Genomic DNA, 57,380 nt, shown 5'->3' on the forward strand with positions numbered 1-57,380 from the left:
AACCGCTCTTTGCCGGAACCCAGAGAACCCGCACATAGTCACGTTCGTCGAATACGACAACTGCTCCGCACCGTGTTCCTTCGATCAGCGGATGCAGAATCGAAACTTGCTACCGCACCAAATCAACCTGTCACAGTCAGATCACGTCGGTCCCCTGAATTCCTGGCAGCGCATTCGCAACATGCGTGGACTTGACAGGGAACGGTACTGTTTCGCCCGCCCCACGCACGAGTATCTGGACTTCGACTCCGGAAATGATTTCGACCGTGAACTCGTGGTGAAGACGAACGTCGCGGAAGTGTTGCGGCGGGAGCTCTTTCGGCGCTCGTGGACGCGCGACGCGGTCGCGCTTGGCACCAATACCGATCCCTATCAGCGGGCCGAGGGCCGGTATGCGCTGATGCCGGGAATCATCGCGGCACTGACGGATTCGGGGACGCCGTTCTCGATCCTGACCAAGGGCACGCTGCTGCGCCGCGACCTGCCGCTGATCGTCGAGGCGGGTACCCGGGTCGGGGTCAGTGTCGCGGTGTCGCTGGCGATGCTGGACCCGGACCTGCATCGGTCGGTCGAACCCGGAACCCCTACGCCCGCCGCGCGTTTGGAGCTCATCTCGGCCATCACGCAGGCCGGGCTCGACTGCCACGTGATGGTCGCGCCCGTATTGCCGTACCTGACCGATTCGGAAGCACACCTGGAGGCGCTGCTGGCGCGGATCGCGGCGGCCGGTGCCACGGGCGTGACGGTCTTCGGGCTGCATCTGCGCGGCGCGACCCGGGGCTGGTTCCTGGCGTGGCTGGGCTCGATCTATCCGGAACTGCTGCCCCGATATCGCGAATTATACGGGCGCGGTGCGTATCTCGGCCCGGAGTACCGCGAACAGCTGCGCAAGCGGGTCGCGCCGCTGGTGGCGCGATACGGACTCGGCGGCCGGGCCAACAGACTTGACACCATGCGTACCGCCCCGGCGGCAGTGCCCGCCGGGGCGGTGCAGCCTGCGTTGTTCTGAGTCAGCCGACGTGCAGGACCGCGGCGCCAGAGATGCGTCCGGCCGCCAGATCGCCCAGGGCGCGGTCCGCCTGATCCAGGGGATAGACCGGGGCGGTGACGTCGATGCGGTGGGTGCCGGCGAAGGCGAGGAATTCCCGGGCGTCGGCGCGGGTGTTCGACGCCACCGACCGCACCTGGCGTTCCTGGAACAGGTGCCGCTGGTAGTTCAGCGCGGGGATGTCACTGAGGTGGATGCCGGCGATCGCCAGGGTGCCGCCACGATCGAGGGCCTCGAGCGCCGGCAACACCAGATCGCCCACGGGTGCGAACAGGATCGCGGCGTCCAGGTCGACGGGCGGCCGGGCCGTGGCGCCCTGGGCCGAGGCGGCACCGAGATCGAGCGCGAGTTGCTGGGCGGCCTCGCCGCGGGTCATGACGTGCACCTCGGCGCCGCGGGCGAGCGCCACCTGCGCGGTGATGTGTGCGCTGCCGCCGAAGCCGTAGATGCCGAGCCGGCCACCGGCCGGCAGGTCGGCCCGAAGCAGCGACCGGTAGCCGATGATGCCGGCGCACAGCAGCGGCGCCAGTTCGGCATCGGTGTAGCCCGCGGGCGGCCGGTGGACATAATCGGCTGGTGCCGTGACGAATTCGGCGTAGCCACCGTCGGCGTCCCAGCCGGTGTAGCGAGAATTCGGGCAGAGGTTCTCCGCGCCCCGCAGGCAGAATCGGCAGCTGCCGCAGGTGTGCCGGAGCCAGGCCACCCCGACCCGATCACCGACGGCGAGCTGCGCATCGGTGTGTTCGCCGAGCGCGACCACCTCGCCTACGACCTCATGGCCGGGGATGACGAGCGGTCGGTGGACCGGCAGGTCGCCCTCGGCGATGTGGAGGTCCGTGCGACACACGCCGCACGCCCGGACGGCGATGAGCACTTCACCGGCACCGGGCGCCGGGACCTCGACAGAGCCGAATTCGAGCGGGCCGCGCCCGATCGGCGCGGGCTCACGCACCCGCCATGCGCGCATGGGCTCAGCCTACGTCGAGGTCAGCCGGCCCGGACGTGGAAGACGTCCGACAGCGGACGGCGCGGCGTCGGCGGTGGCACGTCGTCGTGTACGGGCGCGACGCCGATTCGGACGAGAACCTGCGGTAGCGGATGGCCCGTGAGCGTACCGATGATCTCGCGGGTGGCGGGATGCTCGGTCACATGGGTCAGGGTGCAACTTGCCAGCCCGGCGCCGGTGGCTTCGATGAGCACCGCCGACAACGTCTCGCCACACGCCAGGATGCTCTGCGGGGTGTCGTCGAGCGCCGAGATCACCACGATGGTGGCCTGATCGTCTCCGGTGTGCCGGCGCCGTTCCCTGGTATGCGTCACCGGAAAGTTTCGCCCGACCTCGACCCGATCGGATTCCGCGGCCGACACCAGGGCGCTGTGCGGAATTCCGGTGGTGGCCCCGAAAGGAGCTGTCCACCAGGCCAATTCAGCGTGATATTCCGTGTCGTACATGCGTAGCGCCTCGGCGAGATGCGAGGCTTCGGCTACTTTGTCCCGCTGCTGCGGCGCGAGCAGGTCGACATACGCCGGGCGGTCCTCGACGGCCAGGCGTAGCAGCGTCTCGAACGCCGCGAGGTTCTCGACCGGGCCGTAGGGCAGCCGGTCGGAGCGCCGGCGCGCGACAGCGTCGGCGTCCCTGCGCTGGGCAGTGGTGATGGCGGCCGATTGGCGGAAGTCGATGTCGGCCAGGTGGTGCCGGTTGTTCGGATTGGGAAAGCGGTCGACCAGAATCTCCCAACCGTGCGCCGCCATGACCACGCGCAGATGGTCGAGTGCCGCGCCGCAGCTCAACAATGCCTGACGGCCGGCGCTGTCGGTGTCCACCAGTTGGTCGGGATCGAGAAAAAGCCGCAACGTGGTCGATTCGAGCACCCACATCCATGGCTGGCTGTTGTGGAACGACGGTGCGTGACAGGCCGAATGAACTGCGTCCTCGATTTCTCCAAGTGTGACGGCGGTTTTCATCATGAGGCCACCCTGCCTGCCGTGGAGCGGCTCAGACAGGGCCGGAAGTCATCAGTTCTCCAGCGCGCGCAGGCAGAAGGCGTAGATGCGCTCGCTGCCGATCGGGGTGAGTTCGAGGCCCGGTCCGAGGGCCCGCAGCCGCAGGGCGCCGAAGATGGTCTGCATGACCAGAGCCGCGGTGGCTTCGACGTCGAGGCCGGGGGCAAAGGTGCCATCGGCCATTCCGCGTTCGACGATGTCGACGATGAGCGCGTGCAACGGTGTCAGCACGCGGCCGTAGTCGTCGGGCATCGTCTCGGCCAGGCGATCGTGGTAGAAGGTCAGCCCGCGATTGATGCTGTCCTGCGTGCTGGACGCGGGCGGCACGCAGATGCGGTCGACCAGCTCACGTAGCGCCTCCGCGGGGCTCAGCCCGGCCGCCTCGGCCTGCCACGTGGTGGTGAACTCGGTCAGCATCGCGTCGATCAACGCCAGCACCAGCTCGTCCTTGGTGGCGAAGTGCTGATAGAAGGCCCGCAACGACGTCTTCGACCGCTCCACGACCTCGAGCACCGTGAATTCCGTGCGGCCGGTCTCGCCGAGGATGTCGAGGGCCGAGCGCATGAACTGTGTGGCGCGCGCCTGCGCGTCGAGACTGTTGTTTGCCACCCCGGCGTTCGACTTCGCCATGGCGACTGAGGTTACCCGGTCAGATCTTGAGATAACCCTTGTCTGCCGGGATTTGCGCAGCCGTCACCAACGACGACGCGTCGCTCGCCAACCACACCACGATGTCGGAGATCTGATCCGGCTTGATCAGTGAATCCGTCGGCAGCGCGCCGGGGGAGAAGCTGTGGATGTACTGCGGATGATCCTGCAGGACCTGGTACATCGACACGTCGTTGCCCATGGGGGTGTCGGTGCCGTACGGGTGTACCGAATTCACGCGGATGCCGAACTCGCCCAGTTCGACGGCCAGCGCGTTGACCATGCCCACCACGCCGAACTTGCTGGCGCAGTAGTGCCCGCAACCCGGCACGGCCTTGATGCCGGCGGCCGAACTCGTGGCGATGATGGACCCACCGTTGCCGGCCGCGATCATCGCCGGCACCACGGCACGGATGGTGTTCCACATGCCGGTCAGGTTGATGTCCAGGGTGTCCTGCCACTGCTGCGGAGAAATCTCCCAGAGTCGCCCCCAGTTCAGCACGCCCGCGTTGGCCACCACGATGTCCAGCCGGCCGAACTGTTCGATGGTCTCGGCGACCACGCGCTGCTGGCCTTCGGCGTCCCGGACGTCGACCTGCTTCGCGTAGATCTTGCGGCCCTCGCCTTCGACGAGGTTCACCGTCTCGGCCAGATCCGCGGGAGTCGCCGGCGCGTACCCGTTGGCCTCCGCCACGGGCGCGCAGGCGTCGATGGCGACGATGTCGGCACCGGCTCGTGCCAGCCGGGCACAGTGCGAACGGCCCTGTCCGCGCGCGGCTCCGGTGACGAACGCGACCTTGCCGGCCAGCGGTTGATCGGTCATGCGCTGAGCTCCTCGCTCATCGTGGCCGCCTGGACGGCGCTGAACTCGTAGTCGGTGAGCGGCGATCGCCGCGCGAAAATCCTTGCCCCGGTGATGGTCTGCGGCCGGTAGTACGGCGTTTCGTGCTGGGAGTTGACGAAATAGGTGCGCAGCGCCGATTTGCGGGTGTAGTAGGTGTGCGCGGTCCGGCCGCGGCGGTCCATCAGGGCGTTCCACTTGTGGAACGCGTCGCCCGTCACCGCGACGACCGGGGCGTGGGCGCGGTCCCGGGCTTCTGCAATGATCCGAACCGCATGGGCGGCAACGGTTTCCACGTAGTCCATCCAGGCGAACCCGACGAACCCGAGCGGGCCGACGATCTCCCAGCGGTTCGGCAACCGGGGGTGGGCCGTGCCGGCGTAGGCGTGCAGGCCGTGGGCGCGGTAGTACTCGGCGAGGTCGAACCCGCCTGCGCCCGTGATGGTTCCGGGCCGGTAGGTTTCCGGGTCGGTCCACAGCTCGTAGCCCGTGGCGGCGACCAGCAGGTCGGCCGGGTGGTCCACGCCGTCGGCCGTGCGGATCCCGTCGCGGGTGATGCGTTCGATGGGTGTGGTGATGAGGTGTGTGTCGGGGTGGTTCAGGGCCGGCAGGAAATCGCTGGAGATCACCGGCCGTTTGGCCATGATGCCGTAGCGGGGGAGCAGCGCCTTGCGGGTCGCCGGGTCCTGCACTGTCGACCGCAGCAGCAACCGGTAGAGGTTGCGGCTGTTGCCGTCGTACAGCGGCATGAGCCTGGTCAGCACTGAGCGGGGCAGCCGGGAGAAGACGTGGACGATCGGCACGACCATGGCGACGTCCATCAGCAGCCGTCCGAAGACGTTGGCCGCGCTGACGACACCGGGCACTCTGAGCACCCGCCGCAGCCACGGCGGGATGTCGAAGTCGACCTTGGGCAGTACCCAGGCCGGAGTGCGTTGGTACACATCGAGATTGGCGGCGACCCCGGACAATGCCCCGGTGATCTGCACTCCGCTGGAGCCGGTGCCGATCACCGCGACGCGCTTGCCGCGCACGTCGTAGTCGTCGTCCCAGTCGTTGGGGCGCAGGATGGTGCCCTCGAAATCCTCGATGCCGTCGATGTCGATGACGTTCTTGGCGTTGACGTATCCGCCGACCGAGCTGATCAGGAACCGGGCCGTCACGTCGGGCTGGTTGCGAATCGACAGCCGCCACAGACCGGCGTCGTCGTCCCACTGCTGGCGCAGCACCTCGGCACCCGCACGCAGGTGCGGTCGCAGGCCCAGCTTGTCGGCGGTGTCGCGCAGGTAGGCGTAGATCTCGGGCCCCGGCGCGAAGAACCGGGACCAGTTGGGGTTGGGTGCGAACGACAACTGGTACCACAGCGACGGGATGTCGACGGCGAGCCCGGGGTAGTGGTTGTCACGCCAGGTGCCGCCGAAGTCGTCGCCCCGGTCGAGGATGACGAAGTCGTGAATCCCCTTCTGCTGCAGCAGGTGGGCCGAGGCGATGCCGCCCGGCCCGGCGCCGATGATGACCACTTCGTGGTCGGGTGTGGTCATGGTGCCTCTCCGTTGAGTCCATTGATGATGTGGTCGGTGACGAAGCGCCGGATGGCGCGGGGATTGTCGAGGTTGACGCCGATGGGCGGGAGCAGTTCGAAGCTCAGCAGCACCCGGACGATCCATTCGCCGGCGCGCGCCGGGTCGACGCCGGCGCCGATCTCACCGTCGCGCTGCGCGGCCTTGACGCGCGGCTTCCAGAGTTCGACGGCGCGCTTCATGAGGTCTTCGCCGATGTTGCGCAACAGCAGGACGACAATGCCCTCGTTGATGCCCTTCTGCGGCGCCGAGGGTGAACTCTGCCGGTGCGCGCAGATCAGGACGGCAGCTGCGGCCACCTGGTCGGCCAGCGTGGACTGCTTGTCGATCTCCGCGGCCATGCCGTCGACGAACCTGGAGGCCAGATGGTCCAGCGCGACGCTGATGGCGTGGTCACGACCGCCCAGCGCGTTGTAGACGGTGCCACGCGAGACGCCGGCGGCTTCGGCCACCGCGGTGAGGCTGAATTGCCTTGGGCCCAAACGATGGAGCGTCTCCGCAGTGGCTTCGAGTAGTGCCGGCGAGATGGTGCGCGGCGTCGGCGGCTTGGCGGGCATTTGCACACATTAACGAAATTTGTTCAATGTGGTCAGCGATTCGGGATATCGATTTCGTGGTGGCACTTGTCGGGGGCAAGGTGTATATTCGAACATATGAGCGAAGCTTTGGTGCTGAACCCGGACGCTGACGAGGCGGTGTTGTCGGGTCGCATGGCGGAGCTCGAGCGAGCGAAGGCGCGTGCGGCGGCAGAGCAAGCGCGGATTGCGGTGGCGTTGGAGGCCCGGCGGGTGGCGGCCGCCACGGCGGGTGGGCCGCGGGTGTCGCGGGCCGCGCTGGGTTCGGAGATCGGTTTGGCGCGGCGCGAGTCCCCGCATCGGGGTGAGCGGTTGATGGCGATGGCCCGCATCCTGGTCGCGGACATGCCGTGCACGCTGGCCGCGTTGGAGTCGGGTGTGCTCTCCGAGCACCGGGCCGAGCTGATCACCAGAGAGGCGGCGTGCCTGTCGGTGTTGGATCGCCGGCTGCTGGATGCCGAGTTGTGTGGGGATCCGGGCCCGCTGGCGGGGTTGGGGAACGCCGAGGTGTCGGCGGAGGCCGCGCGGATCGCCTGTGAGCTGGATCAGCAGACCGTGGTGGAGAAGATGAGGCGGGCGCGGTCCGCGCGGCATGTGCGGTTCCGGGTGGCCGCTGACGGCATGATGTCGATGACGGTGCTGATGCCGGCGGCCCAAGGGCAGTTGGTGCGCCAGGCGCTGGCTCGTGAGGCGGCGTCGGCGGTGGCGGCGGGTTCGGAGCGCAGCCGTGCGCAGGTGATGGCCGATGTGGTGGTGGAGCGGGTCACGGGTCGTGATCCGGTCGCGACACCGGTGCCGGTGACACTGAACCTGGTGATGTCGGATGAGACGCTGCTGACCGGGGGCGAGCAGCCCGCGCAGTTGGACGGCTATGGGCCCATTCCGGCGGCGCTGGCTCGCGACATGGTGCTGGCCGCGGCGGCCGATGCGACGGTGGGGGCGGCGTTGCGGCGCCTGTACGCCCAGCCGGGTACCAACAAGCTCGTCGCGATGGAGTCGAAGGCGCGGGCGTTTCCGAAAGCGCTCGCGACGTTCATCGGGTTGCGGGACCAGATCTGCCGGACCCCGTACTGCAATGCGCGGATTCGGCACACCGACCACGTCACGCCCCATGCCAAGCGTGGGCCGACGAGCGCGCACAACGGCGATGGCTTGTGCGAGCACTGCAATTACGTCAAGGAAGAACCGGGTTGGCAGGCGGCGGCGAGTTATGACCGGTACGGCCGGCACACCATCGCGCTGACCACGCCATCGGGCGCGGTGTACACCTCAACGGCGCCGCCGACACCGGACGGGTTGCGCATCTTCACCCGCGATGTCCACATCGCGCGGATCAGCCCTGCGGCTTAGCCCAGGTCCTGCGCGTTGTACGTGTCGCACTGCTTGGGGTCACCGGTCTGGTAACCGGTGGTGAACCACTTCTGCCGCTCGGCCGACGAGCCGTGCGTCCACGACTCCGGGTTGACGCGTCCGGTGGCCTGCTTCTGGATGTGGTCGTCACCGACCGACGATGCCGCCGACAGCGCATCGGCAATGTCCTTGTCGCTCAACGGCTGCAGGAACGGCACGCCGGTGCTCTTCTGCTTCACCGTCGACGCGTAGTGCGCCCACACGCCGGCGTAGCAGTCGGCCTGCAGCTCGGTGCGCACGCTGTTGCCCTCGGCGCCCTTCGGTCCGCGCTGCGCCTTGCCGATGTCCCCGAGCAGGTTCTGCACGTGGTGACCGAACTCGTGGGCCACCACGTACTCCTGGGCCAAAGGGCCGCCGCTGGAACCGAATTCGTCGACCAGGGTCTGGAAGAAGCTGGTGTCGAAGTAGGCGACCTTGTCGCCGGGGCAGTAGAACGGGCCGACCGAGGTGTCGGCCGGGCCGCATGCGGTGTTGACCTGCCCGCGGAACAGCCGAATCTTCGGCGGCGTGTAGCCCTTCAACAGCTGTGACCACACGCCGTCCACCGAGTTGCCAGTGGCCACGATGCGGCACTCGAGGTATTTGTTGGCATCCGCGCCGGTCTTGCACTTGCTCAGGTCGTAGGCGCTGGACCCCTCGCTGGATTGGGGTGCCTGGTTCTGGTTGCCGAGAATCGAACTGGGATCCACACCGAGGAACATGGCGACCACCACGATCACCAAGCCACCCATGCCGCCGCCGATCGCCATCCCGCGACCGCCGAAACCACCGCCCCCGCTGGTCGACGTGTTGCTCGTGTCGATCTGCATACCTTCGTTGAAGGACATCACCGCTCCGTCCGGGCCTCGAATACGACTGGATGTCAGCTTTCCACACTAGGATTTCCGGTGTGGCCGTCCAGCCCGAAACCATCGACCGTTCGACCATCGTTCACACCGTCGCCGGCGCCCTCAGAGGCACCACCGAGGGCAGTGTGCACGTCTGGCGTGGCGTCGGTTACGCCGAGCAGCCCGTCGGGCCGTTGCGGTTCCGCGCACCGCAGCCGCTGGTCCCATGGTCCGGCATTCGCGACGCCATCGATCACGGACCCATCCCGCCGCAGGGCAAGTCGTTCGTCGGCGGCGGCCGCGACGACCCCAAGATGCGCGACGAGGCCTGCCTGACCGTCACGGTGTGGTCACCCGATGTGACGGGCTCCCTGCCGGTGATGGTGTGGATTCCCGGCGGCGCATTCGTGTTCGGCGCCGGTCAGTTGCAGCTGTACAACGGGTCCCGGCTCGCGGCGAACGGCAACGTGGTGGTCGTCAACGTCACGTATCGGCTCGGCGTCTTCGGCGGTTTCGAACTCGGCGACCTCGGCCCGGGATTCGACGACAACCTGTGTCTGCGGGACCAGATTGCGGCACTGCGGTGGGTGCGCGACAACATCGCCGCGTTCGGCGGCGATCCAGAGCAGGTCACCGTCTTCGGCGAATCCGCGGGTGCAACATCGGTGCTGGCGCTGCTGGCAAGTCCTGCGGCCGACGGACTGTTCGGCCGGGCCATCGCGCAGAGCCCGGCGCTGCCGCTCATCGCCGACCGTGAGACCCGGGCCCGCCAGGCTCACGAGTTCGTGCGCCGCCTCGACGTCCCCATCGACGAGATCGTCGCGCTGCCGCAGCGCCAACTGCGACGCGCCGCCGGTCAGTTGCAGGGGGAGAGCGCGGCCAACAGTCCCAAACTGGCGTACGGGCTGACGTACGGTGTCGACCTGCTGCCCGCGCATCCGGTGCTTGCCGCCCGCGCCGGGGCCGTGGCCAAGGTGCCGTTGATCGTCGGCACCAACAGCCGCGAGGCATCGATGTTCGCGTGGGGCAGGCCGCCGATGCTGCCCACCACTGTGCCCATGGTCGACGACTACTTCGCGCGTATCGCACCCGACGCCAAAGATGCTGTGCTGCAGGCCTATCCGAGCTACCCGCGGCGCCGGGCGCTGATCGCGATCGGCTCCGACGTCATGTTCGGCGCCCCGACGTGGGCCTTCGCGGACGCCTACAGCGGCCACGCGCCGACGCACGCCTACCGGTTCGACCACACGACCTGGACGCTGAAGGTGCTGGGCCTCGGTGCCACGCACGGCAGCGAGATCGTGCACATCCAGCACAGCTACGGCTCATACCTCGGCCGCATGCTGCATCCGCTCGGGCGTCAGGTGCAGCCGTCGGTCGGCCGGCGGATGCAGCGCACCTGGCTGGATTTCGCGACGGCGGCGCCGGCCAACTGGCCGACCTACGACACCGGCCGTCGGGCCACGCGGGTCATCGGCTCGATGCGCGACGAGACCATCGACGACCCGGACCAGGCCCGCCGTGTGGTCTGGGAAGGGCTCTACGCGCCGTAACGCTCGTCCCCGTAGCGCTCGTCACAGTAGCGGCGCAGATTGTGCAGGAACCGCTGGAACAGCCAGCCCATCATGGGGCCGCCGGCCCGCATGCCCAGCTCGCCGGCGAGCCCCTTGGGCTTCATCGCCATGACCCACGTCAGGTGACAACCGTCGGCGGTTTCCTCGACGGTGTAACCCTCGGCGAAGGCCGACAGCATGTTCGAGGTGCTGGTGTTGAACCGGAACGCCATGTAGGAGAACGGTTCCCAGCCGATGAACTCCTCGTCGCCGACAATGTGGCCGCGCATGGTCACCGTGCGGGTGGTGCCCACGCCGTACGGTTTCGGGCTGGTCCACTCCACGTTGGTGATCAGCGTCGCCCAGCGCGGCCAGGACGTCTCATCCGAGAAGACTTCGAACAACTGCTCCGGCTTGATCGCCAGATCGACTTTGCTGACGAAGCGGAACGGTGCGCTGTCGATGAAGTCGACGCCGACGGGCTCGCACTGGTAGGTCCTCATGAGTAGACACCCTAGAACAGAGTGTCTACTGGATCACGGAGTCCAGACCATCAGGTCTTCCATACCGTTGTTCATTGTCACCGTCGTGGGGGCGGGTCCGGTGACGTCGAAGTGGATCTTTCCTGTCGATTGCCCGCCTTGCGGGATGGTGCCACCGCTGATGTTGACGGGGCTCGCGACCATCCACAGCACGCGGTACGCAGCCTGGTTCGGTGCGACGGCGTTGAACTGTGAAATGCCCGGGGTGACCGGGCCGCTCAGGGCCCGGACGGTGGCGGTGGCCTCCCAGAGCTTTCCGGCGACCCGGTAGCCGGGCATGACGTCGGAGCTCGGCTTGAGGTCGGAAACCTGCCAGCTCAGCTGGACCTGGCCGACGCTGTCCGTCATGGTCATGGCGCTACCCAGCTTGCCGACGAGTGGATAGCCGGCCGACGCGATCGGCGCACTGGCGATGCCGATGACCGAGAGAACCGCAACAGCTGCTCCGGTGACCTTCACTTCTGCCTCCTCGAAACGGTTTTCATCTGACCTGTCAATTACGGATTACCACTCAAAAGCGCTGATGGGAATAGGATCGGGACTACGCGACACCATGCATCGAGGCGCGTCTTTCGTGATCGTTCAGAAGCGGGGCGCGTATTGGCCGGTCTGCTGACGGCGTACCGCGGCAGGCGCGATGTCGTCGTGCTCGGTCTGGCCCGTGGCGGTGTGCCCGTCGCCCAGGAGATCGCCGGCGCGCTCGACGCGCCGCTGGACGCGTTGATCATCCGCAAGTTGGGCGTCCCCGGCCACGAGGAGTACGCGATGGGCGCGATCGGCGGCGGCGGTCACGTCGTCGTCAATGCGGATGTGGTTGGGCCACTGCAGATTTCCGAGGAGACGCTGTCTGAGGTCGCAGCGGCCGAGGGTCGCGAGCTGCAGCGCCGCGAAACCGATTACCGGCAGGGGCGGCCGCCGCCGAACGTCAAGGGGCGCACCGTGATCCTCGTCGACGACGGCATGGCCACCGGCGCCAGCATGCGCGTCGCCGCCGAAGTGGTGCGCGACCGCGGGCCGCGGACGCTGGTGGTGGCGGTGCCCGTCGGCGGCGAGGCGGCGTGCCGCCAGCTCATGGGAATCGCGGACGACGTGGTGTGTGCCGATATGCCGACGCCCTTTGCGGCGGTGGGGGAGTCGTACCGTGATTTCGATCAGGTCAGCGACGCCGAGGTACGCCGGCTGCTGAGTTAGGGATTGACGACGGTTTCGCCAGGCCCGGACTCGACGGTTTTGCCAGAGCCGATGGCGACGGCGTGGCTGTCCGGACCTTCGGCACTGACCGTGTTGGACGTGCCGAACGCCGCGGCGGTGCTGTCGTTCCCGTGCACGTCGACATCGTTGTACGAACCGTTTCCGGCCTCTGCGGCGCTGTTGTTCCCGTTCACCTGCACGCTGTTTCCGGAATCTGTCGATGTCAAGCCGGCCTTGGCGGAGCTGCCGTCGCCGCAGACCTGCGCGCTGCTGAAGTCGCCGAGGGCGTCGGCCGTGCTGTGATCTCCCTCGATCCAAGCGGTGGTGTGGTCGCCGATGGCGCTTGCCGTGTTGCTGTCGCCGACCACGTAGGCAGAGCTGTGGGGGCCAACCGTCGCCACGTCGTTACTGTCGCCGCTGACCGAGGCGCCACTGTCGACGCCGTCGGTGGATACGTCGTTGTGGTCGCCGGTGACTCGCACGGTGACGGTGCCGGTGTTCGTGCTGCCGCTGCTGGTGACGTCGTTGTCCGAACCCCGCACGACGACGACATTGCGGGCCCCGGTCGCGGCCACCGTGTTGTCGGATCCGATCAATGAAACGGTGCTGTCCAGACCCGTGGCATCGACGGTGTTGCGGGAGCCGGTGACGGTGGCCTCGCTGTCGATACCGGAGGTGCGCACGGTGTTGTCGGACCCGCTGACGGTGGCCGCGCTGCCGGAACCGGAGGCGGTGACGCGGTTCCCCGTTCCGCTCGCGGTGGCCGTGGCTCCGGTGCCGCTGGCGGTGACCTTGTTTCCTCCGCCGGCCAGGCAGGTTTCGCATGCGCGCGTGTTGATGATGGCGGTGGCGCCGTCGCCGCGGGCGATGGCCAGTGAGCCCTGGCCACCCGAGGAGATCGCCGTCGCGTCGGATCCGCGGGCGATGGCCACCGAGCCCTTGCCGTCGGAGGTCGCGGTGGCGTCGCCCCGCTGGACTCGGGTGGTGCCGTTGGTGGCGACGGCCATGTTCTGGCCGGGAGAGGTGGGTGCGGTGGTTCCCGGCCCATCCGACGTCGGCGAAGACGGAGCCGGCTTGGCCGAGGCCACGCCGGGTGCGACGGCCAGTCCTACGCCCAATGCCACCGCAAGCGCCCCGATCCGCCCGATGTGATTGGCATGGCCCATGATTCGCCCCTTCCGCCTCCGCCCACCGCCGGCGATCGCGCCGGTGATTGGACGGTAAGGCGGCCGACCGCCCGGGACTGAGGTAAGGCCCTACCCCAATCATCTAGCCCAGCTATTGTTTGCTGTCGGCCAACCTGGCAGCATCTGATGCAAATGGTGTGAGTTTGCTGTGGTCCGGGGGTGATCGGTCAGTGCTCCACGAATGGCCCCTGCACGGTCGAGCCGACGAACTGCGCGCGATCGAGACTGCGATCAGACGCCCGGATCGGGCCCGCGGCATCGTCCTGTCGGGTGCCGCCGGTGTCGGCAAGACCCGCCTCGCGCGTGAAGTCATCACGGCCTGCCGGCCGCCGGGGCGGTCGCGGTGGATCGCCGGCACCGCGTCGGCCCGCAGTATCCCGTTGGGTGCGTTCGCGGACATTGCCAGTGACTTCGGTCCCGATCCACTGCGGCGGGTGCGGGAGGTGATCGATGGAGTCATCGGCGCCGCGCCGACGGGTGCGGTGGTCGTCGGTGTCGATGATGCGCATCTCCTGGATGACCTGTCGGCCTTTGCCGTACACCAGCTTGTGTCGCGCAAGCTGGCCACCGTCGTGCTGACGTTGCGATCGGGTGAACCGGCGCCCGACGCCATCACCGCGATCTGGAAAGACGACGTACTGGAACGCATTGAACTGCAACCGCTTTCCTCATCTGCCATCGCGAAGCTCGTCGAACGCATCCTGGGCGGGCCGGTGCATTCACGGTGTGTGCAACAGCTATGGCAGTACACGCAGGGCAACGTCCTGTATCTGCGCCACCTGTTGGACACCGAGGTGAGCGCCGGCCGGTTGACGCAGCAATCGGGGGTGTGGATGTGGCAGGGCCAGCCACGGCTGACACCCACGCTCGCTGAACTGCTCACCACCCGGATCGGCCAGATCCCGGCGGCCGCGCGCAATGTGCTCGATGCCCTCGCGGTTACCGAACCACTCGACATCGAAACCCTGGCAGCGGTGACGGATTCCGATGCCATCGCCGAGACGGAAGCGCTCGGGTTGATCCGCATCGACAGCAGCGCGACGCCGGCGTCGGTGCGGCTGGCCCATCCGATGCTCGGTGAGGTGCGGCGTACCGACTCGCTGCGGATGCGTCGGCTGCACGGGCAGATCGCCGCCGCGCTGATTGCCCGTCCCGCCGGCGATCCGCGTGATCTGGTGCGCCGCGCGGTGCTGACGCTCAACTCCGATCTCGACCCCGACCCGGCGATCCTGAACGCGGCGACGTCGGCGGCGATCCAACTGACGGACATGCGGCTCGCCGAGTCGCTGGCCGAGCGGGCGGTGGCGGCAGGTGGCGGCCTGGAAGCCGATATCGCGCTGTCGCTGGCGCTGATCTGGCAGGAGCGCGGCGAGGAGGCCGAGGTCATCTTCGCCCGGCTCGCCGCCGACACCTCGGGCCCGCTGCGGGTTCAGGTCGCGTTGCTGCGCGCCCTGAACTTCGCGGTGATCCTCGGCCACACGGCCCGTGCCGAAGCCGAACTCGACAACGAGATACCGGCGGGCGACGCCACCGTCGCGGCGACGGCACTGGCGTTGCGCGCGTCGATCGACGTGGCGCGTGGCCGGTCGGCGGCCGCCATCGAGCAGGCGCGCAGAGTTGTCGACGATCCGGCCGCCGATCCCGTCGCACGGATGCTCTCGACGTGGGCGCTGGTGAGCAGTCTGGGGGAACTGGGCCGCATCGACGAGGTCGAAGCCGTCGCGGAGGCCGGCTACCGGCTGGCCGACAGCAGTCCGGAGGTATCGCACCTGCGCCTACCTCTGGCATTTCTGCACCTGCACATGCATCGGCTGGCCGGCACTCTCGACCAGGCCGACGTGACCATCGCGCGCATCCGCCGCGACACCGTCGACGTCCCGATCGAGGGGTCGTGGCAGGTGGCCGAATCGTGGCACGCATTCGTGGCGGGGCTGTCGGCCATCAGCCGGGGCGCGCTGGCCGATGCGCACCGGCTGTGCCTGGAATCGCTCGCCGACTTCAGCGCCCGAGACAGCGGCAGCATGCGCAAGATGCTGGCTCGACTGTGGCTCGTCAGTGCCGACGCGATGTCGGACCGCGCCGACGACGCGCGCCGCGAGTTCGCCGCCACGCCGTGGTGGCAGGCCGATCCGGACGCCTGCGCCCGCGACCCTGACCGCACTCTGGCCCACGCCTGGGTGTGCGCCGCCGAAGGCGCTGTGTCCGAGGCGATTTCGATAGCCCGGACGGCCGCCGCGCGGGAGCGTCAGCTCGGCCGGCTGGGCTGGGAGGTCATGCTGCTGCAGACGGCCACGCAGTTCGGCGATCGCACCACGGCGCCCAGGCTCGCCGAGCTCGCGCTGACGGTGCGGGGGCCGCGCGCGGCGGCCGCCGCGGCGCACGCCGTCGCGCTCGCCGCAGCCGACGGCGACGGCCTGGTGGCGGCGGCCAAACACTACGAGTACTTCGGCGACCGGGTGGCGGCCGCCGATGCCGCCGCGCAGGCCGCGGCCGTGTACCAACAGGCCGGACTGCGTGGGTCGGGACTCGGCGCGGCAAGCACCGCCGCCCGGCTGGCGGCCGAATGCGGTGGAGCCGATACCCCGGCGCTGCGCGCCGCGGCCACCCCGCTGGCGATTACGGTCCGGCAACGCGAGATCGTCGCGTTGGCGGCCAAGGGGCTGAGCAACACCGCCATCGCGGAGCGACTCGGGATGTCCCGTCGCTCTGTGGAGGGGCACATCTTCCGGGCGTGTCAGCGCGTCGGCGTCAACAGCCGCGACCAATTGGTCGAGCTCGTCTTCGGCCGGCGCTAGCCCGGTCCGTCGCCGGCCGCGGCGAGCAGCGGCACCAGGACGTCACTGATCGGGGTGGGGATGCCGTGCGCGGCACCCTTGCGCTGGATGACGCCATTGCGGATGTCCCACTCGAGCGGACGGTGTGCTTCCCGGTCGACGAGCATCGAGGTCGCCATGTCCGTGGGCGCCTGCTTGAGCATGTCGGCGATCTCGTCGACGACGCCGTCGGGCAGCGTCGCGCCCTCGGCCCGCGCGACCGCGAGGCACTCGGCCAGGTACCTGCGGGCCAGGGCGGCGACATCGTCGCGCCGGAACATCCCGGAGCGCCGGCCGGACAGCACCATGAATCCCACCACGGCGTTGACCAACAGCTTCCGCCATGCCTCGCTCAGGAAGTCCGGGTCCAGCTCGACGGCGATCCCGCTGCCGTCGAGGTCCGCGGCCAGACGGGCCGCGGCCGCGTTGTCGGGCAGCACCAGCCGCGGGGCGCTCAGCACCTGCACCCAGCCCTCGGGGCGGGTCTCCGCGGCGATCCAGATCGCCGCGGGTACGACGGCCGATTCGGGGCAGTAGGGCCGCAGCCGGTCCGCCTGCTCGACACCGTTCTGCAGCGCACAGACCACGGTGTTCGGACCACACAAACGGGCCAGCCACGACGCGGACGCGGCGTACTGGGTGTCCTTCACCGCCAGCAGCACCACGTCGACCGGTCCGGCGACGGTGTCGGGATCGGTGTGCACCGGGCCGGGCACGACGATGGGCGCGCGGCCGTCCACCCGAACCTCGATCGCCTCGCGCGGCGTCCGCCCGCACAGCAGCACCTCATGGCCCGCGGCGTACAGCAGCGCGGCGATAGTTGATCCGATGGCACCCGGTCCCACGAGGGCAAAGCTCACTGTCGCCAAAATACCGGTCGAGGCTCCCCTTAGACTTAGCGGTCGATTCAGACGTCAGAGGAGATTTTCGTGTTGCGCAGCCACGCCGCCGGTTCGTTGCGGTCCACCGATGCCGGTCAGACGGTGACCCTCGCCGGATGGGTGGCGCGCCGGCGCGACCACGGCGGCGTCATCTTCATCGATCTGCGTGACGCCTCCGGGGTCTCCCAGGTGGTGTTCCGCGACGCCGCCGTGCTGGAGCAGGCGCACCGACTGCGCGCCGAGTTCTGTGTCCTGGTCACGGGCGTCGTCGAGGTGCGGCCGGACGGCAACGCCAACAAGGACATCGCCACGGGCGACATCGAGGTCAACGCGAAGACGCTGGAGGTGCTGTCCGAGAGCGCGCCGCTGCCGTTCCAGCTCGACGAGGCCCCGGGCGAGGAAGCCCGTCTGAAGTACCGCTATCTGGACCTGCGCCGGGAAGGCCCGGGCAACGCGATCCGGTTGCGCTCCAAGGTCAACGCCGCGGCCCGCGCCGTGCTGGACAAGCACGACTTCGTCGAGATCGAGACGCCGACCATGACCCGGTCGACCCCCGAGGGCGCGCGCGACTTCCTGGTGCCCGCGCGCCTGCAGCCCGGCTCGTTCTACGCGCTGCCGCAGAGCCCGCAGCTGTTCAAGCAGCTGCTCATGGTGGCGGGCATGGAGCGTTACTACCAGATCGCGCGCTGCTACCGCGACGAGGATTTCCGCGCCGACCGGCAGCCCGAGTTCACGCAGCTGGACCTCGAGATGAGCTTCGTCAACGCCGACGACGTCATGGGCGTCGCGGAAGAGGTGCTGGCGGCGCTGTGGCAGCTGATCGGCGTCGAGCTGCCGTTGCCGCTGCCGCGCATCAGCTACGACGAGGCCATGCGCCGCTTCGGTTCGGACAAGCCGGACCTGCGCTTCGCCGTCGAGCTCGTCGAGTGCACCGACTACTTCAAGAACACCCCGTTCCGGGTGTTCCAGGCGCCGTACGTCGGCGCGGTCGTCATGCCGGGTGGGGCGTCGCAGCCGCGCCGCACCCTCGACGGCTGGCAGGAGTTCGCCAAGCAGCGCGGCCACAAGGGCCTGGCCTACGTGCTCGTCGGCGAGGACGGCGAGCTGGGCGGCCCGGTGGCCAAGAACCTCACCGACGACGAGCGGGCCGGTCTCGCCGCGCACGTCGGCGCGCAGGTGGGGGACTGCATCTTCTTCTCGGCCGGTCCGGCCAAGGGCGCCCGTGCCCTGCTGGGCGCGACGCGCATCGAGATCGCCAAGCGCCTCGACCTGATCGATCCGAACGCCTGGGCCTTCACCTGGGTGGTCGACTGGCCGCTGTTCGAATCCGCCGACGCGGCCACCGCATCGGGCGACGTCGCCGTCGGTTCGGGTGCCTGGACCGCGGTGCACCACGCGTTCACGGCGCCGCAGCCCGACTCGATCGCGACGTTCGACACCGACCCGGGTTCGGCGATGGCAGACGCCTACGACATCGTCTGCAACGGCAACGAGATCGGCGGCGGCTCGATCCGTATCCACCGTCGCGACGTCCAGGAGCGGGTGTTCGCGATGATGGGTATCGACGAAGCCGAGGCGCAGGACAAGTTCGGATTCCTGTTGGACGCCTTCACCTTTGGCGCGCCGCCCCATGGCGGTCTGGCCTTCGGCTGGGACCGCATCACCGCGCTGCTGGCCGGGGTGGACTCGATTCGCGACGTCATCGCGTTCCCGAAGTCCGGCGGCGGCGTCGACCCGCTGACCGACGCCCCGGCGCCGATCACGGCGCAGCAGCGCAAGGAGTCAGGTATCGACTTCAAGCCCGAGAAAGGCGCGTAAGGCTTCGGCCATCTGGGCGCGGACGGGCTCGCCGGATACGACGAGGTCGACCATCGTCATCGACAGGTGCGTGTGGCCGCGGGCCTGTACGTGCTCGGTGGGCACGCCGGCCGCGGCCAGCGCGGCGGCGTAGGCGTTGCCTTCGTCGCGCAGCGGGTCGAACTCACACGTCACCACCATCGCCGGGGGCAGGCCGGCGAGGTCGCCGCGCAACGGTGACCGCCGCTGATCGTCGGCGGGACCGGCGTAGAGGTCGGCGAACCACTGCATGAGCGGAGCGGTCAGTCCGTAGCCGTCGGCGTTCTCCTGATACGACGGATACGGCCGCGCGTCGGTCACCGGCGTGAGCAGGAGCTGCCCGCCGATGCGCGGGCCGCCGTGGTCGCGCGCCCACTGGCACACGGTCGCGGCGATGTTGCCGCCCGCGCTCCAGCCGGCGACGGCCAGCCGGTCGGGGAGGCCGCCGAGCGCGGCGGCGTTGTCGGCCACCCACTGCAGCGCGGCGACGCCGTCGTCGAAGGCCGCGGGGAACGGATGCTCGGGCGCGTGCCGGTAATTCATCGAGAAGACCACCGCGTCGGCCCGCACGCACAGGTCGCGGCACAGCGGATCGTCGGACGTCGCGTCGCCCAGCACCCAGCCGCCGCCGTGAAAGTAGACGATCACCGGGTGCGGCCGCGGCGTCGCCGGGCGGTACAGCCGGTACTCGAGTTCGCCTGCGGCGCCGGGGAATCGGCCGTCGATGACCTCGCCGACATCCGGCCCCGGCGGTCGGGTGGCATTGGCCTCGACCATGGCGGCGCGCGCCACGTCGACCGGAAGTGATTCCAGCGGCGGCGGATTCAGCGCCGCCACCATGTCGAGCACCGACTGCACGTCCGGTTGCAGCCGCCGGACGACGCCGTCGTGGCACTGCGCACCGGCCGGTCCGGACAGTTTGAAGCCCAGGTAGTCCCGGCCGACGACGTCCGCGCAGGCCGCACTGTAGAAGTCGACGCCGGCCGCGTAGGGCATGAAGACGCGGGGCTTGCCGGGGATGTTGGCGCCGACGTACCACGAATTGGCTTGCGGGAACATGGTGATGGCGCCGGCATCGGCGACGTGCTGCATCCAGCCGGCCTCGGCCGTCGGCGTCGGCTCGATGGTGTCGAAGCCGTGCTCGCGCAGATATGCCATCGTGTCGGTGACGAGTTCGACGTGCTGCTCGATGGACACCGCCATGTTGGAGAGCACCGACGGACTGCCCGGTCCGGTGATGAGGAACAGGTTCGGGAATCCGGTGGTGGTGAGGCCGAGGTAGGTCGACGGCCCTTGTGCCCATTTGTCTTTCAGTGCGAGCCCGTCGCGTCCGACGATGTCGATGGCCGTCACCGCACCGGTGATGGCGTCGAACCCGGTCGCGAACACCAGCGCGTCGAAGTCGAACGATTCACCCACGGTCTCGACGCCGCTCGCGGTGACGCCGACCAGCGGCTGGGTCCGCAGGTCGACCAGCCGCACGTGGGGTTGGTTGAACGTGGCGTAGTAGTCGGTGTCGAGGCACAGCCGTTTGGCGCCGACCGGATAATCCTTGGGACACAACAGGTCCGCGGTCTGTGGATCATGCACCGCGGCGCGGATCTTGTCGCGGACGAAGTCGGCGAACGACTCGTTGGCGGCCGGGTTGCTCATCAGGTCCGAGAACATGTTGAGCGTTTCGAGGAGTTCGCCGATCTCCCAGGCGCGTTCGTACCGCTGCTGACGGTAGGCCTCGGGCACCGCGAATGTCGGGATCAGTGTGCGTTCCTGGGGCACGCCGCCGAACGACGCGCGCGCCGCCGCCCGGTACGCGGGCTCGTCGGCCAGCGCGGCCTGCTTCTCCTCCGACACCGGCCCGTTGTGTGCGGGGATGGAGAAACACGGCGTGCGCTGGAAGACGGTCAGCTGCGCCGCCTGCGCGGCGATCAGCGGAATCGACTGGATACCCGACGACCCGGTGCCGACCACCCCGACGCGCTTACCGGTGAAGTCGACCGGTTCGTGGGGCCAGCGATTGGTGTAATACCTTTCGCCCGTGAAGGTTTCGATGCCCGCGATGTCGGGCTCCTTGGGGATCGAGAGGCAGCCGGTGGCCAGCACCAGATGACGGCACGTGACGTCGTCGCCGTGGTCGGTGCGGACGCGCCAGCCGCCGTCGGTCCAGTGCGCGCTGGTGACGCGCGTGCCGAACGTGATGTCGCGGCGCAGGTCGAACTTGTCGGCGACATGGTTCAGGTACCCCAGGATCTCCGGCTGGGTGGCGTACTTCTCCGACCATTGCCAGTCGCGGTGCCAGTCCGGGTCGAAGCTGAACATGTAGTCGAGGCTGGGGATGTCGACGCGCGCGCCGGGGTAGCGGTTCCAGTACCAGGTGCCCCCGACGTCGTCGGCGGCTTCGAAGACGCGGACCGACAAGCCGTGTTCCCTGAGCCGGTGCACCAGGTACAGGCCGGCGAAACCGGCTCCGACCACAACTGCGTCCGCATCTGGCGTCATCGGCACCTCTGTCAATATCAGGCAAGTATCGCGCCGTCACGGGAACATTTGGGCCGGTTTACGAGGTTGGCTGAGGCATGACCGAATTCACGGACGCCGCGTCCTTCCATGCCTTCAATGCCGCCATCGTCGACGAGTTCCGCGCCAACGGCGGCAAGGTGGGTGGCCAGTTCGAGGGTGGCAACCTCCTGCTGTTGCACACCACGGGCGCCAAGTCGGGCCAACCGCGCATGTCGCCGCTGGCGTACCTGCCGGTCGACGGCAAGATTCTCATCGTCGGCTCGAAGGCCGGCGCGCCCACCCACCCTGACTGGGTGCACAACCTGCGCGCCAACCCGGCTGCCCGCATCGAGATCGGCGACGACGAGTACGACGTCGTCGCGCGCGAACTGCCCGATGACGAGCGCGAGGCCACGTATCCGCTCATCACGGCCGTGGCCCCCGTCTTCGCCGAGTATCAGGCGAAGACGTCGCGCGTCATCCCGCTGTTCGAGCTCGTGCGCGCCTGAGCGCTACAGCCGCTCGATGATGGTGGCGTTCGCCATGCCGCCGCCTTCGCACATCACCTGCAGGCCGTAGCGTCCGCCGCGCTGGTCGAGGGCGTTGACCAGCGTGCTCATGATGCGGGCGCCGCTGGCCCCGAGCGGGTGGCCGATGGCGATGGCGCCGCCGTTGACGTTGGTCTTGGCCAAGTCCGCCCCGGTGTCGGCGGCCCATGCCAGCACGACGGGCGCGAACGCCTCGTTCACCTCGAACAGGTCGATGTCCGACAGTGACAGGCCGGACCGGGCCAGCACCTTCTCGGTCGCCGGGATGACGCCGGTCAGCATGTATAGCGGGTCCGATCCCACCGCGGTCATGGTGTGGATGCGGGCCAGTGGCGTGAGCCCGTGGCTGCGGGCGAAGGCGCCACTGGTGATCATGACCGCCGCGCTGCCGTCGGACAGCGGCGACGAGTTGCCGGGCGTGATCTCCCAACGGATTTGGGGGAAGCGCGCGGCGTAGGCGTCGCTGTAGAACGCGGGCCTCAGGCCCGACAGCGTCTCCACCGAGGTGCCCGGCCGGATGATCTCATCGGCGGTCAGGCCCGCCACCGGCACGAGTTCGTTGTCGAACAGCCCGTCCTTGGCGGCGCGGGCGGCCTTCTCGTGGCTGGCGGCGGAGAATTCGTCCAGCTCGGTCCGGGAGAAATTCCAGCGTGCCGCGATCAGTTCGGCGCTGATGCCCTGGGGGACAAGACCCTCGGGATAGCGCTCGGCCATGCCGACGCCGAACGGGTTGCTGCCCGGCAGGACGGCCGCGCCCATCGGGACGCGGGACATCGACTCGACGCCCGCGGCGATCACCGCGTCGTACGACCCGGCCAGCACGCCTTGCGCTGCGAACGAGATGGCCTGCTGCGAACTGCCACACTGGCGGTCGACCGTGGTTCCGGGCACGCTCTCGGGAAAGCCGGCGCCCAGCAAGGCGTTTCGGGCGATGTTGGCGGCCTGGTCGCCGGCCTGGGTGACCGCGCCGGCAATGACGTCGTCCACCAGTACCGGGTCGACGCCCGTGCGTTCCACCACGGACCGCAGGCTGTGGGCGAGCAGATCGGCGGGGAGGACGTCGTGCAGGGCGCCGCCCGCCTTGCCCTTGCCGACCGGCGTGCGGACCGCCGCGACGATCACGGCATCGCGGTCTGTGTATCCCGACATGAGAATCCTCCTGTAACTCCACGCTGAGTACTGCTTCCTATACCCAGATCTAACACCTGGGTATGGCAAGAGCAACCCAGCGGTAGAGTGATCCGCATGACAGCGCTGCAGGGTGTGCTCGCCGAACGCGACAAGTGGTCGGCGGTCGGCCAGTGCGCCATCGAGAAGACGATGTCGCTGGTCGGCACCAAATCCGCCATGCTGCTCATGCGTGAGGCCTACTACGGCACAACGCGTTTCGACGACTTCGCCAAGCGGGTCGGCATCACCAAGGCGGCCACCTCGGCGCGGCTCGCCGAACTGGTGGCGGCCGGCCTGCTGACCAAACGGCCGTACCAGGAGCCGGGTCAGCGCAGCCGCGACGAATACGTGCTGACACAGGCCGGCACCGACTTCATGCCGGTGGTGTGGGCCATGTTCGAGTGGGGCCGCAAACACCTGGGCGACACCGGCCTGCGGCTGACGCACCTGGGCTGCGGCGCCGATGCCACCGTCGAGATCCGGTGTGCGGACGGACACGAGGTCCCGCCCGAGGAACTCGGGATGAAGCTGGCACGCCGCCGCGGTCGGTAATCTTCGGCCGTGCTGCATCTACGCGTGATCACCCCGCCGGAACTCGCCGATTCGGTGCTCGAGCTCTACCGGCACCACGGCGGCATCGCCAACGTGGTGGCCCACCCGGGCGCGGCGATCGATCCGCGCGGTGACGTCATCACCGCCGACATCGCCCGTGACGCCGCCGACGGGCTGATCAGCGGGCTGCGAGCGCTCGGCATCGATCAGGACGGCGCCATCACGATGGAGGTGCTCGACACCGTGCTGTCGACGGCCGCCTACCGCGCCGAGGACGAGATCGACGGCGACGGCGAAGACGCGGTGGTCTGGGACGAGCTGGTGCTGCGCACCCGCGAGCAGAGCAGCCTCGGCATCTCCTACATGGCGTTCCTGTGCATCGCGTGTCTGCTGGCCGCGGTCGGCGTGCTGACCGATTCGGCGATCACCGTCGTCGGCGCGATGGTCGTGGGCCCCGAATTCGGGCCGCTGGCCGCCCTGGCGGTGGCGGTGGTGCGACGCAAGGGCTATCTCGCGAAGCGCGCGGCGCTGGCCCTGCTCATCGGATTCCCGGCGGCGATGCTCGTCACAGCGGTGGCCACGCTCGGCTTCGAGGCGCTGGGCTGGGTGACGTTGCGCAGTATCCACGAGCTGCAGAACGTCGACTTCATCTTCCAGGTCGGGCCGTTCTCGTTCGTGGTGGCGCTGCTGGCCGGTGCGGCCGGGATGCTGTCGCTGGTGACGTCGAAATCGGCTGCGCTGGTTGGGGTCTTCATCTCGGTGACGACGGTCCCCGCGGCCGGGATGTCGGTGGTTGCGGCCACCACGCGCGACTGGGATGTGGCCCTGGCGTCGGCGGGGCAGCTGGCCGTCAACATGGTCGGCATCGTGGCGGCGGGGGTGCTGGTCCTGGCCGGGTACAACCGGGCCCGCCGCCGCTAGTTTTCTCCGCCCTGCGACCTGCCCGTTCTTGTGGTGGGATCGATCGCTATGGCAATCAAGGTGGCGCTGGAGCACCGCACCAGCTACACGTTCGACCGGCTGGTCAAGGTGTACCCGCACGTGGTTCGGTTGCGCCCCGCACCGCACTCGCGGACGCCGATCGAGGCCTATTCGCTGCAGGTCGAGCCCGCCGACCACTTCATCAACTGGCAACAGGACGCCTTCGGTAACTTCGTGGGGCGCTTGGTCTTTCCGAACCGCGCCACCAAGTTGAGCATCACCGTCGGACTGATCGCCGACCTCAAGGTCATCAACCCGTTCGACTTCTTCATCGAGGAATGGGCCGAAACCGTCCCGTTCGCCTACCCGGACAACCTGCTCGACGACCTCAAGCCCTACCTTCGCCCCGTCGACGACGCCGACGATCTGACGGCGGCCTGGGTCCGGAACTTCGACGTGGTGCCCGGCACCGGCACCATCGACTTCCTGGTGTCGCTGAACCGGGCGGTCAATGCCGACGTCGGCTACAGCGTTCGCCTCGAACCCGGTGTCCAGACACCGGATCACACCCTGCGCACCGGCATCGGCTCGTGCCGGGACTCCGCCTGGCTGCTGGTCGCCATCCTGCGAAAGATGGGCTTCGCCGCCCGCTTCGTGTCCGGCTACCTGGTGCAACTGGCCGCCGACATCGAGGCGCTCGACGGACCGTCGGGCCCCGCCGCCGACTTCACCGACCTGCACGCCTGGGCCGAGGTGTACATCCCGGGCGCCGGCTGGGTCGGCCTCGACGCGACCTCGGGTCTGCTGGCCGGGGAGGGCCACATCCCGCTGTCGGCGACGCCGCACCCGGAATCGGCCGCCCCGATCACCGGCGCCGTCGAGCCCTGCGAATCCACGCTCGACTTCGTCAACGTGGTGACGCGGGTGCACGAAGACCCGCGCGTCACCCTGCCGTACACCGAACAGGCATGGGAGTCGATCCGGGCCCTCGGCGCCGTCATCGATGAACGGATGGCCGAGCGCGACGTGCGGCTGACCGTCGGCGGCGAACCCACCTTCGTCTCGATCGACAACCAGACCGACGAGGAATGGACCACGGCCGCCGACGGCCCGCACAAGCGCGTGCTCGCCTCGGCGCTCACCGCCCAGCTGAAAGCCGCCTGGGCCCCGGACGGGCTGGTACAGCGCAGCCAGGGCAAGTGGTATCCGGGGGAGCCGTTGCCGCGCTGGCAGATCGGGCTGATGTGGCGCACCGACGGGACGCCACTGTGGACCGATGCGGCGCTGCTGGCCGATCCGTGGTCCGGTGAATCCCATGAGGTTTCACCGGATGCCGCGCGCCGGTTGCTCACCGAGATCGCCGACGGGCTCGGGCTGCCGGACAGTCAGGTGCGTCCGGCCTACGAGGACGCCCTCGCCCGGCTGGCCGCTGCTGTCCGGCGTCCGGACGGGGACCCGGTCACCGGCGATCTGACGGACGACGGTGCCGCCCAGCGGAAAGCCCTGGCGGACAAGCTCGATGCCGCGGTCACCGAACCCGCGGCCCACGTCCTGCCGCTGCATCGCCGTGAGGACGACACCGGGTGGGTCTCCGCCGACTGGAAACTGCGCCGCGGGCGATTGGTGCTCATCGGCGGCGATTCGCCTGCGGGCCTGCGATTGCCGCTCGACTCGATCAGCTGGCAGCCGCCGCGATCGGTGCCCGACGCCGACCCGCTGGCGCCCGCGCGCGTCGACACCCCCGCCAGGCCCGCGACCGTCGTCAGCGCCGACGGCGCACCTCCCACCGCCCTGGTCGCCGAGGTCCGCGACGGTCTGCTGTACGTATTCTTGCCGCCCACAACGGCATTCGACGATTTCGCCGATCTGGTCGGCCGGATCGAGAAAGCCACTGCCAATCTCGGCGTCGCCGTCGTGATCGAGGGCTACGGACCGCCGCCGGACGCCCGGCTCCAGCAGATGACCGTCACTCCCGACCCGGGTGTCATCGAGGTCAACGTGGCGCCCACCGCCGGCTTCGCCGAGCAGGCCGCACAACTGGAGACCCTGTACGAGGCGGCCCGGCAGGCCCGGCTCGGCACGGAGTCCTTCGACGTCGACGGCACCCACGGCGGCACGGGCGGTGGCAACCACATCACCCTCGGTGGCGTCACCCCCGCCGACTCACCGTTGCTGCGCCGGCCCGACCTGCTGGTGTCGATGCTGACGTACTGGCAACGGCATCCGGCGCTGTCGTACCTGTTCTCCGGCCGGTTCGTCGGCACGACGTCGCAGGCCCCGCGCGTCGACGAAGGACGCCTCGAGGCGCTGTACGAGCTGGAGATCGCGTTCGCCGAGATCGAGCGTGTGGCCGAGGGAGCTCCGTGGGCCGTCGACCGCGCCCTGCGGCACCTCCTCACCGACATCACCGGAAACACGCACCGCGCCGAGTTCTGCATCGACAAGCTCTACAGCCCCGACAGTGCCCGCGGCCGGCTCGGCCTGCTGGAACTGCGCGGCTTCGAGATGCCGCCGCATTTCCAGATGGCCATGGTGCAGTCGCTGCTGGTGCGGTCGCTGGTCGCATGGTTCTGGGACGAGCCGCTGCGGGCCCCGCTGATCCGGCACGGTGAGAACCTGCACGGCCGGTACCTGTTGCCGCACTTCGTCATACAAGACATCGCCGAGGTCGCCGCCGACCTGCGGGCGCACGGCATCCCGTTCGACACCAGCTGGCTGGATCCGTTCACCGAGTTCCGCTTCCCCCGGATCGGCAGCGTCATTCTGGACGGTGCCGAGTTGGAGCTGCGCGGCGCCATCGAGCCGTGGAACACCCTCGGCGAGGAATCCACCGGCACCGGCACCGCCCGCTACGTCGACTCATCGGTGGAGCGGCTGCAGGTCCGGCTCATCGGCGCCGACCGGAACCGGTACCTCGTCACGGTGAACGGGCACCCCATCCCGCTGCTGGCCACCGACTCGCCCGACGTGCAGGTCGGCGGCGTCCGGTACCGGGCCTGGCAACCACCGAGCGCGCTGCACCCCACCATCACCGTCGACGGACCGCTGCGGTTCGAACTCGTGGATGGGTTCACCGGTTTCTCCAAAGGCGGCTGTACCTACCACGTCTCGCATCCGGGAGGCCGCGCATACGACACCCCGCCGGTCAACGCCGTCGAAGCCGAGTCGCGACGGGGCCGCCGTTTCGAGGCCATCGGATTCACCCCGGGCGCCGTCGATCTGGCCGATCTCCGGGAGAAGCGGGCCCGTCAATCCACCGATGGCGGAGCGTCGGGCATCCTCGATCTGCGCCGGGTGCGTACCGTTCTGCGGTAATGGTTCTCCGTACACACACATCCCCAGAGCTGGCCGAGGAGGCGGCGCCCGTCGGCGACCCACTGGCCGGATATCGGGCCGACCGGGCCCAGGAGCCGTTGTTCGACGTCCGCGACGTGGCCGGTGTCGGTTACGACGAGCTGGTCGATGAGTCGGGCGCGATCAGGCCGGCCTGGCAGGAGCTGACCGACTGCGTCCGCGACCGCGGTCGGGCCGGCCTGGACCAGCTGCGTGGCGTCGTCCGGGAACTCGTCGACAACGACGGCATCAGCTATGTGCAGGTCGACCGGGACGGCGAGACCGTCACCGACATCGACGGCACGCCGGTGGTGGACACGTGGCAGCTCGACGCCCTGCCCCTGGTGTTGTCCGCGGCGGACTGGCGCACCCTCGAATCCGGATTGGTGCAACGTTCCCGCCTGCTCGACGCGGTGCTCACCGACCTGTACGGCGCGCGCCGCGCCATCACCTCCGGCGTGCTGCCGCCGGAGTTGTTGTACGCCCATCCCGGTTACGTGCGGGCGGCCCGCGGCATCACGGTGCCGGGACGCCACCAGCTGTTCCTGCACGGCTGCGACGTCAGCCGCCATCGCGACGGTGGCTTCGCGGTGAACGCGGACTGGACGCAGGCGCCGTCGGGCGCCGGGTATGCGCTCGCCGACCGGCGGGTCGTCGCGCACGCGGTGCCCGAGCTGTACGAGAAGATGGCGCCGCGCCCGGCGTCGCCTTGGGCACAGGCCCTGCGGCTGGCACTGATCGATGCGGCACCGGAAGCCGCGCGCGAGCCGGTGGTCGTCGTCCTCAGCCCCGGCAGCCACTCCGAGACCGCCTTCGACCAGGCCTACCTGGCCGGCGTGTTGGGTTTCCCGTTGGTCGAGAGCGCCGACCTCGTGGTGCGTGACGGCAATCTCTGGATGCGCTCGCTCGGCACCCTCAAACGGGTCGACGTCGTACTGCGCCGGGTGGACGCCGAGTACGTCGATCCCTTGGACCTGCGTCCGGATTCCCGGCTCGGTGTCGTCGGCCTCGTCGAGGTGCTGCGCCGCGGGGCGGTGACGGTGGTGAACACCCTCGGCAGCGGCATCCTCGAAAGCCCGGGTATCGCCCGCTTCCTGCCGGAGCTGGCCGAACTGCTCACCGGGGAGACCCCGGAACTGCCGAGCGCCCGATGTTTCTGGGGCGGCATCGACGCCGAACGTTCGCACCTGTTGAGCAAACTGTCCACCCTGTTGATCAGGCCGGTGACCGGCGGACCGGCGATCGTCGGCCCCGCCCTGTCCAGCGCCAAGCGGGCCGCGCTGGCGGCCCGGATCTCCGCCGCCCCGTGGCAATGGATGGGCCAGGAACTGCCCGAGTTCTCCACGGCCCCCGTGGATCTGCTGCCCAGCGGACTGTCCGCCGACAGCGTCGGGATGCGGCTGTTCACCGTCGCCCAGCGCGGGGGATACGCGCCGATGATCGGTGGGCTGGGTTACGTGCTGGCCCGCGGGCACGCCGCCTACGGCATGGAAACCGTTGCGGCCAAGGATGTCTGGGTGCGATCGCCCGACCGGGCCGCGGTGGTGCAGACGCAGGCCGTCGAGCTGCCGGCCATGACGGCGAGCCCGACCCGCGCGGTGAGCTCGCCGCGTGTGCTCTCCGACCTGTTCTGGCTGGGCCGGTACGCCGAACGTGCCGAGTTCACCGCCCGGCTGCTCACCGTCACCCGCGAGCGCTACCACGAATTCCGCTACCGGCGGGACCTCGGCGGCAGTGATTGCGTGCCGGTACTACTGACCGCACTGGGCCAGATCACCGGCACCGACACCGGCGCCGACGGCGACTACGCCGAACAACTGGCCATCACGCCGACCACGCTGTGGGCACTCACCGCCGACCGGCACCGTCCGGGCTCGCTGGCGCAGTCCGTCGAACGGCTGGGCCTGGCCGCGCGCGCCGTCCGCGACCAGATGTCGAACGACACCTGGATGGTGCTGGCCGCCGTCGAACGCGCGGTGCTGCAGCCGTCCGACCGCGCTCGGCAGCGCCAGGGCACCGCGCTGCCGCCGCCGGATTCGAAGACCAAGGGGGAGGCGTACCTGTCGACCGCGCCCAGCCAGACCCTGGCGGGGATGCTGGCCCTGTCCGGCGTGGCGGCCGAATCCATGGTGCGTGACGTGGGCTGGACGATGATGGACATCGGCAAGCGCATCGAGCGCGGTCTCGGCCTGACCGCGCTGCTGCGGGCCACCCTCACCACCGCCCACGGTGCCGAGACCGAACGGACCGTCAGCGAGTCCGTGCTCGTGGTGTGTGAATCGGCGGTGATGTATCGCAGGCGCATGCTGGGACAGGTGAGCGTGGCAGCCATCGCCGACCTGGTGCTGTTCGACGAGGAGAACCCGCGGTCGCTGGCCTTCCAGTTCGAGCGCCTGCGCACCGACCTGCGGGCACTGCCGTCCTCGACGGGATCGACCCGCCCGGAACGGATGATCGACGAGATCGCCGCCCGCCTGCGACGCCAGGATCCGGCCGATCTCGAGCACGTCACCGACGACGGGCGGCGCGCTGAACTCGCCGAGCTGCTCGACGGTATGCACACCGATCTGCGGGAGTTGTCCGAGCTGATCCGGGCCGCGCACCTGGCCCTCCCGAGTGGCATGCAGCCGCTGTGGGGCCCCGACGAACGGCGGCAGATGCCATGAGCCGCGAGTACCAGATCACCCATCGCACGCGGTACCGCTACTCCGACGTCGTCACCAGCTCGTACGGCCGCGGATTCCTCACCCCGCGCGACAGCGGTCAGCAGCGCTGCCAGTCGTACCGGCTCAACATCGACCCCGAACCTGCCGACCGTTCCACGAGCCGGGACGCGTACGGCAACATCAGCTCGTATTTCCATGTGACGCAACCACATCACGAACTCGTCGTGACGGGACGCAGCATCGTGGAGGTCGACCCGCCGCCCGCCGAGTGGTACGCCGCAGGTGCGGCGCTGGCGCCGTGGGAGCAGTCCCGGCCGACGGGGCCGGACGGTGCGCTGGCCACCGAATTCGTGCTCGACCTGCAACCCGCGGAGATCACCGACGAGGTGCGGGATTACGCCGCACCGAGTTTCGTGCCGGGCCGTCCGCTGATCGAGGTGCTGCGCGACCTGAACTCGCGCATCTTCGCCGACTTCACCTACCGGTCCGGGTCGACGACGGTGTCCACCCGGGTCGCGGAAGTCCTGGCCGCCCGCGAAGGGGTGTGCCAGGACTTCGCCCGCCTGGCCATCGCCTGCCTGCGCGCGAACGGTCTTGCCGCCAGCTATGTTTCGGGGTATCTGGCCACCGACCCGCCGCCGGGCAAAGAACGTATGGTGGGAATCGATGCCACCCATGCCTGGGCGTCAGTGTGGACGCCGCAGAACAACTGGCTGGGGCTGGACCCGACCAACGACCAGATGGTCGACGAACGCTACATCGTGGTCGGGTTCGGGCGCGACTACGCCGACGTGCCGCCGCTGCGCGGCATCATCTACACCGACTCAGAGAGCAGCATCATCGACGTCTCCGTCGACGTCGCACCTATTGCGGGAGGCGAACTGCGTGCGTGACTTCAACTGCCCCAACTGCGGCCAGCGGCTGGCCTTCGAGAACTCGGTGTGCCTGGGCTGCGGCAGCGCCCTGGGGTTCTCGCTGGACGACATGGCGCTGTTGGTGATCGCGCCGCCGGACGGTACCGGCGACAGCGACCACGCCGGAGCGGTGGCCTCGACCGACTACCAGCTGTGCGCGAATCTTCATCTGGCGCAATGCAACTGGCTGGTCCGGATCGAGCCGGTGCGGCAGCTGTGCCCATCCTGCGCGTTGACCCGGACGCGCCCCAATGACGACGACACCAAGGCGCTGGCGGCCTTCGCGGTCGCCGAGCAGGCCAAGCGCCGGCTGATCGCCGAACTGACGGAGCTGGGCCTGTCGACCGAGGGCCTGGCCTTCGACCTGTTGTCCAGCGAGCAGCAACAGGTGTTCACCGGGCACCAGAACGGCGTCATCACCCTGGACCTCGCCGAGGGCGACGACGTGCACCGCGAACAGCTGCGCATCGCCATGGCCGAGCCGTACCGGACGCTGCTGGGCCACTTCCGCCACGAGATCGGGCACTACTACTTCTACCGGCTGGTCGAGCCGTCGCCCGATGCCCTCGCGCGGTTCACCGAATTGTTCGGGGACCCCGACGCCGACTACCAGGCGGCGCTGGACCGGCACTACCGCGACGGTGCGCCCGCCGGGTGGGAGGAGCAGTACGTGTCGTCGTACGCCACGATGCATCCGGCCGAGGACTGGGCCGAGACGTTCGCGCACTATCTGCACATCCGGGACGCCCTCGACACCGCGGCGGCCTTCGGTTTCGCGCCCGCCGGCGCCACCTTCGAGCGGCGGGTGCTGGGCCCCAGCGGATTTGACACCCTGATCGAGCTCTGGCTGCCGCTGGCCTGGGCGTTGAACATGGTCAACCGGTCGATGGGCAAAGAGGATCTGTATCCGTTCGTGCTGCCGGCCGCGGTGCTCGAGAAGATGCGGTTCATCCATACGGCGGTGGACGAGGCGGGCGCCTCCCGCGCGGCGCGTTGACGCGGTCACGGCGATAGAGCACGATCGCGCCCATGATGCGCGTACGGGTGGGGGCAGCGGTGCTATTGGGTCTGGTGGCCCTGTCACCGGCCGGGTGTAGCTCGAAAACCACGGTCAAGGCCGACGACGCCGCCAAACAGGTGGTCAAGCTGGTGTCGGATCAGAACAAGTTCACCCCCACCGACGTGAAGTGTCCGTCCGACGTGGAAGCCACCAAGGGCGCACAGTTCGACTGCCACTTCACCGGTCCGCGCAAGGTCCAGTACGTCGCCCACATGAAGATCGTCAAAGTCGACGGTGAACGCATCACCTGTGACATCAAGGTCGAGAAGGCCCCGTAACCGGTCTGTGACGAAAACACGGGTGGCGCAACCGGATCTGGCCCGCGATCGTTCCTAGGATCGGTGCCGTGAGCGACCGATACGGATCCGATGTACTGGCCCGCAACCCGAACGCCAGAAAGCGTTCGACCGAGCAACCCGCCGAGAAGGGGCTCGTGGTGGAGTGCGCCACGACCGGCTTCGTGGGCGCCGTGATCTCGGTCGAGTACGGCCGCATGGTCCTCGAGGACTTCGACGGCTACCGCAAGCCGTTCCCCATCGGCCCGGGCTATCTGGTCGACGGCAATCCCGTCATCCTCACCGCGCCCAAGCGCACCGCGCCGGCCGCGCCCACCCGCACGGCCTCGGGTTCGGTTGCCGTGCAAGGACATCGGGCCCGCACCGCGCTGGCCAGCCGCATCTACGTGGAGGGCCGCCACGACGCCGAACTGGTCGAGCAGGTGTGGGGACACGATCTGCGGGTCGAGGGCGTGGTCGTCGAATACCTCGGCGGTGTCGACGACCTGGCCGCCATCGTGCGCGAGTTCCGGCCGGGACCGGGCCGCCGGCTCGGCGTGCTCGTCGACCACCTGGTGTCGGGCTCGAAGGAGGCCCGGATCGCCGAACAGGTGCGCCGTGGTCCGGGTGGCGAGCACACGCTGGTCGTGGGCCACCCGTTCATCGACATCTGGGAGGCCGTCAAACCCGCCCGCATCGGGCGTGAGGCGTGGCCCGTCATCCCGCGCGGCATCGAATGGAAGCACGGCGTGTGCGACGCGCTCGGCTGGCCGCACGCCGACCAGGCCGACATCGCCCACGCGTGGCAGCGCATCCGGGGCCGGGTGCGGGACTGGAACGACCTCGAACCCGCGCTGATCGGACGGGTCGAGGAACTCATCGACTTCGTGACCGCACCTGCCGACTGAACCGCCGGTCGGTGCGGCGTGGTAAGCCTGAACCGTGTCTGATGGGCTGTTCGACGTAGGGGGCGAACCCGACGTATCGTCCGCCGCCCCCACCCAGGCACCATTGGCGGTGCGGATGCGGCCCGCCGGCCTCGACGAGGTCGTCGGCCAGGATCACCTGCTCAAGCCGGGTTCGCCCCTCCGCCGCCTCGTCGAGGGCTCGGGCGCGGCCAGCGTCATCCTCTACGGGCCGCCCGGCACCGGCAAGACCACCCTGGCGTCGCTGATCTCGGGGGCCACCGGCCGCCGGTTCGAGGCGCTGTCGGCGCTGTCGGCCGGCGTCAAGGACGTCCGCGCGGTGATAGAAGAAGCACGTCGAGGCGCGATTCACGGCCGTCAGACCGTGCTGTTCATCGACGAGGTGCACCGCTTCTCCAAGACGCAGCAGGACGCCCTGCTGGCGGCCGTCGAGAACCGGGTCGTGCTGCTGGTGGCGGCGACCACCGAGAATCCGTCGTTCTCGGTGGTGGCCCCACTGCTGTCGCGCTCGCTGATCCTGCAGCTGCAACCGCTCACGGCCGACGCCGTCCGGACCGTCGTGCAGCGGGCGATCACCGATCCGCGCGGTCTGGGCGGTGCCGTCGAGGTCGACGACAACGCCGTCGAGCTGCTCGTGACGCTGTCGGCGGGTGATGCGCGGCGGGCGCTGACGGCGCTCGAGGTCGCCGCCGAGACGGCCGGAGACGGGCCGGTGTCCATTGAAGTCATCGAGCAGTCCCTCGACAAGGCTGCCGTGCGCTACGACCGCGACGGGGACCAGCACTACGACGTCGTCAGCGCGTTCATCAAATCGGTGCGCGGCTCGGACGTCGACGCCGCGCTGCACTACCTGGCGCGGATGCTGACCGCGGGGGAGGACCCGCGCTTCATCGCTCGCCGGCTGATGATCCTGGCCAGCGAGGACATCGGCATCGCCGATCCGACGGCCCTGCCGATCGCCGTCGCCGCCGCGCAGACCGTGCAGCTCATCGGGCTACCGGAGGCCCAACTGACCCTGGCCCACGCGACGGTGCACCTGGCGACGGCGCCGAAATCCAACGCGGTGACCGTCGCCCTCGGCGCGGCGATGGCCGACATCAAGGCCGGCAAGGCCGGCATGGTGCCCGCGCATCTGCGCGACGGGCACTACGCCGGTGCCGCCGCACTCGGCCACGCCCAGGGCTACAAGTACGCCCACGACCACCCGGGTGGTGTTGCGGCGCAACAGTATCCACCCGATGAGCTGGTCGGGGTCGACTACTACCGGCCCACCGCGTACGGGGCGGAACGCGAGATCGGCGGCCGGTTGGAGAAGCTGCGCGCCATCATCCGGCGCAAGCGCTAGACCAGTTCGGGTACCCGCAGGTGGGCGATCGCGAGATCGAATGCGCAGTCGGCGATCTCCGACGCCCCGGCGGCCTGCACCGATTCGACCTTCAGTGCCGTGGCCTGCTGCCAGTAGTCCGCCATCAACTCGCGGGTGCGGAAGGACGCCGACGACACCGCACGGCCCGAACCGCGGTCGACGAGCAGGCTGGCGCTGCAGAACCCCGGCAGGTGCTCGATCTGCCGCAGCACGGTGTCGCGGTAGTAGTCGATGCCGGCCTCCATGAGATCCGGCGGCACGGTGAGCCAGGTGGCCCGCACACACGCGCCGTTACCGTGCTCACGGTGCAGAACGGCGATCTCCCACTCCTCGACCAGCGGGGCGCCGCCACCGAAGCGTTCGGCGGCGAGATTGCGGAGCCGGCGGCCCTCGCCGGCGCTGTAATGCAGGGCGTCCTCGGACTCCCACGCGCTGGTGGCGATGCACCGGCCGGATTCCCGGTCGACCAGCAGAGACAGGCCGATGGAACCGGGAAGTTCCTGCAGCACGGGCATGACCTCGTCGCGGATATAGGCAATGCCGTCATCGATCTGGTCAGGGCTCGCCATCATCGTGGTAGAACGTGCGAACACGGTCCACCCCCTCTTTGTTCAGGGCGGCGCTCCGGTGGCGCCACCGGATAGACACAACTGTCCGCCGCGGCGGCGCTGCGCACAAGGCCGACCGGTACTGTTATCCGGGCAACTACCCGGTCCCCAGACGGACAACAGAAGGACAACAGCACGTGCAGACACACGAGATCAGGAAACGATTCCTCGATCATTTCGTGAAAGCGGGCCACACCGAGGTGCCGAGCGCATCGGTGATCCTGGACGATCCGAACCTGTTGTTCGTCAACGCCGGCATGGTGCAGTTCGTGCCGTATTTCCTGGGCGACCGCACCCCGTCGTATGACAAGGCAACCAGCGTCCAGAAGTGCATCCGCACACCGGACATCGACGAGGTCGGCATCACCACCCGGCACAACACGTTCTTCCAGATGGCCGGCAACTTCTCGTTCGGCGACTACTTCAAGCGTGGCGCCATCGCGCTCGCCTGGGACCTGCTGACCAACCCGGTGTCCGAGGGCGGCTACGGCTTCGATCCCGAAAAGCTCTGGGCCACCGTCTATCTCGATGACGACGAGGCCATCGGGCTGTGGGAGGAGATCGCCGGTCTGCCGCCCGAGCGCATCCAGCGCCGCGGCAAGGCCGACAACTACTGGTCCATGGGTATCCCGGGGCCCTGCGGCCCGTGTTCGGAGATCTACTACGACCGCGGCCCCGAGTACGGCATCGACGGTGGTCCCGAGGCCAACGAGGACCGCTACATCGAGATCTGGAATCTCGTGTTCATGGAGAACGAGCGCGGCGAGGGCACCAGCAAGACCGACTTCGAAATCCTCGGCCCGCTGCCGCGCCAGAACATCGACACCGGCATGGGTGTCGAGCGCATCGCCTGCCTGCTGCAGGGTGTCGACAACGTCTACGAGACCGACCTGGTCCGCCCGGTGATCGACATGGTCGCCTCGGTGGCGCCGCGCCACTACGGCGTGGGCAACCACGCCGACGATGTGCGCTACCGCGTCATCGCCGACCACAGCCGCACCGCCGCGATCATCATCGGCGACGGCGTCACCCCGGGTAACGAGGGCCGCGGCTACGTGCTGCGCCGCCTGCTGCGCCGCATCATCCGCGCCGCCAAGCTGCTCGGTGTCGAGCAGCCGATCATGAGCGACCTGATGGCCACCGTGCGCGACACGATGGGTCCGTCGTACCCGGAGCTGGTCACCGACTTCGAGCGCATCAACCGCATCGCGGTAGCCGAGGAGACCGCCTTCAACCGCACCCTCGCGTCGGGTTCGCGGCTGTTCGAGGACGCGGCGGCCGCCACCAAGGCCGCCGGCAAGACCGTCGTCTCCGGTAGTGACGCCTTCACGCTGCACGACACCTACGGTTTCCCGGTCGAGCTGACGCTGGAGATGGCGGCCGAAGCCGGCCTGACCGTCGACGAAGAGGGCTTCCGGGGCCTGATGGCCGAGCAGCGCGCCCGCGCCAAGGCCGACGCCGCTGCCCGCAAGCACGCGCACGCCGACCTGTCCGCCTACCGCGACCTGGTCGACGCCGGCCCCACCGAGTTCACCGGTTTCGACGAATTGACCTCCGAGGCACGGATTCTCGGCATCTTCGTGGACGGCAAGCGGGTGCCGGTGGTGACGCACGGCAGTGAGGGCTCGGATCGCGTCGAGCTCGTGCTGGACCGGACGCCGCTGTACGCCGAATCGGGTGGCCAGATCGCCGACACCGGAACGATCACCGGCACCGGGTCGTCGGCCACCGCCAAGGCCGCGGTCACTGATGTGCAGAAGATCGCCAAATCGCTGTGGGTGCACACCGTCAACGTCGAGTCCGGCGAGTTCGTCGAAGGCGACACCGTCACCGCCGCCGTCGACCCGACCTGGCGCCGCGGTGCCACGCAGGGCCACTCCGGCACGCACATGGTGCACGCCGCGCTGCGACAGGTGCTGGGCCCGGGCGCCGTTCAGGCTGGTTCGCTGAACCGGCCGGGCTACCTGCGCTTCGACTTCAACTACCAGGGCGCGTTGAGCGACGCACAGCGCACCGAAGTGGAGGAAGTCACCAACGAGGCCGTGCAGGCCGACTTCGAGGTGCACACCTTCCACGAGAAGCTGGAGAAGGCCAAGGCGATGGGCGCCATGGCGATGTTCGGCGAGTCCTACCCGGACGAGGTCCGCGTCGTCGAGATCGGCGGCCCGTTCTCGCTGGAGCTGTGCGGTGGTACGCACGTCGAGCGCTCGGCGCAGATCGGCCCGGTGACGATCCTCGGTGAGTCGTCGGTGGGTTCGGGTGTGCGTCGTGTCGAGGCCTATGTCGGGCTCGAGTCGTTCCGGCACCTCGCCAAGGAACGTGCGCTGATGGCCGGCCTGGCCGCGTCGCTGAAGGTGCCCTCGGAAGAGGTGCCCGCCCGCGTCGCCACCCTGGTCGAGAAGCTCAAGGCCGCCGAGAAGGAACTCGACAAGGTCCGCCTGGCCGGTGCCAAGGCGGCCGCCGCCGACGCCGCGGCCGGTGCCGAGGTCATCGGCAAGGTCCGCGTCGTCGCCCAGCGGATGGCCGGCGGCATCTCCGGTGGTGACCTGCGCACCCTGGTCGGCGACATCAAGGGCAAGCTCGGCTCGGAGCCCGCGGTGATCGCGCTGATCGCCGACTCGGGCGAGTCGGTGCCGTACGTGGTGGCCGTCAACGCCGCCGCGCAGGACCTCGGGTTCAAGGCCAACGAACTGGTGCAGCAGCTGGGCGCCGCCGTCGGTGGCCGTGGTGGTGGAAAGGCCGATCTGGCACAGGGTTCCGGTAAGGGGGCAGCGGGTATCGACGCGGGTCTGGCCGCGCTACGCGCTGAACTGGGCCGGAGCTAGCTTTGGCTGATACCGACCGCATGCCCGACCGCCCCGGCGCCGACGACCCCGGTCGCGGCCGCCGGCTGGGCATCGACGTCGGCACGGTGCGGATCGGTGTCGCGGTGTGCGACCCCGACGGCATCCTCGCGACGCCGCTGGAGACGGTGCGTCGCGACAAGACCGACAAGCACCTGGGCCGGCTGGTGAAGCTGGCCGGTGAGCAGGAGGCGGTCGAGATCGTCGTCGGGCTGCCGCGCACACTGAAGGACCGGGCGAGCAGCTCGGCGCGGGACGCGATCGAGGTGGCCGACGCCCTGGCGGTGCGGGTGGCCCCGACTCCGGTACGGATGGCCGACGAACGGCTGACGACGGTCACCGCGCAGCGCTCGCTGCGGGAGGCCGGGGTGCGTGCGAAGGGGCAACGTCAGATGATCGATCAGGTGGCCGCCGTCGGCATCCTGCAGAACTGGCTGGACATGCGCCGCTCGGTGCTGGCCGCCGCAGAGCGCGAGGTCGGCGAATGACTCCGGCCGAGGACATGCGCCCGGACGCCCCGGGCGACGACGACGAGTGGGGCAGCAGCACCCGCATCAAGCCCGAATCGGTGGGCCGGCCGCGCCGCGGCATGAGCCGGGCCGAGCGGGTCCGCGCCGAGCGCAACCGCAAGCGCCGCCGGCGCCGCAGCATGGTGGCGTTGACGGTGTTCATCGTCGTCGTGGTCAGCGCGGTGTTCCTCGGCTCCCGGCTGTGGCACGGCATCTTCGGCTCGGGCAACGACTACTCCGGTGACGGCAACAACGACCTCGTCGTCGAGGTGCATCAGGGCGACTCGACCACCGCGATCGGGCAGACCCTGTTCGATCACGGCGTCGTGGCGAACGTGAAGACGTTCGTCCTGGCCGCCGAGGGCAACAAGGCGATGACCGAGATTCAGCCCGGGTTCTACAAGCTGCGCACCGAGATCTCGGCCGCCAACGCGGTGTCCCGGCTCACCGAGAAGAACAATCGGGTGGGCCGCCTGGTGATCCCGGAGGGCCGCCAACTCGACGACACCACCGACGTCAAGACCAACAAGATCAACCAGGGCATCTTCAGCCTGATCTCGGCGGCTTCCTGCGTCGACCTGGACGGCAAGCGCAAGTGCGTGTCCGCCGACGAGCTGAAGAAGGCCGCCGGTGCCGCCGACATCTCGGCGTTGCTCGTGCCGAGCTGGGCGGCCGGACCGGTGAAGTCGCTGGGCCCCGACCACCGCAGGCTCGAGGGCCTCATCGCGCCCGGCACCTGGAACGTCGACCCGGCCGGCACGCCGACGTCGATTCTGGCGAGCCTGATCAGCGCAAGCGGTCACCAGTACGAAAAGGGTGGCCTGCTCGATGCCGGCGCCGCCGCCAACCTGAACCCGTACCAGATCCTCATCGTGGCATCGCTGGTGCAGCGCGAGTCCAACCCGCAGGACTTCGCCAAGGTGGCCCGCGTCATCTACAACCGGCTGGCGACCCCAGACCATCGCAGGCTGCAGTTCGACTCGACGGTGAACTACCCGCTGGACCGGCAGGAAGTGGCCACCACCGACGCCGACCGCGAACAGCCGACGCCATGGAACACCTATGCGCGCGAAGGACTTCCGGTCACGCCGATCTGCTCGCCCGGCCAGCCCGCCGTCGTCGCGGCGCAGGACCCGGCGCCGGGGGACTGGCTGTACTTCGTGACCATCGACCTGCAGGGCACCACGGTCTTCACCCGCGACTACCAGCAGCACCTCGCCAGCATCGAGCTCGCCAAACGCAACGGCGTGCTCGACAGTGCGCGATGAGAGCCGCGGTTCTGGGTTCGCCCATCGCGCATTCGCGGTCCCCGCAGCTGCACCTGGCGGCCTACCGGGAGCTCGGGCTGACCGACTGGACCTACGACCGCATCGAGTGCACCGAGGAACAATTGCCCGGCCTGGTGGGCGGTTTCGGCCCGGAATGGGTCGGGGTCTCGGTCACGATGCCCGGCAAGTTCGCGGCGCTGCGCTTCGCGACCGAACGCACGCCGCGCGCTGAGCTCGTCGGCTCGGCCAACACCCTGGTACGGATCGACGGCGGCTGGCGCGCCGACAACACCGACGTCGACGGCGTCGTCGGCGCCCTGGGCGAGGTATCCGGAGCGGCGGCGGTGCTGGGCTCCGGCGGCACCGCGCCCGCGGCCGTCGTGGCCTTGGCCGAACTCGGTGTGCGGGACCTGGCGATCGTTGCCCGCAATGCCGACAAGGCCGGGGCACTCGTGGAGCTGGGGGAGCGGCTGGGCGTCGCGACGCGCTGGGTAGCCCTCGGCGAGAAGCTGAATTCCCTTGGCGTGGTGGTCAATACACTGCCTGCCGCGGTGGCGGGTGAGATCTCCGGGACCGTGGCCGACACCGCCGTGCTGCTCGACGCCATCTACGACCCGTGGCCGACGCCGCTGGCCGCCGCCGTTTCCGCGGCCGGTGGCCGGGTGGTCAGCGGCCTGCAGATGCTGCTGAACCAGGCCTACGCCCAGGTGGAGCAGTTCACCGGGATGCCCGCGCCCCGCGAGGTGATGGCGGCGGCGCTCGCGGCGTCCTGAATCCAGTTTTGTGCGCGGCTCGGCTGGTAGAGCCGAAAATTGGGGCCCAAGAAGTCCGTGAGTGCAATCGACGTGGTACTTCCCTGGCCGGCACCCTGTGGAACATTCGTGTCGGGACGCCCTGCGCAACGCCCTTAGCCTCGAAAGATGGGGGCGGGCTTGGCTATTGGTGCCTGGATGATCGCGTTGTGTGCCTATGACCTCCGCGAGCGACGGCTGCCGAACTGGCTGACGCTGCCGGGCGCCGCGGTGATCGTCGCGGCCGGCGTGATCACGGGCAAGGGGACTGCCGCGGCGTTGGGGGCCGCGGCTTTGTTCGCGCTCTACCTCCTGATCCACCTGCTCAGCCCACGGGCGATGGGCGGCGGCGACGTCAAACTCGCACTCGGCCTCGGCGCATTGACCGGCATGTGCGGCGCCGGCGTGTGGGTGCTCGCCGCGATCGGGGCGCCGCTGCTGACCGCGGGGTACGCGGCGCTGATCCTCGTGCGGCGAGCCGGACGCACCGTGCCACACGGACCGTCGATGTGCCTGGCGAGCGCCGCGGCCGTCGCGCTCGGTACCTTTGCCTCACCATGACCACCCGCACCGCCACCACCGCCGACCTGCCCGCGATCGCCGACATCTACGCGCATTACGTACGCAACAGCGTGGCGTCGTTCGAGCTCGAGCCGCCCACGGCCGAGGAGTGGCAGGCGCGGTTCGCCAAGGTCTTCGCCGCCGGGCTGCCGTTCCTCGTCGTCGAGCGCGAGGGCAAGGTCGCGGGGTACGCGTACTGCTTGCCCTGGAAATCCCGGCCGGCCTATCAGGGCACGGTGGAGGACTCGATCTACCTGGCGCCGTGGGCCACCGGACAGGGTGCCGGCAAGGAACTCCTCGGCGCGCTGCTGGACGCCGCCCGCGCCGCCGGCGTGCGTGAGGTCATCGCGGTGATCGCCGACAGCGGCGACCCGTCGTCCGTCGCACTGCACAAGAAGGTGGGTTTCGACGAGGCCGGCCGACTGCGGCAGGTCGGGCACAAACACGGCCGCGACATCGACACCGTGCTGCTGCAATGCAGCCTGGGCTGACGGATTTCAGCCGGTAAACCCCCTCATGGGACAATGGGACACGTGTTGCGATGGACCACAGCAGGTGAATCCCACGGTCGTGCCCTGGTGGCCATGCTCGAAGGCATGGTGGCCGGTCTCTCGGTGACCTCGGACGACATCGCCACGCAGTTGCAGCGGCGTCGTCTCGGCTATGGCCGCGGTGCCCGGATGAAGTTCGAAAAGGACGAAGTCACGCTGCTCGGCGGCGTTCGGCACGGCCAGACGCTCGGCGGCCCGATCGCCATCCAGATCGGCAACACCGAGTGGCCCAAGTGGGAGACCGTCATGGCCTCCGACCCGGTCGACCCGGAGGCGCTGGCCAACACCGCGCGTAACGAGCCGCTCACCCGGCCCCGGCCCGGGCACGCCGACTACGCCGGCATGCTCAAGTACGGCTTCGACGACGCCCGCCCGGTGCTCGAGCGCGCCAGTGCCCGCGAGACCGCGGCCCGCGTCGCGGCCGGCACCGTCGCCCGCGCGTTCCTGAAGCAGGCCCTCGGCGTGGACGTCGTCTCGCACGTCATCTCCATCGGCGCATCGAAGCCCTACGACGGCCCGGTCCCGCAGCCCGAGGATCTGGAGGCCATCGATGACAGCCCGGTGCGTGCCTTCGACAAGACCGCCGAGGAAGCCATGATCGCCGAGATCGAGGCCGCCAAGAAGGACGGCGACACCCTCGGCGGTGTCGTCGAGGTGGTGGTCAGCGGACTGCCCGTCGGCCTCGGCTCGTTCATCAGCGGTGACAACCGGCTGGACAGCCAGCTGGCCGCCGCCGTCATGGGCATCCAGGCCATCAAGGGCGTCGAGATCGGTGACGGCTTCGAGACCGCACGGCGCCGCGGCAGCGTCGCACACGACGAGATCTACCCGGGCGCCGACGGCATCACCCGCTCCACCAACCGCGCCGGCGGTCTGGAAGGCGGCATGACCAACGGCCAGCCGCTGCGGGTCCGCGCCGCGATGAAGCCGATCTCGACCGTGCCACGCGCGCTCGCGACCGTCGACATGGCCACCGGCGAAGAGGCCGTCGCCATCCACCAGCGTTCCGACGTGTGCGCCGTGCCCGCGGCCGGTGTGGTCGTCGAGGCCATGGTGGCACTGGTGCTGGCCCGGGCCGCGCTGGACAAGTTCGGCGGCGACTCGCTGGCCGAGACGCGCGCCAACGTCGAGAACTACCTGCGTGCGGTGCATGAGCGCGAACCGCAGATGTCCGGATAACCCGATGGCGCCCAAGGCTGTACTGGTCGGCATGCCCGGTTCGGGCAAGTCGACGATCGGTCGACGGTTGGCGAAGGCGCTGCAGGTGCCGATGCTCGACACCGACGCCAAGATCGTCGAGACCACCGGTCGCAGCATCGCCGACATCTTCGCCGAAGGTGAACCGGTGTTCCGCAAGATCGAAGCCGACGTGATCCGCGACGCGCTCGCCGAACACGACGGCGTCGTGTCGCTCGGCGGTGGCGCGGTGACGACCCCGGAGGTGCGGGAAGCGCTCGTCGGCCATACCGTCGTCTACCTGGAAATCAGTGCGGCAGAAGGCGTTCGGCGCACCGCGGGCGGCGGACGCCCGCTGCTCGCCGGCGACGACCCGGGCGCCAAATACCGCGAGCTGATGGCGCAGCGCGTGCCGCTGTTCCGGCAGGTCGCCACCCTCCGCGTGAACACCAACCGACGCAATCCCGGTGCGGTGGTCCGCCACATCGTGCACCGGCTCGAGCAGCCGCGCTGCGACGAGCACTCCCGGCGCCGCCGCCGCTCGGCGTGGCGCCGGCTGCCCACGGTCCTGAACCCCGGACCGACCACCGAGGCCCCGCCGAGCCCTGCGGCACTGGCGAAACGATTGAAAGGCTCGCAATGACTGAACCCGTCGTCGTCGAGGTGAACGTCGACCGGCCGTACCCGGTGATCATCGGGACCGGTCTGCTCGGCGACCTCGGCCGCGTCCTGCAGGGCCGGCACCGCGTCGCCATCCTGCACCAGCCGGTGCTGAACGAGACCGCCGAGGCGATCCGTAGTTACTTGGCGGCGGGCGGAATCGACGCGCACCGCATCGAAATCCCGGACGCCGAGGCGGGCAAGGAACTGCCCGTTGTCGGGTTCATCTGGGAAGTGCTGGGGCGCATCGGGATCGACCGCAAGGACGCCATCGTCAGCCTCGGCGGCGGCGCGGCCACCGACGTCGCGGGGTTCGCCGCCGCCACCTGGCTGCGCGGCGTGGACATCGTGCACGTGCCCACGACGCTGCTCGGCATGGTCGACGCCGCCGTCGGCGGCAAGACCGGCATCAACACCGACGCCGGCAAGAACCTCGTCGGCGCATTCCACCAGCCGCTGGCCGTGCTGGTCGACCTCGCGACGCTGGAATCGTTGCCGCGCAACGAGATCATCGCCGGCATGGCCGAGATCGTGAAGGCCGGCTTCATCGCCGACCCGGTGATCCTGGACCTCATCGAGGCCGACCCGGAGGCCGCGCTGGACCCCGCCGGCACCGTCCTGCCCGAACTCATCCGCCGTGCCATCGCCGTCAAGGCCGAGGTGGTCGCCGCCGATGAGAAGGAATCGGCACTGCGCGAAATCCTCAACTACGGCCACACTTTGGCGCACGCCATCGAGCGCCGGGAGCGCTACCAGTGGCGGCACGGCGCCGCCGTGTCGGTGGGCCTGGTGTTCGCCGCCGAGCTCGGCCGGCTTGCCGGACGCCTCGACGACGACACCGCGGACCGCCACCGCCGGGTGCTCACCGCGCTGGGCCTGCCGGTCAGCTACGACGCCGACGCCTTCCCGCAACTGCTGGAATCGATGGCGGGGGACAAGAAGACCCGTTCGGGCGTGCTGCGCTTCGTGGTGCTCGACGGCCTGGCCAAGCCGGGCCGCCTCGAAGGCCCGGACCCCTCGCTGCTGGCGGCCGCCTACTCGGTGGTGGCGAAAGACTGAGCTGCGCTCAGTAGACGGGGTTGAAATAGTCGGTGCCGCCGACCGGGCATTCGACCTTGGCTTTCCACGTCGTGCCGGTCTGGATGCCCGGGAACCACAGATTGTGGCTCTGGTTTGCCTGCAGCTGGAACGGCACCTTGTACACCGGCAGGGGCTTGACCGACTTCCATCCGAACCACGGCTCCGCGGAGTAGAAGCACAGGCCTTCACTTCCGGTCGAGTTGATGTGGACCGTGACGCCCGCCGCGTCGCTTGTCGTATCGATCGACGACGCGGCCTGCGCGGTTCCTGTTCCGGTTCCGAGGGCGATCATCGCCAGGGCAGCTGCGGCGGTGACGAACTTCGTGCGGTTCATGATGTGCTCCTGTTTGGGATTTGCGGCTCCGGTTGAGCCGCTCTCACAGGTAGGAGCAGTTACGCCGCGGAAGTCTTACAACTTTTCGGCAAAAAAGATCGCGGCCCGTCTGATGACGGGCCGCGGCCTTTTTGCGTGGCTGCTCAGGACTCGGGGTTGGTCTTGGGCCTGGTCTCGATGACCTCGGTCTCGCCTTCGTGACCCTCGACGGGGACCGCGACAGCGACCGCGGCGAAGACGTCGGTGTCGGCGCGCTCGCTCTCACCGGCGTGGTCGTGCTTCGGCGGCGGCGGGGCGTTGCGGTCGACCAGGTAGCGGCCGAGCGAGACACCGCAGATGCCGCCCACGAAGACGATCAGTGCGGTGAACGCGGCGAAGGTGGTGAGCTCGGCGGCCAGGGCGTCGACGTAGATGTTGTCGTAGAACTGGCCGATGAGCCAGGAGAAGAAGCCGCTGACGACGCCGGCGAACAGACCGCCGACCAGCCAGGCCATCGCCAGGTCCTCGCGGCGGTCGGGGTCCGGCTGCGCCTTCGCGTCGCTCTGGCCGTCGAGGACGCCCCAGGCAAAGGCAGCGAGGATGTACAGCACGACGAGCGTGACGCTGATGATCAGCGACTGTTTTTCCCAGGCACCGATCATTGCGCCTTGCAGCAATCGGACGATCACCATCAACGCCGCAAAGACGATTCCGCGCAGCAACCACTTACTCATGAGCAGACAGCGTAGCGAGTAGCGTCACATATCGTGACAATTTCCCACCGGCGCCACATGCTGCGTCGCCACCTGGCGGCCGCCGAGCTGGATGCGATCCTGATAACCGACCTGGTCAACGTGCGTTATCTGTCCGGATTCACCGGCTCGAACGCGGCACTGCTGATTCCCACTGAAGGGGAGACGCCCATCCTCGCCACCGACGGGCGGTACCGGACGCAGGCGGCGCAGCAGGCCCCCGACGCACAGATCCTCATCGAGCGGGCGTGTGCGCCTCAGCTCGTGCGCGCCGCGGCGGCGGCCGGCATCAAGCGGCTGGGCTTCGAGAGCCACGTCATGACCGTCGACGCCCACGCGGCGCTGCAGCGGGTCGGTGGCGACGACCTCGAACTCGTCCGGGCGCCCGGCATGGTCGAAGTACTGCGCGAGGTCAAGGACGCCGGTGAGATCGCGATCCTGCGGCTGGCCTGTGAGGCCGCCGATGCGGCACTGAAAGATCTCGTCGAATCGGGTGGGCTGCGTGCCGGCCGCACCGAGAAGGAGGTCGGCCGCGAACTCGAGGCGCGGATGCTCGACCACGGCGCCGACGGCCCGTCGTTCGAGACCATCGTCGCGACGGGCGCCAACTCGGCGATACCGCACCACCGGCCCACCGAGGCCGTGCTGGCGGCCGGTGACTTCGTCAAGATCGATTTCGGCGCGCTGGTCGAGGGCTACCACTCCGACATGACGCGCACCTTCGTGCTGTCGCCGGTGGCGCAGTGGCAGCGCGACATCTACGACCTGGTCGCGACGTCGCAGCGGGCCGGCCGGGAAGCGCTGGCGCCGGGCACGACGCTGTCGGCCGTCGACCGGGCATCGCGGCAGGTCATCGTCGATGCCGGGTACGGCGAGCAGTTCTCCCACGGGCTCGGGCACGGCGTCGGTCTGCAGATTCACGAAGCGCCGGGAATCAACTCCGCCGCCGCCGGTACACTGCTTGCTGGCTCCGTGGTCACCGTGGAGCCCGGTGTCTACCTGCCCGGCCGGGGCGGTGTCCGGATCGAGGACACGCTCGTCGTCAGCGGCGATACGACACACACACCTGAGTTGCTTACCCGGTTCCCCAAGGAACTGGCCATCCTCTGATGACAGAGAGCTAGGAGCAGTACCCACCGTGGCATCTACCGCCGACTTCAAGAACGGTCTCGTCCTCAACATCGAGGGCCAGCTGTGGCAGATCATCGAGTTCCAGCACGTTAAGCCCGGCAAGGGCCCGGCCTTCGTGCGCACCAAGCTCAAGAATGTGCTGTCGGGCAAGGTCGTCGACAAGACCTTCAACGCCGGTGTGAAGGTGGAGACCGCGACCGTCGACCGTCGTGACGCCACCTACCTGTACCGCGACGGCGCGGACTTCGTCTTCATGGATGCCGAGGACTTCGAGCAGCACCCGCTGTCGGAGGCCCTCGTCGGCGACGCCGCCGGCTTCCTGCTGGAGAACCTGCAGGTGCAGATCGCGTTCCACAACGGCGCGCCGCTCTACCTGGAACTGCCCGTCAGCATCGAGGTCGTCGTCGCGCACACCGAGCCGGGCCTGCAGGGCGACCGCTCGAACGCCGGTACCAAGCCGGCCACCCTGGAGACCGGCGCCGAGATCCAGGTGCCGCTGTTCATCAACGTCGGTGACAAGCTCAAGGTCGACACCCGCGACAGCAGCTACATCAGTCGGGTCAATGCCTGACCGTCGCTCCGACAAGGGCCGGCACCAGGCGCGCAAGCGCGCCGTCGACCTGCTGTTCGAGGCCGAGGCCCGCGGGATCACTGCGGCCGAGGGCGCCAAGCTGCGCAACACCCTGGCCGACAGCGACCCCGAGGTGTCGGCGCTGAACCCGTACACGGTGACCGTCGCCAACGGCGTCACCGAGCACGCCGCCCACATCGACGACCTGATCTCGGCGCACCTGCAGGGCTGGACGCTGGAGCGGCTGCCCGCGGTGGACCGCGCGATCCTGCGTGTCGCGGTGTGGGAGCTGCTGCACGCGACGGACGTGCCGGAGCCGGTCGCCGTCGACGAGGCCGTCGAGCTGGCGAAGTCGCTCTCCACCGATGAGTCGCCCGGCTTCGTCAACGGCGTTCTCGGCCAGGTGATGCTGGTGACGCCGCAGATTCGGGCGGCGGCCGCGGCGGTCCGGGGCGAGTAGTCATGGACGAGCCGCAGGACTGGGCGCCGTACTCGAGTGTCGACGATGCGGCGAAGGTCTATCTGCGCGATCCGGAGCTGGCGCTCGAGCAGCTGCGGTCGGTGGTCGACTTCCGGTCCATCAAGTCCTTCATCATGTCGCGCGGCGCGTCCGAGGAGTCCTGGGGCGACGCCGTGTGGCAGGAGGTCGTCCTCACCGACGGTGAGCGACTCATCATGTGGCGGGCCGACGACGACGCGAGCGGCGACGACGAGCACCTGCGCCGGACGCTGGACACCTCGGTGCGGACCATCCTGTTGTCGACCATCACCGACCACATCCTGACCACGCAGTTCGAGGTGCTGGGCGACGGTACGCGGCGCCTGGCCGAGGTACGACTGCGGATGTACACCCAGCTGATCACCCGCAGCCGGCAGAAGTCGGCCATCGACACCGACTTCTTCTGCGAGTCGTTCCGGTACACCAAGTCCGTCGATGACGGTGGCCTGGCCCAGATGCAGCGGCTGCTGCAGTTCGGCCGGGAGCTTTCGCACGCGTTGTAGCCCGTCTCCCGGATATCGGGAGCAATCGTGACCCACGTCTCAGTAACGCCGTTACAGTCGGACGATGGGAACCCAGCCACGAATGATCGCCGGAGTCGGCGAAGACGGTCTGCACCTGCACGCCTGCTGCCTGTGCGAAGCCATGTGCGGCTTGGAGATTCAGGTGTCGGACGGCAAGGTCGCCGGCGTCCGGCCCAACAAGGCCGACGCGTGGAGCGCGGGCCATATCTGCCCCAAGGGCGCTTCCCTCGGCGCGTTGCACGAAGACCCCGACCGGATCCGCCGCCCGATGATCAAGGTCGACGGGCAGTGGCACGAGGTCGACTGGGACACCGCGTTCCGCCGCTGCACCGAACTGCTGGCGCCAGTGATCGCAAAGCACGGCATCGGGGCGGTCTCCGCGTACACCGGAAACCCACTGGCGCACTCGTTTTCGCTGTCGCGGTACGCGGCGATCCTGCTCGGCTTGTCCGGCATGCCGATCACGTACTCGCCGGGCACCATCGATCAATGGCCCAAGAACCTGTCGTCGCACCTGATGTACGGCAGCTGGTGGGCGTTCCCGACCCCGGACCTGGAACGCACCGACCTGCTAGTGGTGATGGGCGCCAACCCCGCGGCGTCGCAGGGCTCGCTGCTGGCCGCCCCAGACATCATGGGCCTCATCGGCGGAATCCGTAAGCGCGGCAAGGTGATCGTGATCGACCCGGTGCGCACCCAGACCGCGGCCAAGGCCGACGAGTGGCTGCCCATCACGCCGGGCACCGATGCGGCGCTGCTGCTCGGCGTCATCCACACCGTGTTCGACGAAGATCTGGTGAACCTCGGCGAGCTCGAGCAGCACCTCGACGGGGTGGCCGAGCTGTGCCGGGCCGTCGCCGACTGGTCGCCTGAAAGGGTCTCTGCCGCAACGGGTATCGACGCGGAGCGGATCAGGGGACTGGCGCGCGAACTGGCCGGCACGCCCCGCGCCGTCGTGTACGGCCGCATCGGTACGTGCAACCAGGAATTCGGCAGTCTCGCCAGTTGGCTCATCGACGTCGTCAACATCGTCACCGGCCACTTCGACGTCCCCGGCGGCGCGATGTTCGCCACGCCGACCGCCTGGACCGTCACCAGCCAGACCATCCCGGGACTCGAGGACGGGGCGCCCAACTTCGGCCGCTATCAGACCCGGGTCCGTGGCGCCAAGGAAGTGCTGGGTCAGGTCCCGGTCTCGTGCATGCTCGAAGAGATCACCACCCCGGGCGAGGGCCAGCTCAAGGCCCTCATCACCGTCGCGGGCAACCCCGTGCTGTCGACGCCGGGCGGTGACAAACTCGACGAGGCGCTGCCGCAGCTCGACGCGATGATCTCGGTGGACCTGTGGCTCAACGAGACCACCCGGCACGCCGACGTCATCCTGCCCGGCCCCTCGGCGCTCGAGCAGGCGCACTCCGCGGACCTGCTGCTGGGCGCGGCGATCAACAGCTTCGCCCGGTATTCGCCGCCGGTTTTTCACCGCGAGGACCCCGACGCGCCGGAGGAGTGGGAGATCCTGATCCGGCTCACCGGGCTGTGCACCGGCACCCCGGCCGAAGACGTCGACGTCGCCGCGCTCGACGACGGCTGGTTCGACTACCTGTGCTTCACGCAAGGACTCGACGGCGCCGAGATCCGCAAGAAGTACGACCACGGCGGTCCCGAGCGCATGCTCGACCTGACGCTGCGGACCGCCGCGTTCGGCGACTGGTACGGCGAGAATCCCGACGGGCTGACGCTCGAGAAGCTCAAGGCCCATCCCGACGGCATCAACTACGGCCCCATGGTGCCGCGCGTGCCCGAGGTGCTGGGTACCGCGGACAAGAAGATCCGGGTGGCCCCGCAGTACCTGCTCGACGACCTGCCCCGGCTCGCCGCGCGGCTGGAGCGCCCGGCCGACGAGTTGGTGCTGGTGAGCCGGCGCCACCTGCGGTCCAACAACTCCTGGCTGCACAACGTCGGCGCGCTGATGAAGGGCCGCGACCGCTGCACGCTGCTCATGCACGCCAGCGACGCGGCCGCGCGGGGTATCGCGGACGGCGACAACGCCGAAGTCGCTTCTGGCGCAGGCAAGATCGTCGTACCCGTCGAGGTGACCGACGCGATCAAGCCGGGCGTGGTGTCCATGCCGCACGGCTGGGGACACGGGCAGCCCGGCACCCGGCTGGGGATCGCCAACGCGTCGCCCGGGGTGAACACCAACGTCCTGTCGCTGCCGGACTTCCTCGACGAGCCGTCCGGCAACGGCGCGCTCAACGGGATTCCGGTGACGGTGTCGGCCGCGGGGAGTTAGCGGCCGCGTTCTGCGTGTTGACTGTGCGGCCCGTCGAGTGCGCGGAGAGGTCCTTGGTTTCAATCGCAAGACACTGTTGGACGTTCTGATTGAAGGCAGGTACTTCTTCGGGGCGTCAGCGATCCCTGAGTTCAATCACCACGGCGGATTGTCATCACGATTGAACCCACGCACTTTCGCGGAGTCGAAGGTTGTGGCCGCCGGTGAACGCTGTTGAATTCATCGAGATTCGAACTATCGGCCGTTCTCGAGGTGGCGCAATAGCCCGCGAACTCAGGGTTTCCGCAGGTCAGGTGTGGATTGAGGCGGCGGAATGCGGGTACCGTCGAGACACCCGATTCGGGGGTGCAGACCTGATGGCGCTGGGTCCCTAGGTTCAACCGCATGCCCGAGTCCTCCCCGTCGCTTCGCTCGCCCCAGGCGACCGATCCGACCCCGCTACGCCGGCGCGCCGACCGCGCCCGCCAGGTGGCCGACGTGCTGCGCCATCAGGTGCGCGACGGCGTCTACGCGGCGGGCCTGCCCGGTGAGGCCGAGCTGGTGGCCGAGTTCTCGGTATCCCGCAACACCGTGCGCGAGGCGCTGGCGATCCTCAAGGCCGAGGGGCTCATCGACCGGGGTCCACGCGTCGGCACCCACGTGGCGCAGCGCAAATACGATCACGGCCTGCACGCGCTGGTCGGGCTGAAGGAGACCTTCAAGGACTACGGCGAGGTCCGCAACGAGGTCCGCGCCGCCACGCACTTGCCGGCGCCCGCTGCGGTCGCGCGCCGCCTGCAGCTGACTCCCGGTGAGCCCGTCGTGTTCATCGAACGGCTGCGCTATCTGGGCGACCTGCCGCTGAGCCTGGATCTGACGTACCTGGTTCCCGATATCGGTGCCGCCGTCCTCGAGCACTCGCTGGAGACCAACGACGTGTTCGCGTTGATCGAGCAGGTCACCGAACAGCGGCTGGGCTCGGCCGACATTGCGCTGGAAGCGGTTTCGGCCGACCCGCACACCGCGGCCACGCTGGACATCCCGGCGGGCGGCGCGATCCTGATGCTCGAACGGCTCACGACCCTCGACGACGGGCGTCCCGTCGACCTCGAATACATCCGACTGCGTGGTGACCGAATCACCATGCGCGGCAACCTGTTACGGAGTGAATCATGACGCTGGTCAACAACCAACGAGCCGATGTCCCGGTCACGATCGACGAGTCGCTGTGTATCGAGGGCTGCACCCTGTGCGTCGACGTCTGTCCGCTCGACTCGCTGGCCATCAACCCCGACAACGGCAAGGCGTACATGCACGTTGACGAGTGCTGGTACTGCGGTCCGTGTGCTGCGCGCTGCCCAACCGGCGCCGTATCCGTCAACATGCCCTATCTCATCCGTTAAGGACCACCATGAAACGCCTTACCGCCCTGGCCGCCACCGTCGTCCTCGCCGCCACCGGCTGCTCGGTCGATTCGGCCGGCAAGGACGACAACACCGTCAACGTGGTTGTCGGCTACCAGTCCAAGACCATCAACACCGTCACCGCCGGAACGCTGCTGCGCGCCCAGGGCTACCTGGAGCATCGGCTCGATGACATCGGCGCCAAGACCGGCAGGAAGTACCACGTCGAATGGCAGGACTACGACACCGGTGCGCCGATCACCGCGCAGATGGTCGCCGAGAAGATCGACATCGGCTCGATGGGTGACTACCCGATGCTGATCAACGGATCGAAGACCCAGAGCAACGAACGTGCCAAGACCGAACTGGTGGCGGCCACCGGGTCCAGCCCGACCGGGGCGCTCAACATGGTTGTGGTGTCCCCGGATTCACCGGTTCAGTCACTGAACGAGCTGGCGGGACAGAAGGTCTCCGCCAGTGTCGGCTCGGCCGGTCACGGCACCTTGGTCCGGGCGCTGTCGAAGATCGGCATCGACCCGAAGACCGGCGTCGAGGTACTCAACCAGCAGCCGCAGATCGGCGCGTCGGCGCTGGAATCCGGTCAGGTCAAGGCGCTTTCGCAGTTCGTCGCCTGGCCGGGGTTGCTGGTCTTCCAGAACAAGGCCCGGCTGCTGTACGACGGCGCCGAGCTGAACTACCCGACCTGGCACGGCGTCGTCGTGCGACGGGCCTACGCCGCAGCGCATCCCGAGGTGCTCGATGCGTTCCTGCAGGCACAGCTCGATGCCACCGATTTCCTCAACACCAAGCCGCTGGAGGCGGCGAAGATCGTCGCGCAGGGCAGCGGCCTGCCGCAGGAAGTCGTGTACCTGTACAACGGCCCCGGCGGCACGCGGTTCGACACCACGCTCAAGCCGTCGCTCGTGGACGCGCTGAAAGGTGATGTGCCGTACCTGAAGTCGATCGGTGACTTCGCCGACCTCGACGTCACCAAGTTCGTCGAGGACGGACCGCTGCGCAAGGCGCTGTCGGAGCGCGGGCGCGACTACAACGCCGAGGTTGCCCGCACCGCGAATCCGTCGGTCGTGCACGGAACCGACCCGGTGTGCAACATCCCGGTCGACAACCCCGCGCTGGCCGGTGAGCTGTGGCTCGACGGTTCGGACAGCACACAGCCGGCGGCCAACCCGACGTGCCTGCTGAAGGCGATCCGGGCCGCGGAGGCCAAGGGCGCCAAGGTCCGCGCCGCGTACGTGCCGGACGCCGAGCTCGGAACCCGTTGGCTGGCGGACAAATCCGTGTGGGTGCAGCAGGGCGCGGACTTCGTGCCGTTCGACACCGACGCCGGCGCCCGCCGCTACCAGGCGGCCCATCCCGGTTCGTCGGTGGTGACCTACCAGCAGGCTCTGGTGGGTGTGGCATGACGGCGATAGCCGCGGTGTCGGCGGCACCGGTGCTGCCGGTCGAGGCTGACCTGCCGCGGCAGCGCGGATCCGCAAAGTGGCGCAGTTACCTCGTCAAGGCGCTGTCGGTCGTTGCGGCCGTGGGCATCTGGCAGCTGCTGACGGCCAATCACGTCCGGTTCTGGCTGCGTTTCGACAACCTGCCGACGGTGACCCAGATCGCCGCGAAATTCGTCGACCGCCTCGGCGCCACGCAGTACTGGCTGGACCTGACGCAGTCGGTGATCCGGATCGTCAGCGGCTTCGGGCTGGCGGCGGTGATCGGCGCCGCCGTCGGTATCGCGCTGGGCCGGTCGCGGTTGTTCGCCGACATCGTGGGGCCGCTGACCGAGTTGGCGCGGCCGATCCCGGCCATCGCGCTGGTGCCGGTCGCCATCCTGCTGTTCCCGACCGACGAGGCCGGCATCGTGTTCATCACGTTCCTGGCGGCGTTCTTCCCGATCATGGTCAGCACCCGGCACGCCGTGCGGGCGCTGCCGACACTGTGGGAGGACTCGGTGCGGACGCTCGGCGGCAGTCGCTGGGATGTGTTGCGGCAGGTCCTGTTTCCGGGTGTCCTGCCCGGGCTGTTCGGCGGTCTGTCGGTCGGTATGGGCGTGGCCTGGATCTGTGTGGTGTCCGCGGAGATGATCTCCGGCCGGCTCGGCGTCGGGTACCGCACCTGGCAGGCGTACACGGTGCTGGACTACCCGAGCGTCTTCGTCGGCATCATCACGATCGGCGCGCTGGGCTTCGGCACGGCGGCTGCGGTGGAACTGATCGGCCGGCGACTGACCCGCTGGTTGCCGCGCGGTGAGGAGAATGCGCGATGACTGCGGTACTCACTGCGGGTCTCCGGCTGGAGTTGGATCGGATTCGGCTGTCCTACACCGGCGAGCCGGTGGTGGACGGGTTGAGCCTGACGGTCCAGCCGGGGGAGATCCTGGTGCTGACCGGCCCGTCGGGCTGCGGCAAGTCGACGGTGCTGCGGGCGCTGGCCGGGCTGCTGAAGCCCGACGCCGGGCGGGTGCTGGCGGACGGTGAGCTGGTGACCACCACGTCGCGGGACCGCGGCATGGTGTTCCAGGACAGCGCGTTGTTGCCGTGGCGCACAGTGCGATCCAACATCGAGCTGGCGCTGCAGCTGCGCGGGGTGCCGCGCGCCGGGCGCCGCGAACGTGCCGAACGCTGGATCGACGAGGTCGGGCTCACCGGGTTCGCCGATTTTCTGCCGAAGAGCCTGTCCGGCGGTATGCGCCAGCGGGTCCAGCTGGCGCGTGGTCTGGCCGGTGCGCCGCGGGCCGTTCTGATGGACGAGCCCTTCGGCGCCCTGGACGCCAAGACCCGACATGCCATGCAGGCGTTGCTGATCGACACCTGGCAGGCCCATCCGACCACCATCGTGTTCGTCACGCATGACGTCGACGAAGCCCTCGCCCTGGGTGACCGGGTGGCGGTCCTCGGCCGCGCCGGCCAGCCGCTACGTGCGCTGCTGGACGTCCCCAGCCCCCGCGACGCCGAAATCTCCCGCACCGAACTGCGGGCCGAAATCCTTGGAGCACTACACCAATGAGCACGCTGGAGATTCCAGACCTCGCCGATGCCGTCCGCCTCGACTGTGACGTCCTGGTGATCGGCGGCGGCACCGCCGGCACCATGGCGGCCCTGACCGCCGCCGAGAACGGCGCCCAGGTCCTGCTGCTGGAGAAGGCGCACGTGCGCCATTCCGGTGCTCTGGCCATGGGTATGGACGGCGTCAACAACGCCGTCGTCCCGGGCAAGGCCACCCCGGAGGACTACGTCGCCGAGATCACCCGGGCCAACGACGGAATCGTCAACCAGCGCACCATCTATCAGACCGCGACGCGCGGTTTCGCCATGGTGCAGCGTCTCGAGCGCTACGGCGTGAAGTTCGAGAAGGACGAGCACGGCGAGTACGCGGTGCGTCGCGTGCACCGCTCCGGCTCGTACGTGCTGCCGATGCCCGAGGGCAAGGACGTCAAGAAGGCGCTGTACCGCGTGATGCGGCAGAAGTCGATCCGGGAGAAGCTGCGCATCGAGAACCGGCTGATGCCGGTGCGTGTCCTGACCGCGAACGGGCGGGCGGTGGGCGCGGCCGCGTTCAACACGCGCACAGGCGAATTCGTCACGGTGGCAGCCAAGGCCGTCATTCTGGCGACGGGGGCCAGCGGCCGGCTCGGCCTGCCCGCGTCCGGGTACCTCTACGGCACCTACGAGAACCCGACCAACGCCGGCGACGGCTACTCCATGGCGTATCACGCGGGGGCCGAGCTCTCCGGTATCGAGTGCTTCCAGGTGAACCCGTTGATCAAGGATTACAACGGCCCGGCCTGTGCCTACGTCGCGAATCCCTTCGGCGGATACCAGGTGAACGCGCTGGGGGAGCGGTTCGTCGACTCGGACTACTGGTCGGGCCAGATGATGGCCGAGGTCAAGAGCGAGATCGAATCGGCGCGCGGCCCGATCTACCTCAAGGTCACCCACCTGCCGGACGAGACCATCACCGCGATGGAGAACATCCTGCACACCACCGAGCGACCGACGCGCGGCACCTTCCACGCGAACCGCGGCCACGATTACCGCACTCACGACATCGAGATGCACATCTCGGAGATCGGTTTGTGCAGTGGGCATTCGGCGTCCGGCGTCTGGGTCGACGAGCATGCCCGCACCACCGTGCCCGGGCTGTACGCGGCCGGCGACATGGCGTGCGTCCCGCACAATTACATGATCGGCGCGTTCGTCTACGGGGACCTCGCCGGCGAACACGCCGCGTCCACGCTCGCCGATGTCGAAGCGCCCGTGGACCTTCCGCAGGACCAGCTGGCCGAGGCGCACGAACTTATCTACCGTCCCCTGCGGCATCCGGACGGGCCGCCACAGCCGCAGGTCGAATACAAGCTGCGCCGCTTCGTCAACGACTATGTGGCCCCGCCCAAGACGGCCACCAAGCTGTCGATCGCGGTCCGCACGTTCGAGCGGATGGCCGAGGAGATCGAGCAGATGGGTGCCCGCACCCCGCATGAACTGATGCGGACGGTCGAGGTGTCGTTCATCCGGGACTGCGCCGAGATGGCGGCCCGGTCGTCGCTCACCCGGACCGAATCACGGTGGGGTCTGTACCACGATCGTGCCGACATCCCCGAGCGCGACGACGAGCAGTGGCGCTATCACCTGAACCTGCGCAAGGGCCAGGACGGTGAGATGGAGTTCCTGAAACGGCCGGTGGCACCGTATTTCGT

51 protein-coding genes and 2 pseudogenes (2 of these 53 running past the window's edge) are annotated in these 57,380 nt (G+C 68.9%); 36 read left to right on the top strand and 17 right to left on the bottom strand.

Going from position 1 to position 57,380, the window contains the following annotated elements; all coding sequences use genetic code 11:
* Positions 1-8, bottom strand: a pseudogene (locus ACZ5IQ_RS13995) (ATP-binding protein) (its annotated part extends 531 nt beyond the left edge of the window); the annotation flags it as partial.
* A gap of 173 nt (positions 9-181) precedes the next feature.
* Between ACZ5IQ_RS13995 and ACZ5IQ_RS14000 the strand changes: the two are divergent.
* A complete protein-coding gene (locus tag ACZ5IQ_RS14000) occupies positions 182-1,009 on the top strand; it encodes a radical SAM protein (RefSeq protein ID WP_464481374.1) in 828 nt (275 codons plus the stop codon).
* Between the two features lies 1 nt (position 1,010).
* Here ACZ5IQ_RS14000 and ACZ5IQ_RS14005 read toward each other — a convergent pair whose 3' ends face one another.
* The 6 genes from ACZ5IQ_RS14005 to ACZ5IQ_RS14030 are packed head-to-tail and all read right to left on the bottom strand — an operon-like array spanning position 1,011 to position 6,678.
* A complete protein-coding gene (locus ACZ5IQ_RS14005) occupies positions 1,011-2,015 on the bottom strand; it encodes a zinc-binding alcohol dehydrogenase family protein (RefSeq protein ID WP_464481375.1) in 1,005 nt (334 codons plus the stop codon).
* Positions 2,016-2,035: 20 nt separating this feature from the next.
* Positions 2,036-3,016, bottom strand: a complete 981-nt coding sequence (locus ACZ5IQ_RS14010) for an Acg family FMN-binding oxidoreductase (protein ID WP_464481376.1) — start codon at positions 3,014-3,016, stop codon at positions 2,036-2,038.
* A 48-nt stretch (positions 3,017-3,064) separates the two neighbouring features.
* Positions 3,065-3,682, bottom strand: coding sequence for a TetR/AcrR family transcriptional regulator (locus tag ACZ5IQ_RS14015; RefSeq protein ID WP_133426707.1), 618 nt, complete (start codon positions 3,680-3,682; stop codon positions 3,065-3,067).
* Positions 3,683-3,701: 19 nt separating this feature from the next.
* Positions 3,702-4,523 (bottom strand): mycofactocin-coupled SDR family oxidoreductase, encoded by an 822-nt coding sequence (locus ACZ5IQ_RS14020; RefSeq protein WP_464481377.1) that lies wholly within the window; start codon positions 4,521-4,523, stop codon positions 3,702-3,704.
* The gene (locus tag ACZ5IQ_RS14025; RefSeq protein ID WP_464481378.1) at positions 4,520-6,082 is read right to left on the bottom strand and encodes a flavin-containing monooxygenase; all 1,563 of its coding nucleotides are present in this window, start codon (positions 6,080-6,082) and stop codon (positions 4,520-4,522) included. The genes ACZ5IQ_RS14020 and ACZ5IQ_RS14025 overlap by 4 nt, the downstream gene beginning before the upstream one ends.
* Entirely contained in the window at positions 6,079-6,678 is a 600-nt protein-coding gene (locus ACZ5IQ_RS14030) for a TetR/AcrR family transcriptional regulator (protein WP_135356378.1), read from the bottom strand. Before ACZ5IQ_RS14030 ends, ACZ5IQ_RS14025 begins: the two co-directional genes overlap by 4 nt.
* 96 nt (positions 6,679-6,774) lie before the next feature.
* Between ACZ5IQ_RS14030 and ACZ5IQ_RS14035 the strand changes: the two genes are divergently transcribed.
* The gene (locus ACZ5IQ_RS14035) at positions 6,775-8,046 is read left to right on the top strand and encodes an HNH endonuclease (RefSeq protein WP_464481379.1); all 1,272 of its coding nucleotides are present in this window, start codon (positions 6,775-6,777) and stop codon (positions 8,044-8,046) included.
* On the opposite strand, the gene ypfJ is transcribed toward ACZ5IQ_RS14035, so the two are convergent.
* Positions 8,043-8,933 (bottom strand): KPN_02809 family neutral zinc metallopeptidase, encoded by an 891-nt coding sequence (ypfJ, locus tag ACZ5IQ_RS14040; RefSeq protein WP_409429981.1) that lies wholly within the window; start codon positions 8,931-8,933, stop codon positions 8,043-8,045. The two genes, ACZ5IQ_RS14035 and ypfJ, sit on opposite strands and share 4 nt — an antisense overlap.
* A 32-nt stretch (positions 8,934-8,965) precedes the next feature.
* Between ypfJ and ACZ5IQ_RS14045 the strand changes: the two genes are divergently transcribed.
* On the top strand, positions 8,966-10,486 hold the full coding sequence (locus ACZ5IQ_RS14045; protein WP_464481380.1) for a carboxylesterase/lipase family protein: 1,521 nt from the start codon (positions 8,966-8,968) through the stop codon (positions 10,484-10,486).
* Here ACZ5IQ_RS14045 and ACZ5IQ_RS14050 read toward each other — a convergent pair.
* Positions 10,474-10,989, bottom strand: a complete 516-nt coding sequence (locus ACZ5IQ_RS14050; protein WP_464481381.1) for an SRPBCC family protein — start codon at positions 10,987-10,989, stop codon at positions 10,474-10,476. The genes ACZ5IQ_RS14045 and ACZ5IQ_RS14050 overlap by 13 nt on opposite strands.
* Before the next feature lie 33 nt (positions 10,990-11,022).
* The gene (locus ACZ5IQ_RS14055) at positions 11,023-11,487 is read right to left on the bottom strand and encodes an MPT63 family protein (RefSeq protein ID WP_061004480.1); all 465 of its coding nucleotides are present in this window, start codon (positions 11,485-11,487) and stop codon (positions 11,023-11,025) included.
* Positions 11,488-11,562: 75 nt separating this feature from the next.
* Here ACZ5IQ_RS14055 and ACZ5IQ_RS14060 point away from each other — a divergent pair.
* Positions 11,563-12,216 (top strand): annotated as a pseudogene (locus ACZ5IQ_RS14060) (phosphoribosyltransferase); the annotation flags it as partial.
* Here ACZ5IQ_RS14060 and ACZ5IQ_RS14065 read toward each other — a convergent pair.
* Positions 12,216-13,385 carry a DUF3060 domain-containing protein gene (locus ACZ5IQ_RS14065; protein WP_464481382.1) on the bottom strand — a complete coding sequence of 390 codons (1,170 nt, stop codon included), beginning with the start codon at positions 13,383-13,385 and terminating at the stop codon, positions 12,216-12,218. The pseudogene ACZ5IQ_RS14060 and the gene ACZ5IQ_RS14065 sit on opposite strands and share 1 nt — an antisense overlap.
* A gap of 191 nt (positions 13,386-13,576) precedes the next feature.
* Here ACZ5IQ_RS14065 and ACZ5IQ_RS14070 point away from each other — a divergent pair, with 191 nt between their 5' ends.
* Entirely contained in the window at positions 13,577-16,201 is a 2,625-nt protein-coding gene (locus ACZ5IQ_RS14070) for a LuxR C-terminal-related transcriptional regulator (RefSeq protein ID WP_464481383.1), read from the top strand.
* Here ACZ5IQ_RS14070 and ACZ5IQ_RS14075 read toward each other — a convergent pair.
* Positions 16,198-17,079: an oxidoreductase gene (locus tag ACZ5IQ_RS14075; RefSeq protein WP_464481384.1), complete on the bottom strand. Its 882-nt coding sequence runs from the start codon at positions 17,077-17,079 to the stop codon at positions 16,198-16,200. The two genes, ACZ5IQ_RS14070 and ACZ5IQ_RS14075, sit on opposite strands and share 4 nt — an antisense overlap.
* Positions 17,080-17,142: 63 nt before the next feature.
* Between ACZ5IQ_RS14075 and aspS the strand changes: the two genes are divergently transcribed.
* A complete protein-coding gene (gene aspS, locus ACZ5IQ_RS14080) occupies positions 17,143-18,918 on the top strand; it encodes an aspartate--tRNA ligase (protein ID WP_464481470.1) in 1,776 nt (591 codons plus the stop codon).
* On the opposite strand, the gene ACZ5IQ_RS14085 is transcribed toward aspS, so the two are convergent.
* Positions 18,883-21,432, bottom strand: a complete 2,550-nt coding sequence (locus ACZ5IQ_RS14085) for a flavin-containing monooxygenase (protein WP_464481385.1) — start codon at positions 21,430-21,432, stop codon at positions 18,883-18,885. The two genes, aspS and ACZ5IQ_RS14085, sit on opposite strands and share 36 nt — an antisense overlap.
* A gap of 77 nt (positions 21,433-21,509) precedes the next feature.
* On the opposite strand from ACZ5IQ_RS14085, the gene ACZ5IQ_RS14090 reads away from it, so the two are divergent.
* A complete protein-coding gene (locus tag ACZ5IQ_RS14090; RefSeq protein ID WP_409429975.1) occupies positions 21,510-21,941 on the top strand; it encodes a nitroreductase family deazaflavin-dependent oxidoreductase in 432 nt (143 codons plus the stop codon).
* 3 nt (positions 21,942-21,944) lie between these two features.
* Here the strand turns inward: ACZ5IQ_RS14090 and ACZ5IQ_RS14095 are convergent, their stop codons facing one another.
* Complete coding sequence (locus ACZ5IQ_RS14095; RefSeq protein WP_464481386.1) at positions 21,945-23,129, bottom strand: thiolase family protein; 1,185 nt, start codon at positions 23,127-23,129, stop codon at positions 21,945-21,947.
* A 96-nt stretch (positions 23,130-23,225) separates the two neighbouring features.
* On the opposite strand from ACZ5IQ_RS14095, the gene ACZ5IQ_RS14100 reads away from it, so the two are divergent.
* From ACZ5IQ_RS14100 to ACZ5IQ_RS14140, 9 genes are all read left to right on the top strand, one after another.
* Positions 23,226-23,702: a winged helix-turn-helix transcriptional regulator gene (locus ACZ5IQ_RS14100; RefSeq protein ID WP_212811586.1), complete on the top strand. Its 477-nt coding sequence runs from the start codon at positions 23,226-23,228 to the stop codon at positions 23,700-23,702.
* A gap of 9 nt (positions 23,703-23,711) precedes the next feature.
* On the top strand, positions 23,712-24,623 hold the full coding sequence (locus ACZ5IQ_RS14105) for a DUF389 domain-containing protein (RefSeq protein WP_212811585.1): 912 nt from the start codon (positions 23,712-23,714) through the stop codon (positions 24,621-24,623).
* Between the two features lie 48 nt (positions 24,624-24,671).
* Positions 24,672-27,938, top strand: a complete 3,267-nt coding sequence (locus ACZ5IQ_RS14110; RefSeq protein WP_212811584.1) for a transglutaminase family protein — start codon at positions 24,672-24,674, stop codon at positions 27,936-27,938.
* Entirely contained in the window at positions 27,938-30,622 is a 2,685-nt protein-coding gene (locus tag ACZ5IQ_RS14115) for a circularly permuted type 2 ATP-grasp protein (RefSeq protein ID WP_464481387.1), read from the top strand. The genes ACZ5IQ_RS14110 and ACZ5IQ_RS14115 overlap by 1 nt, the downstream gene beginning before the upstream one ends.
* Positions 30,619-31,515, top strand: coding sequence for a transglutaminase family protein (locus ACZ5IQ_RS14120; protein WP_464481388.1), 897 nt, complete (start codon positions 30,619-30,621; stop codon positions 31,513-31,515). Before ACZ5IQ_RS14115 ends, ACZ5IQ_RS14120 begins: the two co-directional genes overlap by 4 nt.
* The gene (locus tag ACZ5IQ_RS14125) at positions 31,508-32,533 is read left to right on the top strand and encodes a zinc-binding metallopeptidase family protein (RefSeq protein WP_212811581.1); all 1,026 of its coding nucleotides are present in this window, start codon (positions 31,508-31,510) and stop codon (positions 32,531-32,533) included. The genes ACZ5IQ_RS14120 and ACZ5IQ_RS14125 overlap by 8 nt, the downstream gene beginning before the upstream one ends.
* 32 nt (positions 32,534-32,565) lie before the next feature.
* The gene (locus ACZ5IQ_RS14130) at positions 32,566-32,874 is read left to right on the top strand and encodes a DUF4333 domain-containing protein (RefSeq protein ID WP_346415622.1); all 309 of its coding nucleotides are present in this window, start codon (positions 32,566-32,568) and stop codon (positions 32,872-32,874) included.
* Between the two features lie 68 nt (positions 32,875-32,942).
* Positions 32,943-33,779 (top strand): DUF3097 domain-containing protein, encoded by an 837-nt coding sequence (locus ACZ5IQ_RS14135; protein WP_406802077.1) that lies wholly within the window; start codon positions 32,943-32,945, stop codon positions 33,777-33,779.
* 34 nt (positions 33,780-33,813) lie between these two features.
* Positions 33,814-35,142 carry a replication-associated recombination protein A gene (locus ACZ5IQ_RS14140; protein WP_212811579.1) on the top strand — a complete coding sequence of 443 codons (1,329 nt, stop codon included), beginning with the start codon at positions 33,814-33,816 and terminating at the stop codon, positions 35,140-35,142.
* Here ACZ5IQ_RS14140 and ACZ5IQ_RS14145 read toward each other — a convergent pair.
* A complete protein-coding gene (locus ACZ5IQ_RS14145) occupies positions 35,139-35,756 on the bottom strand; it encodes a hypothetical protein (RefSeq protein WP_212811578.1) in 618 nt (205 codons plus the stop codon). The two genes, ACZ5IQ_RS14140 and ACZ5IQ_RS14145, sit on opposite strands and share 4 nt — an antisense overlap.
* Positions 35,757-35,908: 152 nt before the next feature.
* Here ACZ5IQ_RS14145 and alaS point away from each other — a divergent pair, with 152 nt between their 5' ends.
* The 9 genes from alaS to aroB all read left to right on the top strand — a co-directional run bounded on the left by alaS (position 35,909) and on the right by aroB (position 45,189).
* On the top strand, positions 35,909-38,596 hold the full coding sequence (alaS, locus tag ACZ5IQ_RS14150; protein WP_212811577.1) for an alanine--tRNA ligase: 2,688 nt from the start codon (positions 35,909-35,911) through the stop codon (positions 38,594-38,596).
* 2 nt (positions 38,597-38,598) lie between these two features.
* A complete protein-coding gene (gene ruvX / locus ACZ5IQ_RS14155) occupies positions 38,599-39,102 on the top strand; it encodes a Holliday junction resolvase RuvX (RefSeq protein ID WP_212811576.1) in 504 nt (167 codons plus the stop codon).
* The gene (locus ACZ5IQ_RS14160) at positions 39,099-40,391 is read left to right on the top strand and encodes an endolytic transglycosylase MltG (protein WP_244872565.1); all 1,293 of its coding nucleotides are present in this window, start codon (positions 39,099-39,101) and stop codon (positions 40,389-40,391) included. The genes ruvX and ACZ5IQ_RS14160 overlap by 4 nt, the downstream gene beginning before the upstream one ends.
* Positions 40,388-41,164: a shikimate dehydrogenase gene (locus ACZ5IQ_RS14165; RefSeq protein WP_212811575.1), complete on the top strand. Its 777-nt coding sequence runs from the start codon at positions 40,388-40,390 to the stop codon at positions 41,162-41,164. The genes ACZ5IQ_RS14160 and ACZ5IQ_RS14165 overlap by 4 nt, the downstream gene beginning before the upstream one ends.
* A 147-nt stretch (positions 41,165-41,311) precedes the next feature.
* Positions 41,312-41,743: a prepilin peptidase gene (locus tag ACZ5IQ_RS14170; RefSeq protein ID WP_212811574.1), complete on the top strand. Its 432-nt coding sequence runs from the start codon at positions 41,312-41,314 to the stop codon at positions 41,741-41,743.
* Positions 41,740-42,234 carry a GNAT family N-acetyltransferase gene (locus ACZ5IQ_RS14175; protein WP_212811573.1) on the top strand — a complete coding sequence of 165 codons (495 nt, stop codon included), beginning with the start codon at positions 41,740-41,742 and terminating at the stop codon, positions 42,232-42,234. The genes ACZ5IQ_RS14170 and ACZ5IQ_RS14175 overlap by 4 nt, the downstream gene beginning before the upstream one ends.
* Positions 42,235-42,276: 42 nt before the next feature.
* The gene (aroC, locus tag ACZ5IQ_RS14180; protein ID WP_212811572.1) at positions 42,277-43,473 is read left to right on the top strand and encodes a chorismate synthase; all 1,197 of its coding nucleotides are present in this window, start codon (positions 42,277-42,279) and stop codon (positions 43,471-43,473) included.
* 4 nt (positions 43,474-43,477) lie between these two features.
* Entirely contained in the window at positions 43,478-44,113 is a 636-nt protein-coding gene (locus ACZ5IQ_RS14185; protein WP_020101671.1) for a shikimate kinase, read from the top strand.
* Positions 44,110-45,189, top strand: coding sequence for a 3-dehydroquinate synthase (aroB, locus tag ACZ5IQ_RS14190; protein ID WP_212811571.1), 1,080 nt, complete (start codon positions 44,110-44,112; stop codon positions 45,187-45,189). The genes ACZ5IQ_RS14185 and aroB overlap by 4 nt, the downstream gene beginning before the upstream one ends.
* 7 nt (positions 45,190-45,196) lie before the next feature.
* On the opposite strand, the gene ACZ5IQ_RS14195 is transcribed toward aroB, so the two are convergent.
* Both ACZ5IQ_RS14195 and ACZ5IQ_RS14200 read right to left on the bottom strand, forming a co-directional pair.
* A complete protein-coding gene (locus ACZ5IQ_RS14195; RefSeq protein WP_053853629.1) occupies positions 45,197-45,544 on the bottom strand; it encodes a hypothetical protein in 348 nt (115 codons plus the stop codon).
* 143 nt (positions 45,545-45,687) lie between these two features.
* Positions 45,688-46,257, bottom strand: coding sequence for a B-4DMT family transporter (locus ACZ5IQ_RS14200; RefSeq protein WP_212811570.1), 570 nt, complete (start codon positions 46,255-46,257; stop codon positions 45,688-45,690).
* Between the two features lie 33 nt (positions 46,258-46,290).
* On the opposite strand from ACZ5IQ_RS14200, the gene ACZ5IQ_RS14205 reads away from it, so the two are divergent.
* The 11 genes from ACZ5IQ_RS14205 to ACZ5IQ_RS14255 form a co-directional block, all read left to right on the top strand.
* Entirely contained in the window at positions 46,291-47,385 is a 1,095-nt protein-coding gene (locus ACZ5IQ_RS14205) for a M24 family metallopeptidase (RefSeq protein ID WP_212811569.1), read from the top strand.
* Between the two features lie 28 nt (positions 47,386-47,413).
* Complete coding sequence (efp, locus tag ACZ5IQ_RS14210; RefSeq protein WP_212811568.1) at positions 47,414-47,977, top strand: elongation factor P; 564 nt, start codon at positions 47,414-47,416, stop codon at positions 47,975-47,977.
* On the top strand, positions 47,970-48,437 hold the full coding sequence (gene nusB / locus ACZ5IQ_RS14215) for a transcription antitermination factor NusB (RefSeq protein ID WP_020101665.1): 468 nt from the start codon (positions 47,970-47,972) through the stop codon (positions 48,435-48,437). Before efp ends, nusB begins: the two co-directional genes overlap by 8 nt.
* Before the next feature lie 2 nt (positions 48,438-48,439).
* Positions 48,440-48,979, top strand: coding sequence for a hypothetical protein (locus ACZ5IQ_RS14220; protein WP_212811567.1), 540 nt, complete (start codon positions 48,440-48,442; stop codon positions 48,977-48,979).
* Between the two features lie 64 nt (positions 48,980-49,043).
* The gene (locus ACZ5IQ_RS14225) at positions 49,044-51,293 is read left to right on the top strand and encodes a molybdopterin-dependent oxidoreductase (protein ID WP_212811566.1); all 2,250 of its coding nucleotides are present in this window, start codon (positions 49,044-49,046) and stop codon (positions 51,291-51,293) included.
* 384 nt (positions 51,294-51,677) lie between these two features.
* Entirely contained in the window at positions 51,678-52,448 is a 771-nt protein-coding gene (locus ACZ5IQ_RS14230) for a GntR family transcriptional regulator (protein ID WP_244872564.1), read from the top strand.
* Positions 52,445-52,675 carry a 4Fe-4S dicluster domain-containing protein gene (locus ACZ5IQ_RS14235; RefSeq protein ID WP_061006677.1) on the top strand — a complete coding sequence of 77 codons (231 nt, stop codon included), beginning with the start codon at positions 52,445-52,447 and terminating at the stop codon, positions 52,673-52,675. Before ACZ5IQ_RS14230 ends, ACZ5IQ_RS14235 begins: the two co-directional genes overlap by 4 nt.
* Positions 52,676-52,683: 8 nt before the next feature.
* Positions 52,684-54,099 carry an ABC transporter substrate-binding protein gene (locus tag ACZ5IQ_RS14240; RefSeq protein WP_212811565.1) on the top strand — a complete coding sequence of 472 codons (1,416 nt, stop codon included), beginning with the start codon at positions 52,684-52,686 and terminating at the stop codon, positions 54,097-54,099.
* Positions 54,096-54,950: an ABC transporter permease gene (locus ACZ5IQ_RS14245; RefSeq protein WP_212811564.1), complete on the top strand. Its 855-nt coding sequence runs from the start codon at positions 54,096-54,098 to the stop codon at positions 54,948-54,950. The genes ACZ5IQ_RS14240 and ACZ5IQ_RS14245 overlap by 4 nt, the downstream gene beginning before the upstream one ends.
* Positions 54,947-55,690, top strand: coding sequence for an ABC transporter ATP-binding protein (locus tag ACZ5IQ_RS14250; protein WP_212811563.1), 744 nt, complete (start codon positions 54,947-54,949; stop codon positions 55,688-55,690). Before ACZ5IQ_RS14245 ends, ACZ5IQ_RS14250 begins: the two co-directional genes overlap by 4 nt.
* Positions 55,687-57,380 carry the 5' portion of a fumarate reductase/succinate dehydrogenase flavoprotein subunit gene (locus ACZ5IQ_RS14255; protein ID WP_212811562.1) on the top strand. The gene runs 1,018 nt beyond the window's last position, so the window shows 1,694 of its 2,712 coding nt (coding positions 1-1,694); it begins with the start codon at positions 55,687-55,689; its stop codon lies off the right edge, out of view. The genes ACZ5IQ_RS14250 and ACZ5IQ_RS14255 overlap by 4 nt, the downstream gene beginning before the upstream one ends.

Source organism: Mycobacterium toneyamaense (genome assembly GCF_055384815.1).

Bases quoted from the DNA above. Each gene is read 5' to 3' on its own strand.
- ACZ5IQ_RS14000 (WP_464481374.1), top strand. From the start codon at position 182: ATGCGTGGACTTGACAGGGAACGGTACTGTTTCGCCCGCCCCACGCAC.
- ACZ5IQ_RS14005 (WP_464481375.1), bottom strand. From the start codon at position 2,015: ATGCGCGCATGGCGGGTGCGTGAGCCCGCGCCGATCGGGCGCGGCCCG.
- ACZ5IQ_RS14010 (WP_464481376.1), bottom strand. From the start codon at position 3,016: ATGATGAAAACCGCCGTCACACTTGGAGAAATCGAGGACGCAGTTCAT.
- ACZ5IQ_RS14015 (WP_133426707.1), bottom strand. From the start codon at position 3,682: ATGGCGAAGTCGAACGCCGGGGTGGCAAACAACAGTCTCGACGCGCAG.
- ACZ5IQ_RS14020 (WP_464481377.1), bottom strand. From the start codon at position 4,523: ATGACCGATCAACCGCTGGCCGGCAAGGTCGCGTTCGTCACCGGAGCC.
- ACZ5IQ_RS14025 (WP_464481378.1), bottom strand. From the start codon at position 6,082: ATGACCACACCCGACCACGAAGTGGTCATCATCGGCGCCGGGCCGGGC.
- ACZ5IQ_RS14030 (WP_135356378.1), bottom strand. From the start codon at position 6,678: ATGCCCGCCAAGCCGCCGACGCCGCGCACCATCTCGCCGGCACTACTC.
- ACZ5IQ_RS14035 (WP_464481379.1), top strand. From the start codon at position 6,775: ATGAGCGAAGCTTTGGTGCTGAACCCGGACGCTGACGAGGCGGTGTTG.
- ypfJ (WP_409429981.1), bottom strand. From the start codon at position 8,933: ATGTCCTTCAACGAAGGTATGCAGATCGACACGAGCAACACGTCGACC.
- ACZ5IQ_RS14045 (WP_464481380.1), top strand. From the start codon at position 8,966: ATGTCAGCTTTCCACACTAGGATTTCCGGTGTGGCCGTCCAGCCCGAA.
- ACZ5IQ_RS14050 (WP_464481381.1), bottom strand. From the start codon at position 10,989: ATGAGGACCTACCAGTGCGAGCCCGTCGGCGTCGACTTCATCGACAGC.
- ACZ5IQ_RS14065 (WP_464481382.1), bottom strand. From the start codon at position 13,385: ATGGGCCATGCCAATCACATCGGGCGGATCGGGGCGCTTGCGGTGGCA.
- ACZ5IQ_RS14085 (WP_464481385.1), bottom strand. From the start codon at position 21,432: ATGACGCCAGATGCGGACGCAGTTGTGGTCGGAGCCGGTTTCGCCGGC.
- ACZ5IQ_RS14090 (WP_409429975.1), top strand. From the start codon at position 21,510: ATGACCGAATTCACGGACGCCGCGTCCTTCCATGCCTTCAATGCCGCC.
- ACZ5IQ_RS14095 (WP_464481386.1), bottom strand. From the start codon at position 23,129: ATGTCGGGATACACAGACCGCGATGCCGTGATCGTCGCGGCGGTCCGC.
- ACZ5IQ_RS14100 (WP_212811586.1), top strand. From the start codon at position 23,226: ATGACAGCGCTGCAGGGTGTGCTCGCCGAACGCGACAAGTGGTCGGCG.
- ACZ5IQ_RS14110 (WP_212811584.1), top strand. From the start codon at position 24,672: ATGGCAATCAAGGTGGCGCTGGAGCACCGCACCAGCTACACGTTCGAC.
- ACZ5IQ_RS14115 (WP_464481387.1), top strand. From the start codon at position 27,938: ATGGTTCTCCGTACACACACATCCCCAGAGCTGGCCGAGGAGGCGGCG.
- ACZ5IQ_RS14120 (WP_464481388.1), top strand. From the start codon at position 30,619: ATGAGCCGCGAGTACCAGATCACCCATCGCACGCGGTACCGCTACTCC.
- ACZ5IQ_RS14130 (WP_346415622.1), top strand. From the start codon at position 32,566: ATGATGCGCGTACGGGTGGGGGCAGCGGTGCTATTGGGTCTGGTGGCC.
- ACZ5IQ_RS14160 (WP_244872565.1), top strand. From the start codon at position 39,099: ATGACTCCGGCCGAGGACATGCGCCCGGACGCCCCGGGCGACGACGAC.
- ACZ5IQ_RS14165 (WP_212811575.1), top strand. From the start codon at position 40,388: ATGAGAGCCGCGGTTCTGGGTTCGCCCATCGCGCATTCGCGGTCCCCG.
- ACZ5IQ_RS14170 (WP_212811574.1), top strand. From the start codon at position 41,312: ATGGGGGCGGGCTTGGCTATTGGTGCCTGGATGATCGCGTTGTGTGCC.
- ACZ5IQ_RS14175 (WP_212811573.1), top strand. From the start codon at position 41,740: ATGACCACCCGCACCGCCACCACCGCCGACCTGCCCGCGATCGCCGAC.
- ACZ5IQ_RS14185 (WP_020101671.1), top strand. From the start codon at position 43,478: ATGGCGCCCAAGGCTGTACTGGTCGGCATGCCCGGTTCGGGCAAGTCG.
- aroB (WP_212811571.1), top strand. From the start codon at position 44,110: ATGACTGAACCCGTCGTCGTCGAGGTGAACGTCGACCGGCCGTACCCG.
- ACZ5IQ_RS14195 (WP_053853629.1), bottom strand. From the start codon at position 45,544: ATGAACCGCACGAAGTTCGTCACCGCCGCAGCTGCCCTGGCGATGATC.
- ACZ5IQ_RS14200 (WP_212811570.1), bottom strand. From the start codon at position 46,257: ATGAGTAAGTGGTTGCTGCGCGGAATCGTCTTTGCGGCGTTGATGGTG.
- nusB (WP_020101665.1), top strand. From the start codon at position 47,970: ATGCCTGACCGTCGCTCCGACAAGGGCCGGCACCAGGCGCGCAAGCGC.
- ACZ5IQ_RS14220 (WP_212811567.1), top strand. From the start codon at position 48,440: ATGGACGAGCCGCAGGACTGGGCGCCGTACTCGAGTGTCGACGATGCG.
- ACZ5IQ_RS14225 (WP_212811566.1), top strand. From the start codon at position 49,044: ATGGGAACCCAGCCACGAATGATCGCCGGAGTCGGCGAAGACGGTCTG.
- ACZ5IQ_RS14230 (WP_244872564.1), top strand. From the start codon at position 51,678: ATGCCCGAGTCCTCCCCGTCGCTTCGCTCGCCCCAGGCGACCGATCCG.
- ACZ5IQ_RS14235 (WP_061006677.1), top strand. From the start codon at position 52,445: ATGACGCTGGTCAACAACCAACGAGCCGATGTCCCGGTCACGATCGAC.
- ACZ5IQ_RS14240 (WP_212811565.1), top strand. From the start codon at position 52,684: ATGAAACGCCTTACCGCCCTGGCCGCCACCGTCGTCCTCGCCGCCACC.
- ACZ5IQ_RS14245 (WP_212811564.1), top strand. From the start codon at position 54,096: ATGACGGCGATAGCCGCGGTGTCGGCGGCACCGGTGCTGCCGGTCGAG.
- ACZ5IQ_RS14250 (WP_212811563.1), top strand. From the start codon at position 54,947: ATGACTGCGGTACTCACTGCGGGTCTCCGGCTGGAGTTGGATCGGATT.